Below are 55786 nucleotides of genomic sequence, written 5' to 3'. Positions count from 1 at the left end.
CCACCATGGTGAAGGTCTTCCCCGCCTCCTTCGCCGGCGGCCCGGCGTACGTACGGGCTCTCCGCGCCCCCCTGCCCGACGTGCCCCTCGTGCCCACGGGCGGCATCTCGGTCGAGGAGGCCCCCGCCTACCTGGCCTCCGGCGCCCAGGCGGTGGGCATGGGAAGCCCCCTCGTGGGCGACGCCTGCGAGGGCGGCGACCTCGACGCGCTGCGCGAGCGCGCGGCCCGGCTGGTCGCCTCGCTGGCGGGAGCACGGCCGTGACCGATCTCGTGACCCTCGGCGAGGCCATGCTCGCCGTCTCCCTGACCGAGCCCGGCCCCCTCTCCCCCGGCGCGACCGCGCGCCTGTCGTTCGCGGGGGCGGAGGCGACCGTCGCGATCGGCGTCGGCCGCCAGGGCCACAAGTCCGCCTGGACCGGTGTCGTCGGCGCGGACGCCGCCGGGACGATGATCCTCACGGCCCTGCGGGCGGAGGGCGTCGACGTCAGCCACGTCCGCACCGACGCATCCCGCCCGACCGGTCTGATGCTCCGCCAGCGCCGGACGTCCGACCGCACCCTGGCCTCCTACTACCGCAAGGGCCAGGCCGGATGCGGGCTCGGCCCCGAGGACGTCGACCCGGAGCTCGTCTCCCGTGCCCGGATCCTGCACATCACCGGCATCACCCCCGCCCTGGGCCCCGGACCGCTGGAGGCGGTCCGCCACGCCGTGGCCATCGCCCGGACCACCGGGACCACGGTCTCGCTGGACATCAACTACCGCAGCCTGCTGTGGTCCCCGCGTGAGGCAGCGGACACCCTCCTGCCCCTCGTGCGCGAGGCGGACGTCGTCTTCGCCGGGCTCGACGAGGCCGGGCTGTTCGTGGAGGCGGGCGGCGTCGCCGACACCGCCCGTGCGCTCGCCCGACTCGGCCCGCGACAGTGCGTGATCAAGCTCGGCCCGGACGGAGCCCTCGCCCTCGTCGACGGCGAGATCTTCGTACAAGCCGCCGTCCCGGTGACGGCGGTCGACCCCATCGGCGCGGGCGACTCCTTCGTCGCCGGCTACCTGTCGGGGCTGCTGGACGGCGCCCCGCCCGCCGACCGGCTGCGCACCGCCGCCATCTGCGGGGCCTTCTCCGTCTCCGTGCCCGGCGACTGGGAGGGTCTCCCCCGTCGGTCGGAAGGCTCGCTGCTCGACGGCGACGACGTCCGGCGCTGACGCGGCCCCTCGTACACCTGCACATCAGAACGAGAACGGAACACCCATGCAACGCTTCGCTGGAACGACCGCGGTCGTCACCGGCGCCGCCTCCGGCATCGGCGCCGCCAGCGCGCGCCGACTGGCCGCCGAAGGCGCCACCGTAATCCTGGCCGACATCGCCGACGCGGCCGGCGAAAAGATCGCCGAGAACATCCGCCGGAACGGCGGCAACGCCCTGTACGTCCACTGCGACGTCGCCTCGGAGAAGGACTGGCTCCGGCTGCGCGAGCAGACCCGGACCTTCTCCGGACGCGCCGGCATCCTGCACAGCAACGCCTTCGTCCACCGTGACGCCTCGGCGCAGGACCTGGACGGCTACGGCTGGGACCGCGAACTCGCCGTCAACCTGAAGGCGTTGTTCCTCGCGGCCCGCACCTTTCTCGACGACCTTCGCGAGACGACCGGCGCGTTCGTCGCCACGTCCAGCGTCCACGCCCACTTCGGCCTGCCCGGCTACCCCGCGTACGCGGCCTCCAAGGGCGGGGCGTGCGCGCTGATGCGGCAGCTCGCCGTGGAGTACGGCCCCGACGTCCGGTTCAACTCCGTCCTCCCCGGCCCCATCCTCACCGAGGTGTGGGACACGGTGTCCGAGGAGGACCGGCAGCTCTCCGCGGACGCCACCGCGCTCCGCCGTCTGGGTGCTGCGGACGAGGTCGCGTCCGCGGTGGCCTTCCTCGCGTCGTCGGACGCCGCCTACATCACCGGCACCGAACTCGTCGTCGACGGCGGCTGGTCGGTCAAGAAGGAGTCGAAGTGAAGATCACCTCCCTGCGCACCTATCTCGTCGCCCCCCGCTGGTGCTTCCTGAAGATCGAGACGGACGAGGGGATCACCGGCTGGGGCGAGCCCGTCGTCGAGGGCCGCGCCCACACCGTGGCCGCGGCCGTGGACGAACTGTCCGACCACCTGATCGGCCAGGACCCAATGCGGATCGAGGACCACTGGCAGGTGATGACCAAGGGCGGCTTCTACCGCGGCGGTCCGGTGCTGTCCAGCGCCGTCGCCGGCATCGACCAGGCCCTGTGGGACATCAAGGGCAAGGCACTCGGCGTCCCCGTCTGGCAGCTCCTCGGCGGCAACGTCCGCGACCGGGCCCGGGTGTACAGCTGGATCGGTGGCGACCAACCCGAGGACGTCGTCGAGCAGGCGCTGGCCCGGAAGGCCGAGGGCTTCACAGCGATCAAGATGAACGCCTCGCCGCAGCTGGAGTTCATCGACACCCCCGCGGCCGTGCACGGCATCGTCGAACGCGTCGCGAGCATCCGAGCGGCGGTGGGTGACGACTTCGACATCGCGGTGGACTTCCACGGTCGGCTGACGATTCCGATGGCCCGCCGCGTGCTGCCGCTCCTGGAGCCGTACCTGCCGTTCTTCGTCGAGGAGCCGCTCGTCCCCGAACTCAGCGCACACATAGGGGAGATCGTCCGCTCCACGAGCATTCCGATCGCCACCGGCGAACGCCTCTACTCCCGCTGGGACTTCAAGTCCGTGCTGGCGTCCGGCATCGCCGTCGCACAGCCCGACCTCTCCCACGCGGGCGGCATCTCCGAGACCCGCCGGATCGCCGCCATGGCCGAGGCGTACGACGTCTCCCTCGCCCCCCACTGCCCGCTGGGCCCGATCGCCCTCGCCTCCTGCCTCCAGATCGGCTTCGCCACGCCCAACCTGCTGATTCAGGAGCAGAGCCTCGGCATCCACTACAACACCGGGTCCGACCTCCTCGACTACCTCACGGACCGGTCGGTGTTCCGCTACGAGGAGGGGCACGTCGCCCTGCTCACCGCGCCGGGCCTGGGGATCGAGGTCGACGAGAAGGCCGTGGAACGGGCCGCCGAGACCGGACACCGGTGGCGCAACCCGGTCTGGCGCCACAAGGACGGTTCTTTCGCCGAGTGGTGACGGGACATCAGGGTCGACGGACACGCCTCATGGGGCGAGTCGTCCCACGCCGGCTCCGCGAAAGGCGGCCGAGACGTCCTTGCGGGTGGTGGCGAGCTTCCTGAGCACGCTGGCGACGTGGTGCTCGACGGTGCGGGGCGACAGCACGAGCGCGTCCGCGATCTCCTGGTTCGTCAGTCCCCGCGCCAGCAGCTCCGCCACGCTCGTCTCGCGGGGCGACAACCGGTCGCCGTAGCCGCGACGCCCGGGGCGGCCCGGCCGCTTCAGCCCCAGCGACCGCTCCAGGCGGCGGGCCCTGGCCAGATCGCCGACAGCGTCGAGACGGCTGTACGTTCCGAGGGCGCGCGCGAGGATGTCGGCGGCCCTCTCAGGATGGAGCGGGGCCAGGGCACGGGTCTGGAGTTCGGCGGACCGGGCAGCCTCGTACGGGCGTGGCATGCGTTCCCAGATGGCATGGGCGGCAGCGTGCTCCCGGGCCGCCCGCTCGGGGTCTCCGCTCTCGGCGAGCAGCCCGCGGGCGGTGTGGAGCGCCGCCTCGGAGGCAGGGGCGGCGCGGCCCGCGATGCCGTGCTCCGCCTCGGCGACTAGGGTCCGTACGGCCTCCTCCTCCCCGCAACCGAGCCCGGCCGCGGCGGCGGTCGAGAGCAGACTGCCCGCCTTGGGCCATGCGGCAGCGCGGCGCAAGAGGGCGAGGGTCTCCTGTGCGGCCTTCCAGCCTTCGTCCGGGGTGTCCTGGGCCAACTGGACGGCCGTGATACCCGTCGCGGAACGCAGTGTGAGGCCGAGGTCGAAGCGTTGCGCTCCACCGGCCGCCGCCTTCGAGAAGTGCCGGAGGGCACGGCTGTGCCGACCATGCGCCAGGTCACGGACACCGAAGTGGAGCGCCGCCTCGGCTTCCACCTGTGCGGTGTCGGGGTACTCGGCGCCGAGCGCCTCGAACCGCTCCCGCAGCCCCTCCCAGCGTCCGGCGAGGGCGTCCAGGCGCAGGGTGCTCACGCGGGCGTGGAACTGGAGGACCGGGAATCCGCAGGTACGAGCGAGGCGCACGCTCTCGTCGATAAGGTCGGCGGCTCGGTGGTCCTCACCCACGTCGGCGGCGGTGACACCGGCGTTGTACAGCGCCCGCGCCGTCTGTCGCAGCACCCGGACGTCGACCCCTTCCCTGGGAAGGCGCGCCAGGTCCGTGTCCAGGGTCGGATCCGCCGCCCAGGCCCGCAGGGTGAGCCGAGTGGCCCGCACGTCCGCCGCGGGTTCGCTGCCGGGGATGTCTCGCACGGCCTTCTCCGCCAGGCTCATCCAGTGCTCCGCCGCGTCGGGGCCGGCGTACTCGTCCATGGCGAGCCCGACCATGGCCGCCACGGCCCTGGGGCTGTCGTGACCGAGCTCGTCCACGGCCCGCGCCAGCTCGCCGAACCCGGCCCGGTCGGAGCCTTGGTTCAGGAGGAGCAGCCCCAGCCCCGTGCGGATCTCTCCGCGGGTCGCGGCCAGGAGCCGGGCGTCGGCAAGGATCGTGCGCAGCGCCGTGGCGTTGGTGACGAAGTCGACGCCCTGCCCGGCCAGAGGGGCGAGGCCCAGAGCGGCACGGGAGCGTGCCTCGGGGTCGACGCGCGGATGGTGCAGTACTTGCCTCAGCAGCGCGGCGGCGGTGCCGCTGTCGCCCAGCGCGGTCGCCTGGCCGGCTGCTTGTTCCATGCGGAGAGCCCAGGTGCGATGGTCCCCCAGGGCGAGGGTGTGGTGAGCGATCTGCACCAAAGGGGGCGGCTCCTGTCCTGCGAGCACCCGGAGAGCACGGAGGTGCAGGCGGCGGCGCGTGGGGCCAAGCACTCTCTCGTAGGCGACCTTCCGGGCCAGGACGTGACGGAAGTCGTAGCGGCCGTCGTCGGTCTCGTGGAGGATCGCCGCGTGCAACGCGTCGAGCAGCGCGAGCGCCTCTTCGTCCTCGTCGAGACCAGCCACCTCGTGGAGCAACGTCTCCGAGGCGGGCACCGCGAGGACAGCGGCAGCGGCGACCAGGGAGGCGGCAGAGGGAGACAGGCGGACCAGCCGCTCGGTCACCGCGTCACGCAGGCCGGACGGGACGTGCGCCCGGTGGAGCGCGTCCAGGTCACCGTCGCCCGGCTCGTGTGCGACACGATGCTCACGCAGGGTGATCAGGTCCTCCTCGGCGATCAGCGGCAGTCCCGCGCTGCGTTCGTGGAGCGCCGTGACGAGATCGTCGGGGACGGGCCCGCCGAGCGCGGCAGCGGCGAGGGCCCGGATGTCGGCTCCCGCCAGGGGACGCAGCTGAAGGGCCATGCCGTTGGTGCCGGTCGGCCGCCGATAGGCGGCCCCGAGCACAGGGGTGTCGGGTGGGAGGTCCTCGGCCCGGTAGGTGATGACGAGGCTCAGCTGGGGGGGAAGGTCACGAGCAAGGAGCAGAAGCAGGTCGCGGGTGGCCTCGTCGATCCAGTGCACGTCCTCGACGATCAGGACGGTCGGCCCCAGGGCCGCCAGGAACGCGCGCACGGCGTGGACGATCCGCAGCCGATCGGCCACGGCGGAATCGTCGGAAGACTTGAGGGGAGGGAACCGGTCGGCCAGCTGTGGCAGGAGCGGTCCCAGCGGAGCGGCCGCCTGCGGGAGGCCGCCGGCAGGAAGCCACGGCCCGGCCCGGCCCAAGGCGTCGACGACAGGACCGTACGCCAACGGTTCCCGCAGCGGATGGCACCACCCGATGAGGACACAGCGTCTCTCGGAGCCCAGTGCGGTGACGCTCTCGCGCACGAGCCGAGACTTGCCGATGCCGCCTTCGCCCTCGATCAGCACTGCCGCCGGAGGTCTGCGGACGGCCGCGAGGAGACGGTCGAGCTCCCTGGCGCGCCCGACGAACCGGAAACCCGCGGCGGGGTCTCCAGGAGCATCGAATAGGTCGGTCAAGTCGATCACCTGCCCGTTTCTCTCACCGTAGTGCGGGCACCACTCACGGGCAATCGAGGGCAGGAGCCTTGCCGACGCGCCGCCCGCGGCACCGGATACACGCCGGCTGCAGAGAGGAGGCCCGATCGTCTTGGTCTACCGGGAGATCTACCTCTGGCGGCAGGTCGACGAGAACCGCGGCCCGGAAGCCGCCCTGCGTCTGCTCTCCATACGCGGTTCCCCCACCGGGTCGGTCAAAGAATGGTGAGGATTCGGCGGGTACGAGAGACGGTGGTTCTTCGCGCGGCGAGCGACGGAGACCTGCCCACGGCCGTTCCAGGCGTCGTCCCCGAAGCGGAGCACTTCGCCGAAGCAGCTGCCGGACAGCCGACCTCGTCGACGACGCCCTCTCCTGGCTCACCCGAGCACCGCTAAAACCTGATTCGTCCCGCCTGACGATACGTCCCGCAGACGCTGCTCGTTGGACATGGAGCGGTTGGCTAAAGCGTGTGGTGAAAGTGCTGGTCACAGCCATTCGTTGATGGCTGCGCCCGGTACGGTCGCTTCGTAGCGGACGGCGAGTTCGCCGTACCGCGTGGCGACGGCCCGGTGCCGCTTGAGCCTGTTGATCCCGCACTCGACGGCGTGCCGCTGCTTGTAGTCGTCCTTGTCGAACTTTGGCGGGCGGCCGCCGCACGAGCCGCGCTTCAGCCGGTTGCGCACCCGGTCCGCAGGCACCGGAATCGTTGCCTTGATCCCGCGTCTGCGCAGGTAGGAGCGGTTGCTCCGGAGTCGTACGCCTTGTCGGCCCGCACCCGGTCCGGGCGCTTGCGCGGCCTGCCGAGCCCGACCCGGGGCACCCGGATCACCTCCAGGACCGGCTCGAACTGCGGGGAATCGCCGCGCTGCCCGACCGTGATCACCACGTACAGGGGCCTTTGTCCCTGTACGACCGCGAGGTGGATCTAATAGCTCAGCAGGGAGCCCGAGTACGGAAGCACAAGGGCCCGCTGGGCGAGGTGGAAGCCTGCCGCCGTTCCGGGACTGTGATCCCTCAGGTCAGACCGGCTCCTCCTGATTACGCCGCTGGGCGGAGGCCCAAGGTGGATCCGGGGACACGATCCCTTCAGCAAGACCGCGCCCCGCCCGGCGGCTCTGCCGGTCAGCCCGCCACGGGAGCGTCCGAGGCCGTGGTCGGCCTGCTCAACGAAGACACCGCCGGGGCGGCTCCTTCCGGAGGTCCCCTTTTTCGCCGCCCCGGCGGCGTGCTGGTGGGCCCGGCAGACGGTGGAGTCGACGTTGACCTCCTAGGCGATCAGGCCTTTCGCATCGGCTTCAGCCTGGAACGGGGTGAGGATCCGGGCCCAAGTCCCATCCTGCTGCCAGCGGCGGAAGAGGTCGTAGACCCGGCCCCACGGCCCGTAACGTTCGGGCACATCCCGCCACGGGGCGCCGGTCCGGGTTCGCCACTGTATGCCGTCCATCAGCTGCCGCCGCGTCCACACCTGCGGACGGCCCGGCTTGATACCCGCCGACAGCAAGGGCTCAAGCCATGCCCACTGGCCGTTCGCCAGATCACCACGCCCCACGGCAAGTGCTCATCAACGAAGAAGATCCACTTTCACAACAGACCCTAGCCGGGTCAGCTCGTCGCGCACGAATTCGTCCCCGCCGCAGGGCTCGGCCTGCTCCAAGGCGTGGAGCTCGCGCAGCGCCTGGAGCTCGTCGGCGCGGGCGGCGGCCTCGCGGTCGGCGGCGGCTTCGGCGGCGAGCTCGGCCTGGGCGACGTCGTCGGCGTCCGGGGTGTAGACGGTGCCTGTCGGCGCGGCTGCAAGCCGCTGGTCCAGGCGCTTCCACTCCGCGAGCTCCGCCCGCCCGCGGACGTCGTCGGCAGGGTCCTCGAATCGGGACGCCTGCCGCGCATCGAAGCGGGCGCTCTTGAGGGCCGCCGCCGCGACGGACGTCCGCCTCGGCGTCACGGACGCGGGCACGGGATTCGACCCGGAGCGCATCAGGACCTCATGGGGCTCCCCGACGGCCTCGAGCACTGTCACGGCCGGGGGCTGATGCTCGTCGACGCACCGAGCACGAGCTGGGGCACCGACCCCTTGGCCGTCGGCCTGCGAGTCTGGGCCGAACTCGCCGTCCACTGATCCGTGCCGTCCGGGAGGCGGCCGCGGCTGACGAAGGGGATCGGGTATCGCCGTCCCCCGATCGCGTCGAAGGCATGACCGGAAGAGACGGGACTCGCCCCGGCCACGAGGGGACGGCGGCTCTCCACCGAGACGGGCTCCGCGTACCGTCCGGCTTCCGGTGAACGGCGGGAGCGCGGACGACAGGAGTCCGGCTGTTTCGATCATGTGTCGGGCTCACGCAAGACCTGGCGGCTCTGCAGGACTTCCCTTACTTTTTCCATCATGACCGAACAGAAAATAACTAGTCCGAACATCACCGGGATGTCGAGGCGTCGCCTTTTGGCCGGTATCGGAGCCCTCGCCCTTGCCGGCGTCACCGGGTCCGAAGCCGCCGCAGCCGCTGGTCAGGCCCTACGCGTAGACGGAGAGACACGGAAGCCGAACATCGTCCTGATCGTTCTTGACGACCTCGGATACGGCGAGATCGGTTCCTATGGCCAGAAGACCATCAAGACACCCGTGCTCGACCGACTCGCCGCCGAGGGGCTGAGGTTCACCCAGGCGTACGCCAACCCGACCTGCGCCCCCTCACGCGCTTCACTGCTGACGGGCCTGCACACCGGTCACTCCCGCATCAAGGGGAACGGAGACTCCGGCAAGGGCCTGGTCGCGGAGGACGTCACCGTCGCCGAGACCCTGAGGGCGGCCGGCTACGCCACGAGCCACATCGGCAAGTGGGGCTTCGGGCCCGACAACGGCGACAACCCGAGTCATCCCAACAGCCAGGGCTACGACCACTTCTTCGGCTACATCACTCACGGCCATGCCCATGACTACTGGCCCACCTACCTGTGGCGCGATGCGGAGCGGATCACCTACCCGGAGAACGAGGGCGCCGACGTGACTTACGCCGGCGACCTGTTCACCACCGAGGCTCTGGACTTCATCGACCGGAATCACGATCGGCCGTTCTTCCTGAACCTCAATTACACGACCCCTCACGGCCCCAACGAGGTGCCCAGCGACGCGCCCTACACCGACGAGAACTGGCCGCAGCCCGAGCGCAACCACGCCGCCCAGATCACCTGGACGGACGGCGCGATCGGCAAGGTCCTCGACCGGCTGGAGCTGCATGGTGTCGCCAACGACACCCTCGTCGTCTTCACCAGCGACAACGGCCCACACGCCCTGCACGGGGTGGAGTTCTTCGACAGCAACGGGCCACTGCGGGGGACCAAGTTCACCGTCTACGAAGGCGGTATCCGCGTACCCCTCATCGTCCGTCTCCCGGCTTCCCTGCGCTCGGCCGGTGCACCGACCGCAGGTTCGGTGCTGCGGCAGAAGGTCGCCGTGTGGGACTTCCTGCCCACCCTGTCCGACGTCGCCGGCGGCGAGACACCGGCGGGACTCGACGGCATCTCCTTCCTGCCGGCCCTCACGGGAAAGAGCCAGCCGGGCCGTCCGTACCTCTACTGGCAGTCTGAGGGCGGGGACCAGGCCGTGCGGTTCGGCCGCTGGAAAGCGGTCCGCCGCAAGGGGAAGGCCGTCGAGCTCTACGACCTGTGGTCCGATCTCGGCGAGAGCAAGAACATCGCCTCCAGCCATCCCAACCAGGTCCGCAGCGCCGAGAAGTGGCTGGCCGATGCCGTAGTGGTGAAGTGACGTGCGGCAGTGCTGCGCACCTGTCGGCGCGATTGCGCCCCTGCACCGAGACACCGGGCCGGCCATGCCGCCCCGACCGCGTGCGACGATCCGCAACACGAAGGGCCAAGTCCGCGTCCCCGGCGGAACATTCGCCATGGGCGACGCGTTCGACGAGGGTTACCCGCAGGACGGTGAGCGGCCCGTCCACGATGTACGTCTCGATCCGTTTTTGATAGACGCGACGACGGTCACCAACACCGCCTTCGCGACCTTCGTCAAGGAGACCGGCTACGTCACCGATGCCGAACGACTCGGCGCCTCGGCCGTCTTCCACCTCACGGCAAAGGCTCGCCCAGGCGACGTGCTGGGGCACGCTCCGGAGACCCCCTGGTGGCTCGTCGTACGAGGAGCCACCTGGCGACACCCGTACGGTCCTCTCTCCTCCATCGGTGCCCTCCAGCACCATCCAGTGGTCCAGGTGAGCTGGAACGACGCGGTCGCCTACTGCGCCTGGGCCGGCAAACGCCTTCCCACCGAGGCCGAGTGGGAGTACGCCTCCCGCGGAGGACGCGCACGCGGCCGCTTCCCGTGGGGCGACGATCTGACCCCGCGCGGGCACTGGCAGTGCAACATCTGGCAGGGCGTCTTCCCCCATACCAACAGTCAGGAGGACGGACATCTCGCCACCGCGCCGGCCAAGTCGTTCCGGCCCAACGGGTTCGGGCTCTGGAACACGGTCGGCAACGTGTGGGAGTGGTGCGCCGATGCCTTCTCCGCCGACACCTACGCCCGACGCGCCGCGTCCGAGCCCGTCTTCGACCCCCGGGGCCCGCACGCCGGTTCCGATCAGGGGACTCAGCGTGTCATGAGAGGCGGGTCCTACCTCTGCCACGACTCGTACTGCTACCGGTACCGGGTCGCGGCACGTTCCGGCAACACCGCCGATTCGGCCACCGCCAACATCGGCTTCCGCTGCGCCAACGACCTCGGCCACCGGAGGTACGTCCAGGGCCTTCTAGTGCTTTGACCAGGAAGGTTCGCCGGGTTGGCGGTGGTGGCGGTTGGATGCGTGGTGACGTCCGTCCGATCGTTGGAGGTGCGGTGGCTGAGCCTGTCCGTGTGCGCAGGTTGACCGACCAGGAGGGTCAGAAGCTACAGCAGATCGTGCGCCGGGGCAGCACCAGTTCGGTCCGCTACCGGCGCGCGATGATGCTGCTGGCCTCGGCCGGCGGGAACCGGGTCCCGGTGATCGCCCAGCTGGTGCAGGCCGACGAGGACACCGTCCGCGACGTGATCCCCCGGTTCAACGAGATCGGCCTGGCCTGCCTGGACCCTCAGTGGGCGGGAGGCCGTCCCCGCCTGCTCAGCCCTGACGACGAGAACTTCGTCGTCGCGACGGCCACCACGCGCCCGAGTAAGCTCGGCCAGCCGTTCACCCACTGGTCGATCCGCAAACTCGCCGCCTACCTGCGGAAAGTCCACGGCCGCGCGATCCGGATCGGCCGCGAGGCGTTACGGTGCCTGCTCGCCCGCCGGGGCATCACCTTCCAGCGCACCAAGACCTGGAAGGAGTCCCCGGCCCCCGACCGAGACATCAAGCTCGACCGCATCGAGCACGTCCTGGAGCGGTTCCCCGACCGGGTATTCGCGTTCGACGAGTTCGGGCCACTCGGGATCCGCCCCACCGGCGGCTCGGGCTGGGCACCGGCAGGTCACCCAGAACGGCACCCCGCGACCTACCACCGCACCCACGGCGTCCGGTACTTCCACGGCTGCTACTCCGTCGGCGACGACACCCTGTGGGGTGTCAACCGCCGCAAGAAAGGAGCCGTGAACACCCTGGCCGCCCTCCGGTCGATTCCCGCGACCCGCCCGGACGGCGCCCCGATCTACGTCATCCTGGACAACCTGTCCGCCCACAAGGGCGAGACGATCCGTCGCTGAGCGAGGAAGAACCGCGTCGAACTGTGCTTCACCCCGACCTACGCCTCCTGGGCGAACCCGATCGAGGCCCACTTCGGACCGCTGCGGCAGTTCACCGTCGCCAACTCCAACCACCGCAACCACACCGTCCAGACCCGGGCCCTGCACGCCTACCTGCGCTGACGCAACAAGAAGGGCCTTGACCCCGGACCTTGGACACACGAGACACTGGATCCTGAGGATCTGAGGACGGACATCTCGTGGTCATGAAGAACTATCCGCCGCAGTTCAAGGCGGACGCGGTCGCGTTGTACGAGTCGCGGCCTGGAGCGACGATCAGGTCGGTCGCCGCTGATCTGGGGGTCAACCCGGAGACGTTGCGGAACTGGGTCAGGGCGGCCGGTGCGAGTCGGCCGCGGGGCCGCCGGGCCGAGGCGTCCGCCGAGCCGCCCACGGCGCTGGAGGCGGAGAACGCCGCTCTGCGCAAGAAGGTCCGCGAGCTGGAGGAAGAGCGCGAGGTCCTGCGGAAGGCGGCGAAGTATTTCGCCGGGGAGACGTGCTGGTGAACCGCTTCCAGTTCGTCGCCGACCTGCAGCGCCGCTACGGCGTGAAGCGGCTGTGCACCATCCTGGGCATCGCCCGCTCCAGCTTCTACTACTGGCGCCGCACCGCCGTCGGCCGGGCCGCCCGGCAGGCTGCCGACGCCCATCTCGCCGCACGGATCCGGGTCGTGCACCGCGAGTCGGACGGCACCTACGGCGTCCCCAGAATCACCGCCGAACTCCGTGACGAGGGCGGCGAACGCGTCAACCACAAGCGGGTCGCACGCGTCATGCGGAGCATCGATCTGGCCGGCGTGAAGTTGCGGCGAAAGCACCGCACCACGACTCCGGATCCGGCCGCGGCGAAGGCCCCGGACCTGATCGGCCGCGACTTCACCGCACGTGAGCCGAACACGAAGTACGTCGGTGACATCACTTACCTCCCCCTGGACAACGGCAAGTTCCTCTACCTGGCCACCGTCATCGACCTCGCTTCACGGCGTCTGACCGGCTGGGCGATCGCGGATCACATGCGCACCGATCTCGTCGTCGACGCCCTGGCCGCCGCGAGGCGCACCCGCGGCAGCCTCGCCGGAGCGGTCCTGCATACCGATCACGGAGCCCAGTACACCAGCCGGGCCTTCGCCGACGCCTGCCGCCGGGCCGGCGTCCGCCAGTCCATGAGCGCGATCGGCAGCTCGGCGGACAACGCGCTCGCCGAGTCGTTCAACGCGACGTTCAAGCGGGAGACGCTCCAGGGCCGAAAGCACTGGTCCAGCGAGCGCGAAGCCCGCCTCGACGCGTTCCGCTGGCTGCACCGCTACAACACCCGACGTCGTCACTCCCGCCTCGGACACCGCAGCCCGATCGCCTACGAGACAGCGTCCCGAGCAACATCAACTACGCTGACGCCAGCCGCATAACCGTGTCCAGGATTCGGGGTCAAGGCCCGAACGCCCGCTACCTCGACGTGCTCGCCGCCCAGCGCAAGGAGCGCGCCCGTGTCCGTAGCGAGAAGGGCCTCCGCTGGGGCGGCCGGCCTCTGACCAACGCCGCATGAGTAGCGAGTCCGATCAAGAGCAGTACCGTGCCGGAATGCCAAGCAAGCGACAGCCGTACTGGCGCACCCTCGGGACACCGACGAGCCTGGTCCTGTACCGAACGCCGGGCAAGTGGCGGTACGCCGTCTACTTCACCGGACCAGCCGGCGTTGCCGACGGCGCACTCGCTGATCCTCCGTCCTCGTCCGAGCCGGATCTCGCGCAGACTGCCCTCCTCCAGAAAGCGGAAGAACTCACCCGGAGACAGCTTGAGGTCCTCTGGAGCGAATCCGACCAACCGGACTGCTGGACTGGCACAGTCGCCAGCGTGGGGCCCTCGTCCACCGGACTGAACCCGGCGAACCAATGCGGCCAGAGCACTAGCTAGTCTTCTGAGTCAGGGATTCTCTTCAGGTGTATAGGCTTGGTCCACGGCACGTACCGGGCGACCGAAGCCGAGTTGATCCTGTCCGACGAGGAGCGGGCCACGCTCGAGGGGTGGGTGCGGCGCCGGCCCACGCCGCAGGCGTGGGCGCTGAGGTGCCGGATCATTCTTGCCTACGCCGAAGGTGCTTCGAACAAGGATGTTGCGGCCCGGCTCGGCTCGACCGCGCATGCGGTTGGCCGGTGGCGGGCGAGGTTCGTCGGGCACCGGATCGCCGGCCTGGGCGACATGCCCCAATCGGGCGGCCCCCGGTCGGTGACGGACGAGCAGGTGGCCGCATTGGTCACGAGGACGCTGCAGTCCGCACCGAAGAACCCCACTCACTGGTCGACGCAGTCGATGGCGAAGGAACTGGGCCTGTCGCAGTCGACCGTGTCCCGCGTCTGGCGGGCTTTCGGGCTGCAGTCGCATCGTCCGGAGACGTCCAAGCTGTCGACGGATCCGTACTTCGTCGACAAGGTCCACGACGTCGTCGGCCTCTATCTGGACCCGCCCGAACGGGCCCTGGTGTTCTGCGTTGACGAGAAGTCTCAGATCCAGGCGCTGGACCGCTCTCAGTCGGTGCTGCCGACGATGCCCGGAGTACCGCAACGGGACACGCATGACTATGTCCGGGCTGGCACCACCACCCTGTTCGCCCCCTTGGAAGTGGCCACGGGCAAGGTGATCGGCTCCCTGCACCGGCGCCACCGGGCCAAGGAGTTCAAGCAGTTTCTCGTCAAGCTCGACAGGGAGGTCCCGGCCGGCCTCGCGGTTCATCTGGTGCTGGACAACTACGCCACCCGCAAGACTCCGGCCATCAAGACCTGACTGCTGGCGCATCCCCGGTTCCACCTGCACTTCACCCCGACCGGGCCGTCCTGGCTCAACCTGATGGAGCGACGGTTCGCCGAGCTGACGAACAAGCGGATACGGCGAAGTGTCCACAAGACCGTCCAGGTCCTGGAACAGGACCTCCGCGACTGGATCGTCGCACGGAACACCGAGCCCAGGCCCTACGCCTGGACCAAGACCGCGGACGAGACCCTCGAACGTCTCGCTTCATATCTGAAAATAATTCCTGACTCAGAAGACTAGCTCGGGTATACATTCGACGGTCGCACTCCGCTCATGAGCAGCATCACGACCCCACCCGATAACCAGGCCGCTCCTGATCATTCCCAGCACTTCTCAGACCGCTACCCTCCCCTTCGCCCCAGGACGCCCGAACCAAGATCCGGGCCCTTTCCGGTCCAAGCCATACCAAAGAGATGCACCGTCTTTCTTTTCCCTGGCCAGAATGGGTGATACTGCTGCACCACCATCAGACGAAAAACCGGTTGTTCCCTCAGATCCGGAGATCAGGCTGCTTCCCAGAGGCCGGCGTCCAGGATCCGGGCGGCCTTGGTGATGCTGCCCGGCATCAGATGCCGGTAGGTCCGGTACGTCTCCTCGATGGACTTGTGCCCCATCCACTCCGCGACATCGGTGGTGGGGATGCCGTTCCCGACGGCGTTGGAGGCGAAGTAGTGGCGGAAGCCGTACATCCCGACGCCGTCCTCCGGCGGGAGGTCCGCGAAGAGTTTCCTCACCCGGCGCCGCTCCATGCCCTCGGTGAAGTAGCCGCCCGGGCCGCGCAGCAGGTAGCCGTTCTTCGTGGTGCCGTGCTTCTCCTCGTACCGCTCGATCGCCTCCCGAACCGACCGCGGCAATGGCACCTCCCGGAACTCCCCCGTCTTGCGGTGCTTCAGCTTCGCCGGCTTCAACGTGTTGGAGTGGATCTGCTCGCGCACCCGGTACACGTCCTGGGCCACGACGTTGTTCACGTTCACGGCTCGCGCCTCACCGTTGCGCAGGTCGCATCCCGCCATCATGACGATCTCCAGCGCCAGGTCCTCGTCGGCGACGGCCAGTGCTTTCGTCACGTAGGCGAGGGACGGGATGGCCACCTGCTCGCGCACGTACTCCGGCTCCTGGACGCCCTTGACCGGGTCGTCCGCCATGGCTCCCTTGGCATACGCGTCCCGCAGGATGGTCTTCAGGACCCGGAATATGTTCACCTGGTTTCCGCGGCTGACCCCGTCGCTCTCCATCGCGTCCAGGAAGCGTTCGACCACCATCGGCGTGACCGAGTTCAGCTTCCGCGCCCCCAGGCGCGGGACGATGTGCACGTTGATCGAACTGTCGACGTGCTCCCCCGTGGAGTAGTCCGTCATCCGGCGCTGCCGAGGCCGCCACTGCTTCGCGTACTCCTCCACCGTCAGCTGACCCAGCTCCCGGCGGGCCGCCGCCACGGACGGGGTCGTGGTCTTCTTCTCCGCGTAGAGCTGTGTGAGGCGTTCGATCGCGTCGTCCTGGGTGTCGTACCCGGACTCCTCACGCTGCTTGCCCAGCGCGTCGCGGAAACGGATCGAGTACGGGTGAGGGCATCGAGTGGGCTTCGCGCAGCCGCAGTCCTTGAAGAAGGACCCCATGCCGCAAGCGAGCTGTCGGGCCATGTGTCGCACCATCCGTTCCGGCCCAAGAATCTGCTCAGGCGCCGCGCTGCCGGTCGCAGGTCAGCAAGCGGGGACACGTCGGGGACGCATGCTGACCGTTTGCTGACCTGAGGGGGCACATGATGCCCCTGACCTGCGGCGACGCCAAATAGTCAGATCTTGGACTTGAACAGAGTGCGCAGCATCGGCGCATATCCATGGCTCTGATAAGCGCCGACGGAGCGACCCGTCTTCTCTCTATGCCGCCAAGGGGATACGCGGAGGGCATAGGGCTCCCGCGCTGGTCGGCGGCAGCAGGCGGTGGAAGCAAGTGGTGATCGGCGTGGTGCCAGGCGTTCCGCGTTCGACGCTCCTTTCCAGTTCCGGGCGCCAACCGAACGGTCCCCTGGCGAAGAGGTCAGCGTTCACCTTCCAGTGCCGCGTGAAGACCCGGGACGTCGGCCCGGGAGAGGGCGTCGATGATGTCCAGGCAGCGGCTGCGTACGGAGGGCGAGCTTTGGCGGTACAGCCTCAGGACCGCCTTCACCACGTAACGGCCATGAGCCGCATGACGGGTTCGGATGTCGGCCATATCCGCGCCCGCCCGGCCGACGATGTACTCGCAGGCGTCCAACGCCGCCGACGGGAGGAGGCCGATCGGGTGGTGGAGCGCGAAGGCGAGTTCCCCCAAGTTGTCGGGGAAAGCCTTGCTGGCGATGAACGCCTGGACAAGCTCGTCGGCCTGGGAGGGAAGCAGGCCGAAGGCGTGCCTCATCACGGTCGACGCGTTGTTGCGAACCTCTTCGTCGTCATCGTCGAACAGCGGCAGGAGCCGCGTGTAGTGATCAGGGTTGCTGGCGAAAACCTTGGCCGCGCCGCGGCGTGCCGCAGTGCCCAGCTGCAGCACCGTGGCGGGCAAGTCCGGTGTGGCGTTTCCATGGAGTGTCACCACGGCCCAGGTCTGTCCTGCGAGCTCCCTGGTCTGCCGTGGGCCGTGGAGGGCCGCGTCGAGGTGGGGGGCGAATCGTCCGGGGTCGCGGGCCAGAGCTCCGATGAGCAGGCGCTGGGTTGTGTGCGCGTTGTGGACGTTGAGGTCCTGGTGCGTCATCAGCTGGTCCGCGGCGTCCAACGCGGTCTGTGGGTCGTGGTTCATCAAGGCGCGGACGGCTTCGGCGGCGCAGACGCGGACGGCGAGTACGGGGTCGGTGGCGAGTCGGAGGATGAGGGGTCTGAGTTCGGGCAGGTGGCGGGCGTCGTGGAAGAGGAGGGTCGCGCACGTGATGGCTGCCTGGCCCCGGGTGGCGTTCAGGCCTGCGGTCAGCAGATCGGTGCGGGTGCCTTCAGCGTCCAGGGCGCGGGTGTCCCGCTCGGGGGTGGGGGCTGTCGCGTAGCTCGTGAGGAGGGGGAGCTGGGTGGAGGTGAAGCGGTCGGGCGTGGCCTGGAGTGCGCGGCACACCGTGGAGGCTGCTTCTTCGCCGAGGTTCCGGTGGGTGTGGAGGGCCAGCTTCTCCCATGCCCCGTTGTCCAGATGGGGTGCGGCTCCTTCCACGATCGCGCACAGATACGCTCCGGGCAGGTCGGGTCCGAGGGTGAGGGCGAAGGCGGCGAAGCGCGAGGGCTCCTGTCCTGCTCGGGTGCGGAGTGTGCCGGCGAGTTCGTGCACGCCGCCCTGGGGCGGCCACGACCGTTCGACTCGGGGCTTGGCGTACTTGTCCAAAGCGCGACGCCATTGTTCGTCGGTCATGCGCGCCGCCGCATGGTCGCTGATCGGAGAACTCGCCCACGCGGTGACAACCCCGGAGGGTGGGGAGGGGACGATTCCGGGGAACCTCCGCTCCAGTTCGCCGAGCCTCCATCGAACCTTGTCGCTGCGACGTATGGGGTCGATCCCCGACAGCAGTTCGTACTGACCCCAGCCGCAACGGCTGGGGCCCCCCTCCACTCTTCGGCGCTGCTCCGTCGTCGGGTAATACCCGAGAAGCACTTCGGCCAGATGGTCAAGAGTGTCGTCGGTGCAGTCGGGCGTGGCGGCTGCGATGAGTTCATGAGACGCCCAGCGGGAACTGTCCACCCAGCCCAGGCGGAGGTTTCGCTGGTCGCTGCAGAGCCAGTCGAGCCCCTCGTCAGCCGTCCACGGGGTGGTGTACAGACGGCAGGTCAGGAAGCGGGCGATCTCCGTTGCCGATCCGCTCAGTCTCGTCAGGGTGTCAGCCGCGGCTGCCGGGTCGGTGGCTGGCAGGGCGCGCAAGGCGGTGTCGAGGGCGGAGAGCAGCTCGGCACTGACGCTGCTGCCGTCCCGTTGCCGGTACGACCAGCGACTGTCCGACCGTTCGCTGAAGGCCTCGTCGGACTCTGCGGTGTGGAGTACGAAGGGCAGGATGTTGTCCACGTACGCCTTCGGCGCGGCCTCCGCGATCCGGGACAGGACGGTGGCGGCGGTCTGTGAGTGGGCCGCGAGGTACTCGCCCCCGAACGGCTTGCGTCTGCTGTCGGGGGGCTCCTGGGTCCGTGCCCGGTTTAGGTAGGCGCCGACGAGCCTGGCTGCCGGCACGGGGGCGGTCTCGGAGAGGCCGTAGAGGAGGGTCCAGAAGTCGCTGTTGGTCGCGAGGGGGCCGCGGGCCTCGTCGGCCTGTCCTGTCCGAATCAGGTCGGCGGCCAGGTCGACGAGGCCGGGCGTGAGGGACCACTCCATGAGGCCGAGGAGCCGCCGTCGCCACTCGGGGGTGGTGTTGATGTGGGGGCGTACCAGCTCTGCTGCCCGCTCCGGCCTGTGCCGTGCCGCGATGAGCAGTTCGGCGAACGCGGCGTCGACGGTTTCGGCAGTGGCCAGCCAGCGTTCCCACCTGCCGTCGTGGTCCGCGGCGTCGAACCAGGCGGGCAGCGCCAGCAATCGGCGCACCTTACGTGCCACCGGGCTCGCACCCCAGGCGAACGGTTCGACGGCCAGCCAGTCCGCCGGGGCCGCGTCGAGCTGTGTGAGAACGGTGGTGACCACGTCGTGCAGGTGGGAGCGGATTCGGGTGGACCCGAGCAGCCGTGCCGTGGTCTCGCGGAACCGGTCGCGGTCCGTGCCGGCGAGGTGCTCGAGGATTTGGCGGGTCTGCGCCCGTCTGAAGAGGTGCTGTCCGGAGTCGGCCAGGAAGTCGTGGACGTCCCTTCCGGTCGTGAGGAAGGAGCGGGCGAAGAGGTAGTCGAAGTAGGTCTCGTGGAAGAAACCGATGCGTTCCTCGTCGCCCACCAGGAGCCCTTCCGACTTCAAGGCCTCGACATCCTCCGGCGCGTAGCGGTCAAGGAGGGCGAGGGGTGCCTGCAGACTCTCCCGGTCGCTCATGGAGGTGCACAGGGCGCCGGTGATCCCCTGCCAGTCGAAGCTTCCCCTCCTGATTCCTACGCGTCTGCGCACCTCTTTGGTGTAACCGCCGTAGAGCTGCTGCAGAGTCCGGTAGGGCACGGGGCGGGCAGCAGGGGGAAGGGTGCTGAAGACCGCCAGGTGCAGAGGGGTGCGCAGCAGCTCCAGAGTCACTGGGCTCAGGTTGTCGGGGTCGTTCCCACTCGCGGTGAGTACGGCGCGCACCGAGTCTTCGGTCAGCTCCCCCACGGGGAATCTCTCCGCCCGGACATCTGCCGTCATCAGTCTGCTGAGCCTGCCGTCCTGTTCGACGTCGACGGTGCGGACCACCAGGAGCACCTTGATGTTCGGCGCTGCCGAGAGTTGAGCGAGCACACCCTCGACGGCCTCGAAGACGTCTGCCATGCGGCCGCTGTACAGACTGACGGCGTCCAGTTGATCGACGACGAAGAGTCCAGGCCCCCCATCGGCGACTCCGGGCAGCAGGATCCCGGGCGAATCCTGCAAATTCATCATGGTGCCGAGGTCCCTCGCCGTTCGCACCGAAGGAGCGGCTCGGTCCATGCGAACGACGGCGATCGGCCACCCGTGGCTTGCGAGACGTTCCAGTACATTCGCGGCAACCGTCGACTTGCCCGAGCCCGCCCGTCCCTCGCACAGCACGATCTGCGGACCGCCCTCGGCCACCAACCGACCGTGCAGCTGGTCGAGGTGAGGGCGCGCGGCCAGTCCGAGAGCGGGCGCCCTATCCCGCACGTGCCGCAGGAACCCGTCCTTGGTGGCCGCCAGGGCAGCGAGCGTATTGCTGTCCCCGGCCAACAGTCGGGGTCGAACTCCGTCGAGAGAGAGCAAGTGGTTACGGATCTCCGACCCGGTGAGCCACTTGTGGAGGTTGTCGTCCAGATATCCGCTCAGCTGCCTGACTATTCCCTCAGGATTCCCTACGAACAGCTGCTCGTAGATGATGTGGACCAGCTCACGCAGGTTCTCCGGTGAGTAGTCTTTCACGTAAACGGACTGGAGATACCTCCAGAGGGTCTCCCGGTCTACGGGCTTGCCGTCGCCGGCCCAGACTCCGCACAGAGCCATGAAGTCGCGCCTTTGAGGGCCGGTAAGAATCTCTTCGTACTCGGCGAACGTCACGGCGGCTCTCGCCCGGTCGGCAAGGTCGCGCAGCGCGGGCGATCCGGTCGAGAGAACGAGTCGCACTTTCCTACCGGCTGCAAGGTGGCTTGCGACGGCCTTGAGGAGGGCTGCCACGGATCGCAGCGACCAGGGCCCCCGCGACGGCACGTCCTTCACCTGATCGCACCATGTTTCGCCCTTGGCCACGAGCTGGAACTCGATGCCTTCACCAGCCTGCCCCACAGGCTCAAGACGGATCCGCGAGGCCTCTCCGCGCAGGAGGTCCGCGACCTTTAGCGCGGTCCACCAGTTCTCGTACCGGTTGCCCGCCTTGTCCGCCGCTCCGCCCGACAGCCCCATCGCGCATCACTTCCCCAGTGCGCCGCAACGGACTCCTCACCGGGGAGTCCATGGCCAAGCACTGTATTACCTGCCAGCTCATCCGTGGCCTGCGTTTCGAGCATGCGCCTCCATGCGGTCACTCGCCGCCCAGCCGGCCACAGCTGAGCCCCGAGGCGCCGCACGAAGCCTGTCGACAGGGGATCGGCCACCTGCGGCCGCGACGCACCGGTGCGCGACCACACCCCCGAGCGGATAATTGCGCCATCATGCACAGGTGCAAAGTGCACCCAGTCCAACCCACCCCTGACGGTTGATCAGGAAAGTCAGCAACAGGTCAGCATCAGTACCGCCCGAGACCGCTCCCGAACGCCATGAATCGCCAAGATCAACGATTGATCTCACTCGCCCTGACCTGCAAAAAGCCTGCTCAGTCACCTACCTGCTAGCCTCACCAGGAGGTATCCATGAGGATGCTGATCAATGTGCCGGAGCGTGTGGTGGCCGACGGGTTGCGGGGGCTCGCCGCGGCTCATCCGGAGCTGACCGTGGATGTCGAGCAGCGGGTGGTGGTGCGACGGGACGCGCCGGTGGCGGGGAAGGTGGCGCTGGTCTCGGGGGGCGGGTCGGGGCACGAGCCGTTGCACGCGGGGTTCGTGGGACCGGGGATGCTGGACGGGGCCTGCCCCGGGGAAATCTTCACGTCGCCGGTTCCGATGCAGATGGTGCGAGCGGCGGCGGCCGTGGACAGTGGTGCCGGGGTGTTGTTCGTGGTGAAGAACTACACCGGGGACGTGCTCAACTTCGAGATGGCCGCCGAGCTCGCCGAGGACGAGGGCATCCAGGTGGCCAAGGTGCTCGTGGACGACGACGTGGCCGTGACGGACAGTCTGTACACGGCGGGGCGGCGCGGGACCGGGGCCACCCTGTTCGTGGAGAAGATCGCGGGGGCGGCGGCCGAGGAGGGTGCGCCGCTGGAGCGGGTGGAGGCGCTGGCGCGGCGGGTGGTCGCGCGGTCGCGGTCGTTCGGCGTGGCACTGAGTGCGTGCAGCACGCCCGCGAAGGGCGGGCCGACCTTCGATCTGCCGCCGGGCGAGCTGGAGTTGGGGGTCGGGATCCACGGGGAGCCGGGGCGGGAGCGGCGCGGGATGATGACCGCCGGGGAGATCGCCGAGGTCGCCGTCGACGCCGTCCTGGACGACCTGCGGCCCTCTGACCCCGTCCTGCTGCTGGTGAACGGGATGGGCGGGACGCCGCTCCTGGAGCTGTACGGGTTCAACGCGGAGGTGCGGCGCGTGCTGGACGCCCGCCGGGTGCCGGTGGCGCGCACGCTGGTCGGGAACTACGTGACCTCGCTCGACATGGCGGGCTGCTCGGTGACCCTGTGCGCCGCCGACGAGGAGCTGCTGCGCCTGTGGGACGCGCCGGTGGCCACCCCCGCGCTGCGCTGGGGACGGTGAGCGGGCGATGAGCACGGAGACGTACGGCGCCGCGTTCGCGGTGCGGTGGATGGAGGGCGTCGCGGCGGCCGTCGACCGGGAGGCCGGGCGGCTCACCGACCTGGACGCGGCGATCGGCGACGCGGACCACGGGGCCAATCTGAAGCGTGGGTTCGCCGCCGTGGCCGAGGCGTTGGCGAAGGAGCCGCCCGCGACACCCGGCGCGGTCCTCGTCACCGCCGGTGGGCTGCTGATCGCGACCGTGGGCGGGGCCTCCGGGCCGCTGTACGGGACGCTGCTGCGGCGCGCCGGGAAGGCGCTCGGCGAGGCCGGGGAGGTCTCGCGGGCGGAGCTGGCGGACGCGCTGGCCGCCGGGGTCGCGGCGGTCGGGCGGCTCGGCGGCGCGGTCCCCGGCGACAAGACGATGCTGGACGCGCTGACACCGGCGGTGGAGGCGCTGCGCGGGTCGTTCGCCGCCGCACGCTCGGCGGCGGAGGCGGGCGCGCTCGCGACCGTGCCGCTGCGGGCCCGCAAGGGCCGGGCCAGCTATCTCGGCGAGCGGTCGGTCGGGCATCAGGACCCGGGGGCGACGTCCTCGGCGCTGCTGTTCGCCGCCCTGGAGGAGGTGGCGGCCCGATGAGCGGGGAGAGGGTCGGGATCGTGCTGGTCTCGCACAGCGCGGCCGTCGCCGCCGCCGTCGCGGAGCTGGCCCGCGGGCTCGCCGGCGGCGGCGACCTGGCTCCGGTCGCGCCGGCCGGCGGCACCCCCGACGGCGGTCTCGGTACGAGCTCCGAGCTGATCGCGGCGGCGGCGGAGTCCGTCGACGCGGGCGCCGGGGTGGCCCTCCTGGTGGACCTGGGCAGCGCGGTCCTGACGGTGAAGGCCCTCCTCGCGGAGGGCGACGAACTCCCCGCGGGGGCACGGCTCGTGGACGCGCCCTTCGTCGAGGGCGCGGTGGCCGCGCTGGTGACGGCGAGCGCGGGCGGCGACCTCGACGCGGTCGCGGCCGCGGCCGCGGAGGCGTACGACTACCGCAAGGTCTGACCCGGCCACCGCCGCGAGCCGCCCACCGCCGTCAGCCGTCGTCGGCCGCCCACGTCGGCGTGGGCCCCCGGCACGCGTCGCCCCGTCACGCTCCCGCCGTCGCGGGTGCGTGACGGCGGTAGCGGCCCGGCGGGAGGCCGTGACGGCGGGAGAAGGCGCGGGAGAAGGCGAACTCGGAGGCGTAGCCGACGGATCGGGCGATGTCGCCGACCGGGGAGTCGGTGTCGCGCAGGAGGCGGGCGGCCAGGTCGACGCGCAGCTCGGCCAGGTAGGCGAGCGGGGTGCTGCCGACGAGGTCCTTGAACCGGCGGGCGAACGCGGCCCGGGACATCGCCACGGCGCGGGCCAGGCCCTCCACCGTCCACGCGCGCTGCGGCTCCTCGTGCATCAGGGAGAGCGAGGTCCCGATCCGCGGGTCGCGCAGGGCCGTCAGCCAGGACGGCTCGCCCGGTTCGCCGTCGGCGCCGCGCTCCAGCCAGGCGCGGACCGCCTGCACGAACAGCACGTCGGTGAGCCGCGTCGCGAGGGCCTGGGCCCCGGGGCGCCGGCGGGTGGTCTCGGCCGCGATCAGCCGTACGGTGGCCTGGAGTTCGGGGTCGGCGCTCATGCCGGGGAGGTGGACGACCCGGGGCAGGGCGGCCAGGACGGGGTGCCGTCCGGTGACGCCCTCGTAGGCGAACTTGCCGCACACGACGCGTACGACCGGGCCGTCGCCGCCGAGGTCGACGACGCCTTCGCGGCCCGGCGGATGGGCCGCCTCCAGGTCCGGGTAGGCCACGGCGACCGCTTCCGGAGAACCCGTCAGCTCGTGCGGGTCGCCGTGCGGCAGCAGCACCAGGTCGCCGGGCACGAGCCGCAGGGGCGCCCGGCCGGGCACGCGCAGCCAGCAGACGCCCTCGGCGACCAGGTGGAAGCCCGCGGTGGGCAGGGGCGCGATCCCGCAGCCCCAGTCGGGCCGGCCGGAGCGCAGCTGGTTGAGCAGCACGCCGGTGAAGCGGGTCGCGGCCATGATGTCGGCGAGTACGTCCATGGCCGTGAGCGTAGGCGAGGAGCCACCTTGCGTCGCAGCGGATGAGACGTACGGGCAAAAAGAGGAGAGCTTTCGTCATGGAGCGTCCGGCGAGGGCTTCCTAGTGTGGAGCGCGGGCCGACGTCCACGACGGCCCGGCCGCACCCCCGTGCGGCCCCTGACGCGAGGGAGAAACCCATGAGCAAGGTCTGGTTCGTCACCGGTTCGTCGCGCGGCTTCGGCCGGCGGTTCGTCGAGGCCGCCCTGGACCGCGGCGACCGGGTCGCCGCCACCGCCCGCGACGCGGGGAACCTCTCCGACCTGTCCGGGCGGTACGGCGACGCCGTGCTCGCCCTGACCCTGGACGTGACCGACAAGGACGCGGTGTTCGCGGCCGTCGGGCGGGCCAGGGAGCACTTCGGCCGGCTCGACGTGGTCGTCAACAACGCCGGGTACGGCCTGTTCGGCGCCGTGGAGGAGCTGACCGAGCGGGCGCTGCGCGACCAGCTGGAGACCAACCTGTTCGGCGCCCTGTGGGTGACCCAGGCCGCGCTGCCGCACCTGCGCGAGCAGGGCGGCGGCCACATCGTGCAGATCTCCTCCACCGGTGGCGTCGCGGCCTGGCCGCTGGTCGGCGGCTACCACGCCTCGAAGTGGGCGCTGGAGGGGCTGACCGAGTCGCTGGCGCAGGAGGTGGCGGACCTCGGCATCCAGGTCACGCTGATCGAGCCGGGCGCGTACGCCACCGACTGGGGTGGGGAGTCGGCCGTCCACTCGGAGCCGATCCCGGCGTACGACGGCGCCCGCGAGGCGCTCGGCGCGTTCGTCGCGACGCTGGACCTGGGCGACCCGGCCGCCGCCGGGCGGGCGCTGCTGGAGGTCGTCGACGCGGACGAGCCGCCGCTGCGCGTCTTCCTCGGCACCCAGGGAAACGAGATGCTGCCGCAGGTCTACGCCGACCGGCTCAGGACCTGGGCGGACTGGCAGGAGCTGTCGGTGCGGGCGCAGGGCTGAGCACGGGGGGCGGCGGCGCCCCGGCCGGGTGCTTCGGAGCGCGAGTGACCGACCCCGCATTGTGATGAAGCAGGTCAACACACTAATGTCACAGGGCCTTGGTGTTCGGGAAACCGGTGCAGTACCGGTGCGGCCCTCGCCACTGTGATCGGGAGGTCCGGCTCCGTCCCTTCGGGGAAGCCACTGCTCCGCCGCGGGAGACCGTCGCGGGGTGGGAAGGCGGAGTCGGGCGGCACTACCGTCAGCCAGGAGACCGGCCAGGGCGCGTTGTCCATCCACGAGGTGCTGGAGAGGGTCTCCCGATCATGCATATCGCCGAGGGGTATCTGCCCCCCGTCCACGCGGCCGCCTGGGGCGTCGCATCGGCTCCGTTCGTCGTCCACGGCGTCCGCGCGCTCACCCGCGAGGTGCGCGCCAACCCCGAGTCCACCCTGCTGCTCGGCGCCTCCGGCGCCTTCACCTTCGTCCTGTCCGCACTCAAGCTGCCCTCGGTGACCGGCAGTTGCTCCCACCCTACGGGTACGGGGCTGGGCGCCATCCTGTTCCGGCCACCGATCATGGCGGTGCTCGGCACGATCACCCTGCTGTTCCAGGCCCTGCTGCTCGCCCACGGCGGGCTGACCACGCTGGGCGCGAACGTCTTCTCGATGGCGATCGTCGGTCCGTGGGCCGGATACGGCACCTATCTGCTGGTCCGGCGGTCCGGGGCGCCGCTGATGGTGGCGGTGTTCTTCGGCGCGTTCGTCGCCGACCTCTCCACCTACTGCGTGACCAGCGTCCAGCTGGCCCTCGCCTTCCCCGACCCGGGCAGCGGCGTGGCGGGCTCGCTCGCCAAGTTCGGCGGGATCTTCGCGGTGACGCAGATTCCGCTCGCGGTGAGCGAGGGGCTGCTGACCGTCCTGGTCATGCGGTTGCTCACCCAGTCCAGCAAGGGCGATCTGCTGCGGCTCGGCGTGCTCGCCGCGCCGAAGAAGGCGGAGCGGCGCGAGGAGGCGACGGCGTGATGAGCAGGAACACGAAGATCAACGGTCTGCTGCTCCTGCTGGTGGCGGCGCTGGCCGTGCTGCCGCTGGCGCTGGGGCTCGGCGACCACAAGGAGGAGCCGTTCACCGGCGCCGACGCCGAGGCGGAGACGGCGATCACGGAGATCGAGCCGGACTACGAGCCGTGGTTCTCGCCGCTGTACGAGCCGCCGTCCGGCGAGATCGAGTCGGCGCTGTTCTCGCTCCAGGCGGCGCTGGGCGCCGGTGTCCTCGCGTACTACTTCGGGCTGCGGCGCGGCCGGCGGCAGGGCGAGGAGCGGGCGGCGGCCCGCGCCGAGGGCACCGTGCCCGCCCAGGGCGCGGACAAGGGCGCGTAGCCGCCGATGCTGCCGATCGACGCGGCGGCGCACAGCAGTCGCTGGCGCCGCCGCCATCCGGCGGAGAAGGCCCTGCTCGGTTTCGGTCTGACGCTGTGCGCGGTCTGCCTGCCGCCGTGGCCGGGGGCGCTCCTGGTCGCCGCGGCGACCCTCGCCGTGCTGCTCGGTCCGGCCGGTGTGCCGGGCCGGCAGCTGTGGCGGGCCTTCCGGATCCCGCTGGGCTTCTGCGTCACGGGAGCCGTTCCGCTGCTGTTCTCGGTGGGCGGGCCCGGTGGTCCCGTCGCCTGGGCGCCGGACGGTCCGGTGCACGCGGGCGAGCTGTTGCTGCGGACGGCGTCGGCCTCGCTGGGCGTGCTCCTGTTCGCCTTCACCACGCCGGTGTCGGACGTGCTGCCGCGGCTCGTGAGGGCCGGGGTGCCGGCGCCGGTGGTGGACGTGGCCCTGGTGATGTACCGGATCGTCTTCCTGCTGCTCGACGCGCAGAGCAAGGTGCGGCAGGCGCAGGCGGCGCGGCTCGGGGCGACGACCCGGGCCGCGGTGTGGCGCTCGATGGCGGGGCTCGGCGCGACCTCGTTCGTCCGGGCCTTCGACCGGGCGCAGCGGCTCCAGACCGGACTCGCCGGGCGCGGCTACGACGGCACCCTGCGGGTCCTGCTGCCCGAGGCGCCCGTCTCCCGCCCGTTCCTCGTGGCGACGGGCGGCCTCCTCGCGGGGCTCGTCGCCCTCACCCTCGTACTGGAAAGGCTTCTGCCATGACGACCCCCACCCCGGTCGTGGAGCTGGTCGGCGCGGGTTTCGCGTACGAGGACGGCCCCGCCGTCCTCACGGATGTCGGGTTCGCCGTGCACGAGGGGCGGGCGGTCGCGCTGCTCGGGCGCAACGGCGGCGGGAAGACGACGCTGCTGCGGCTCCTGAGCGGCGGGCTGCGGTGCGGGAGCGGGGCGCTGCTCCTGGACGGCGCCGAGGTGGCGTACGACCGGAAGGGGCTGACCCGGCTGCGGACCTCGGTGCAGCTGGTGGTGCAGGACCCGGACGACCAGCTCTTCGCCGCCTCGGTGGCGCAGGACGTGTCCTTCGGGCCGATGAACCTGGGGCTGCCGGAGGACGAGGTACGGCTCCGGGTGGCGGAGGCGCTGGAGGCGCTGGACATCACGGCGCTCGCGGACCGGCCGACGCACCTGCTGTCCTACGGGCAGCGGAAGCGGGCGGCGATCGCGGGCGCGGTGGCGATGCGCCCCCGGGTCCTGATCATGGACGAGCCGACGGCCGGTCTCGATCCGCACGGTCAGGAGCGGCTCCTGGAGACCCTGGAGCGGCTGCGGGCTGCGGGTACGACGGTGGTCATGGCCACGCACGACGTGGACCTGGCGCTGCGCTGGGCCGACGAGGCCGCGGTCCTCTCCCCCGCCGGGCTGCGCACCGGCGCGCCGGCCGAGCTGCTGGCGGACGACGCGCTGCTGGACGCGGCCCGGCTGCGGCGCCCGTGGGCGGTCTCGGTGGGCCGGCTGCTGCGGGCGCAGGGGCTGCTGCCGGAGGGCGTACCGGCGCCGCGGACGGCGGAGGACCTGGACCTGCTGCTGGACCGGGTGCGCTGAGCGCCCCCGGCGGACGGCGTCCGGGCCCAGGACGCCGTCCTCCTCAAGGGGTTCGCCCGGCCCTGTCGGTGGCCCCCCTTAGTCTCTGCCCATGCAGACAGAGCTGATGATCTACGACGGTCCCGCGCCGGCCGACGCCGACGTCCCGCGCACCGGCGGCCTTCCGCTGGCTCCGGCGGGCTTCGACTGGCCGGTGTGCGGCTCCTGCTGCGGGGAGCCGCTGCGGTTCTTCGCCCATCTCCCGGTCGAGGACGGCGTCCTGTCCGTGTTCGTGTGCCAGAACGACCCCGGGGGCTGCGAGACCTGGGACGCGACCGCGGGCGCGAACCGGGTGCACCTCTTCCCCCGGGAGGGGCTGCTGCCGGTGGCCGTGCCGGAGACGGGGCTGACGCTGCTGCCGGTCACCTCGGCGATCCGCTCGGAGGTGGTGACGCTCGCTCCGGAGGAGCTGGAGCCCGACGGCGACCTCGACCCCGACGCGTACGACGTGGCCCGTGCCGGGTGGCGGCGGGAGCCCGACGAGCGGTTCGGGAAGCAGCGCGAGGTGCTCGGCTCGCTCGGCGGGGAGCCTTCCTACCTGCCCGACGACCGCCGGCCCGACTGCCCCTCCTGCGCCGGGGCGATGGAGTTCGCGGCGCATCTGGAGGAGGGGTTCGAGGCGCGGACCTCGATGAACCTCGGAGGGCAGCTGGGGTACGTCTTCGTCTGCCGTCCGTGCCGCGCGGGGGCCTTCCTCACCGACTGAGCACACGACGGCGTCTTCCGGCCACGGTCTACCGAGTAGTAACCATCACACCCCCGAGCTTGTGCAACTAGTTGCATAAGCTCCCTCGCGTCGCCTACAACAGGATCCGACGATCCCTGCGCGAGGAGGCGCCCCGTGACCGCGACGACCCCGTACCCGCATCTGCTCAGCCCGCTCGACCTCGGCTTCACCACCCTGCCCAACCGGGTGATCATGGGGTCGATGCACGTCGGCCTGGAGGAGACCGAGCACGGCTTCGAGCGGATGGCCGCCTTCTACGCCGAGCGGGCGCGGGGCGGCGCCGGTCTCATCGTCACCGGCGGCATCGCGCCCAACGAGGCCGGCCGGCCGTGGGACGGCGGCGCCAAGCTCACCACCGGCGAGGAGGTGGCCGAGCACCGGCTGATCACCGACGCCGTGCACGCCGAGGGGGGCAGGATCGCGATGCAGATCCTGCACTTCGGCCGGTACGCCTACCACCCCGGCCTCGTCGCGCCGAGCGCGATCCAGGCACCCATCAGCCCCTTCGTGCCGAACGAGCTGACCGACGCCGAGGTCGAGCAGACCGTCGAGGACTACGCCCGCTGCGCCGAGCTCGCCCGGGAGGCCGGTTACGACGGCGTCGAGGTCATGGGCTCCGAGGGCTACCTCGTCAACGAGTTCATCGCCGCCGCCACCAACCACCGCACCGACCGCTGGGGCGGCTCCTACGAGAACCGCGTCCGCTTCCCGCTGGAGATCGTCCGCCGGATCCGCGAGCGGGTCGGCACCGACTTCATCATCGTCTACCGGCTCTCCATGCTGGACCTCGTCCCCGGCGGCTCCACCCTGGAGGAGGTCGTCCGGCTCGCCCAGGAGATCGAGGCGGCCGGCGCCACCATCATCAACACCGGCATCGGCTGGCACGAGGCCCGCATCCCCACCATCGCCACCTCCGTGCCGCGCGGCGCCTACACCTGGGTGACGAAGAAGCTGATGGGCTCGGTCTCCGTGCCGCTCGTCACCTCCAACCGCATCAACACCCCCGAGGTCGCGGAGGAGATCCTCGCCGACGGCCGCGCCGACCTCGTCTCGCTCGCCCGCCCCTTCCTCGCCGACCCCGCCTTCGTGAACAAGGCCGCCGCCGGCCGGGCCGAGACCATCAACACCTGCATCGGCTGCAACCAGGCCTGCCTCGACCACACCTTCAACCTCAAGATCACCTCCTGCCTGGTCAACCCGCGCGCCTGCCACGAGACCGAGCTGGTCCTCTCCCCCACCCGCCTCGCCAAGCGGATCGCCGTCGTCGGCGCCGGCCCGGCCGGCCTCTCCTGCGCCGTCTCGGCGGCCGAGCGCGGCCACACCGTCACCCTCTTCGACGCCGCCTCCGAGATCGGCGGCCAGCTGAACGTCGCCAAGCGGGTCCCCGGCAAGGAGGAGTTCGACGAGACCCTCCGCTACTTCCGCGTCCAGCTCGCCGAGCACTCCATCGACGTCCGCCTCGGCACGCACGTCTCCGCCGCCGACCTCGACGGCTACGACGAGGTCGTCGTCGCCACCGGCGTCACCCCCCGCGACCCCGGCATCGAGGGCCAGGACCACCCCAGCGTCCTCAGCTACCTCGACGTGCTCCGCGACGGCGCGCCGGTCGGCGAGCGGGTCGCCGTCATCGGCGCCGGCGGCATCGGCTTCGACGTCGCCGAGTACCTCACCGACGGCGGCGAGGGCGCGAGCCAGGACCCCGAGACGTACTTCCGCCAGTGGGGCGTCGACACCTCGTACGAGAACCGGGGCGGCCTGCGCAAGCCGGAGCGGAACGCGCCGCCGCGCCAGGTCCACCTGCTCCAGCGCAAGACCACCAAGGTCGGCGCCGGACTCGGCAAGACCACCGGCTGGATCCACCGCACCGAGCTCAAGCACCGCGGCGTCGCCATGGTCGCCGGCGTCACCTACGACCGGATCGACGACGAGGGCCTGCACCTCACCGTCGAGGGCGAGCCCCAGGTCCTGCCGGTCGACACGATCGTCCTCTGCTCCGGCCAGGAACCGCGCCGGGGCCTGTACGAGGAGCTGGTCGCCGCGGGCCGGACGGCGCACCTCATCGGCGGGGCCGACGTCGCCGCCGAACTGGACGCCAAGCGGGCGATCGACCAGGGCACCCGGCTCGCCGCCACCCTGTGACCCGCTGACCCGCCCGAGCGGCGCGCGACCCGAACCTAGGATGCCCGCATGTCCCTCCCGCACGCGATCCTCACCGCGCTGCTCGAGAAGCCGTCCTCCGGTCTCGAACTGACGCGCCGCTTCGACAAGTCGATCGGCTACTTCTGGTCCGCGACGCACCAGCAGATCTACCGGGAGCTGGGGCGCCTGGAGGAGGCGGGGCAGATCCGAGCCCTGCCCTCCCCCGTGCCGGTGCGCGGGCAGCGCAAGGAGTACGAAGTGCTGCCCGCGGGACGGGAGTTCCTGCGGGAGTGGGTGGGCGCGGCCGAGGACCCGAAGCCGCTGCGGTCCGCGCTGCTGCTGCGGATGCGGGCCGCCGCGGTGGTCGGCTCGGCCGGGCTGCGGGCCGAACTGGAGCGGCACCTCGCGCTCCACCGGGCCCAGCTCGACGAGTACTTCGGCATCGAGGAGCGCGACTTCCCGGCCGAGCGGCGCGCCGACGAACCCGACCGGCTGCGCCATCTCGTGCTGCGCGGCGGCATCGACCTGGAGCGCTTCTGGGTGGAGTGGCTGACGGCCGCGCTGACGGAGCTGGGGCCGGAGGAGCGCGCCGCGCCCGCGGAGCCGGGGCCCGAGGACTGAGGCGCGCCGGGCCCGGGCGGGCGGGTGCCGGTCTCCGCGCGCCCGTGCCGCGCCCTTCCGCCCCCGCCGCGCGCCGGTGCGCGATCCCTCCACCGTGGATACTGGTCGGTATCGGTTCATGGTCCACAGAGGGAAAGGGCGGGTATGGCCGACGACTTGGGGCACCGCGGGACACGTCACGCGGTGGTCATCGGGGGAAGTCTCGCCGGACTGCTGGCGGCGCGGGTGCTCGCGGAACACGCGGAGCGGGTCACGGTCGTCGAGCGCGACCGGCTGCCGCAGGGCCCGGACGCCCGGGCCGGAGTGCCGCAGGGCCGGCACCTGCACGTGCTCATCGAGGGCGGCCAGCAGGCGCTCGACGAACTGCTGCCGGGATTCATGGACGAGCTGCGGGAGTTGGGCGCGCCCCGGGTCGCCATGCCGACGGACATGGTCCAGTGGCAGGCCGGCCAGTGGTTCACCCGGCTGCCCGCCTCCGCGCACTTCTACAGCGGCCCGCGGCCCCAGCTGGAGTGGCTGGTGCGGCAGCGGGTGCTCGCCGACCCGCGGATCGAACTCGTCGACGGCACCGAGACGGTGGGTCTGACCGGCACCGCGTCGCGCGTCACCGGTGTCCGGCTGAGGGAGCGCGGCGCCGGGCAGGAGCCCCGTGAGCTCGCGGCCGACCTGGTGGTGGACGCCTCCGGACGGTCGACGAAGGCGGCGGACTGGCTGGCCGCGATCGGCGCGGAGGCGCCGCACGAGGAGACCCTCGACACCGGTCTCGCCTACGGCTCGCGGGTGTACAAGGCGACGGACGCGGTACCGGTCACGGACGCGCTCGGCTACTACATCGTGCCGGGCCCGCAGCAGCCGTACGGCGGCGTGATCGTCCCGCTGGGCGACGGCCACCACATGGTCACCTTCTCGGGGCTGCGCGGCGACGAACCGCCGACCGACGAGGGGGAGTTCGAGGAGTACGCGAAGCGTCTGCCGCACCCGGTGATCAGCGAGTGGCTGGCCGGCGCGGAGCCCGTCACCGCGGTGCACGGCTTCCGGCGGACCGCCAACATCCGCCGCAGGTACGACCGTCCGGGCCGCCGCCCGGCCGGCTTCCTCGCCACCGGCGACGCGCTGTGCGCGTTCAACCCGATCTACGGGCAGGGCATGGCGGTCGCGGCGCTCTCCGCGGTCGCGCTGCGCCGGGCGCTGTCGGACACCCGGAGGGTGCCGAGCACCCGGCGGGTGCAGCGGGCGCTGCTCGACGCGTCCCGGCAGGCGTGGGACATCTCGGCGGGCGCGGACAAGAAGATGCCGGGTGCGACGGGCGACGCGGCGCGGCCGAAGCCCGCGGACCGGGTGACCGGCTGGTACCTGGCGCGGGTGCAGGAGCGGGCGGCGGGCGACGCCGTGGTCGGTGTGCCGTTCCGCGCGGTCCTCACCCTGACGGCGCCGCTGACCAGCCTGTTCGCGCCCACGGTGGTGCGGGCGGCGCTGTTCTCCCCGGTCCCGGAGACGCCGGCGGAGCCTCCGCTGCGGCTCGGGGACCGAGGGACCCGGGACTGACGGGCCGGGACCGACGGGGCGACCCGCCTGGTCCGCGGCTGACGGACCGGGGCGACGGCGGCTCCGGGCGGTGGACGCCCGGGGCCGCCGTCTCCGTGTCCGCCGCCCGGGAGTCCGGGTGGTGGATCAGGAGGGGGCCGGTGCCGCTTGCCGGAGCATGTCGACGGTGGCGCCGGCGGCCTCGGTGACCACGGGGTCGTGGGTGGCGACCACGGTCACGCAGCCGTACCGCTCGGCGGTGCGGGCGATGAGCGCGGTGAGGTCCTCGGCCCTGGCCCGGTCGACGGCGGCGGTCGGTTCGTCGATCAGAAGGAGCTCGGGCTCCAGGAGGAGGGCCCTGGCCAGGGCGATCCGCTGGCGCTCGCCACCGGAGAGCTGGTCGGGACGATGGGTGGGCCGGTGCTCCAGGCCGACCTCGGCGAGCAGGTCGCGGGCCCTGGCCCGCAGGGCGCGGGGCCGCCGGCCGGCGATCGACGCGGCCGCGAGGAGCTGCTCCTCGGCCGTGAGGCCGGTGAGCAGGTTGCCGCTCTGGAACATGTATCCGACGCGCGTGCGCCGGGCCCGGGCCCGGTCGCGGTCGGAGAGCGCCGCGAGATCGGTGTCGCCGAGGAGGACCCGGCCCCGGTCGGGGCGGAGCAGGGCGCCGGCGACCGCCAGGAGCGTGGACTTCCCCGAGCCGGACGGGCCGACGAGGGCGGTGAGGACGCCGGGGCGGAAGGTCGCCCCGAAGCCGTCGAGGGCGGTGGTGCGGGAGTCCCCCCGGCCCAGGGTGACGGTGACGTCGTCGAGGCGGAGGCTCATCGGGCGGCTCCCAGCATGGTCATGGGGTCGACGGTGGTGACGCGGCGCAGGGTGAGGGCGGAGCCGGCGAGGCCGACCGCCGCGACCGCGCCCATGGTGGCCGCCAGGGTGGTGGCGGGGAGGCTGAAGGGCACCTGTTCGCCGACGAGCAGACCGACGGCGGAGGCGAGCGCGCCGCCGGCGGCGGTGCCGGCGGCCACGACGACGGCCGCCTGGGCGAGGGTGTGGCCGAGCAGGCGGCGCCGGGAGGCTCCCATGGCGCGCAGCAGGGCCAGTTCGGGGGTGCGCTGGACGGTCCAGACGGCGAAGAAGGCGCCGACGACGAGCGGGGCGATGAGGAAGAGGAAGGTCTGGATCGACGTCATGGTGAGGCGTTCCCCGTCGTAGCCGGGGGCGGCCGCGAAGGCGTCCTCCAGGGGGACGGTCGCGGTGCCGTGGCGTCGGTCGGCGGCGGCGAGCGCGGTCCCGTCGGCGTCGGCGGGGAGCCGGAGGGCCAGGGCGCTGTACTGCGCGGGCAGGCCGACGGGGAGGCTCCTGGCGCCGGGGACGGTGAAGCGGATGCGGCGCCAGGTGTCGGTGGTGACGTAGGCGACGGGGACGTGACCGTACGAGGAGCGGCCGGTGGTGCCGACGACCTCCAGGGTGATCCCGAGGCGGTCGACGGCCAGGGTGTCGCCGACGCGGACGCCCTCGTCGACCAGCTGGCGCGAGACGACGATCCCGTCGGGCCTGGCGGCGTCGAGGGGTGCGCCGACGTCGGCTCCGGGGTCGGTGAAGGCGCCGGGCGCGACGCCGAAGGCGGCGAGGTCGACCTCGACCCCCCGGCCGGTGGTGCCCCGGGTGAGGGCGACGCCGAGGGGGGTGACGTCGGTCCGCGGTTCACCGTCCCAGCCGGCGAGGGTCCGGTCGTCGACGAGCCCGCGGGCGAACTGGTCGGAGTCCGCGCCGGACGCGAAGGCGACGTGGGTGGCGGGGAGCCGGCGCAGGGCGGAGACGGTGTCGTCCCCGAGGCCGGTGGTGAAACCGGAGACGATGCCGACGAGCGCGGCGACGAGCACGACGACGCTGCCCATCAGCAGGAAGCGGCCCCGGGCCGCTCTCAGCTCCAGCAGGGCGAGGAACATGGCGTTCACTCCAAACTTGGGGACAAGGCGTCCCCAAGATAGAAGATGGCGACGCACCGTCCCCAAGTGGGGGGTGGGTACGGACGAGGGCGGACCCGGCCGGGTGCCTAGACTGGCTCCGTGCCCAAGATCCACGCCGCCACGGTCGCCGACCACCGCTCCCAGCAGCGTGCCGCCCTCCTCGACGCGGCACGGGAGGTGCTGGCGGAGGGCGACGCCTCGAAGGTGACGTTCGCGGAGGTGGCCCGGCGCACCGGCCTCGCCCGCAACAGCGTGTACAAGTACTTCCCCGACCGGCACCACCTGCTCACCGAGGTGGTGCGCGAGGCGGCGCCGCGCTGGACCGAGCGGATCCGGGCGGCGCTCGCCGCCGCCGGGGACGCGCCCGAGGCGCGGGTCGCCGCCCATGTGACCGTCCAGCTGGAGATGGTCCGCGACGGCGAGCACCGCGTCGCCCGCGCCACCGCGGGAGCGGAGGACGCCGCCGCCCTGCGCGCGGGGGCCGACGCGGCCCACCGGGCGCTGCTCGACCCGCTCGTCGAGGCCCTGGCCGAACTCGGCGACGACGCGCCGCTGATGACCGCCCGCCTGCTCCAGGGCTTCGTCAACGCCGCCACCACCGCCCTCGAAGCGGGCGCCGACTACACCGCGGTGACCGACCGGACCGTGCGGCTCGCCGTGGCGGCCCTCCGCGGGCTCGCGCCGCTCCCGTCGGCCGGCCGCTGACCGGCGCGGGGCCCGGACTCAGACGCCCGGGGCCGCCGTGATCATGCCGGCGGCGATGCCCGCGCCGAGGGTGGCGTAGTCGTCGGCGTTCTGGCCGGCATAGGTGAGGGAGAAGTCGGCGACGGCGCGGTCGAAGACGTCGGAGGAGCCGAGGTAGGCGGCGATGGCGACACGGTCGCCGGAGCGGGCGTGGGCGCGGGCCAGGGCGCGGCCGCACAGCCGGGCGTACTCGCGCAGCATGGCGGGGGTCATCGTCTCGACCTCGGCGGAGCCCTTCATGTCGCGCAACTGGCGCCAGTAGAAGTGGCGTTGCTCGGGTCCGGTCATCCAGCCGAGGAAGATGTCGCTGGCGGCCTGGGTGAGGCGCTGGCCGCAGACGACGCGCCGGCCCTGGTGGGAGTAGACGGTGGGCGGGAGGTACGCCTCCAGGACCGAGCGGCTCGCCTCCTTGATCTGGAGGATCAGCGGGTCGCTGTCGTCGCGGCCTTCGAGGAGGACGACGAAGCAGCGGGTGCCGACGCTGCCGACGCCGACGACCTTGCGGGCGGCGTCGCGGAAGCGGTAGCGGTCGAGGAGGGCGCGGCGCTCCTCGGAGAGCGAGCTGCGGTAGTCGCCGAAGATCGTGCCGAGGGTGACCCGGTCGAGGTCGGGGACGCGTTCCAGGAGCGGCGGGTCCTCGGCGATCCGGCGCCCGCCGTCGCCGTCCCGGGTGGTGAGCTTGTCGAGGGCCTGGAGGCTGGTGCGGCGGCGCGCCTTGGCGAGGCCCCGGGAGACCCTTTCGCGTTCGCGGGGGCGGGCGAGGGCGGTGAGTTCGTCGGCGGCGATCCGCTCGTACCAGACGGCGAGTTCCCCGAGGCCGGCGAGGCGGCGCATGGTGGTGCGGTAGGCCTCGGCGGCGGCGAGCGCGGCGCGGTGGGCCTTGGGGCGCGGGCTGCCGTTCTGGAGGGCGGCGACGGCGACGCTGGCGGCGAGCCGCTTGACGTCCCACTCGAAGGGGCCGGGGAGCGTCTCGTCGAAGTCGTTGACGTCGAAGAGGAGCGTCCGTTCGGGTGAGGCGTAGACGCCGAAGTTGAGCAGATGGGCGTCGCCGCAGAGCTGGACGGTGAGTCCGGTGTTCCTGGTGGCGCCGAGGTCGGCGGCCATGACGGCGGCGGCGCCGCGCAGGAAGGCGAAGGGGGAGGCGGCCATCCGCCCGTACCGGACGGGGGCGAGGTCGGGCAGCCGGTCGGCGGCCTGCTTCTCCAGGACGGTCAGCGGGTCGGGGCGCTGCGAGCTCGGTATCCAGCGGCCGTGCGAGGACCGCGGGACCCGCTTGCGGGCCGCGCGGCCGCTCTCGGCGCGCTCGGACGGCGTCGTCATCCGGCCTCACCCCTCTTCCACACCGGCCGCGGCCGGTCCTGTCGCCTGGTCCCCATTACAAGGCGGCGCGCTGGTTTCGGCCACTCTGCACGGTCGCCCTAGCGAAATGGTTTAGACCAATGATAGGAATTGATCACCCATACGGCCCACGCGGTGACGCTGAGCGAAGAAGGGGTCCATCATGGCCGTACCCGATTCCGCGCCCGATTCCGTGCCTCCGGAGGGGGTGGTCCCGCGCTATCTGCGGGTGGCCGCCGCCCTGCGGGACGACCTCGTCCGGCACGCCCTCGCCCCCGGGAGCAGGCTCCCCTCGGAACGTTCCCTGGCGCAGCGGTACCACGTCAACCGGCAGACCATCCGCAGCGCGCTCCACCTGCTGCGCGAGGAACGGCTCGTGGTCACCGACCGGCGCGGCACCTTCGCCGCGCACGGCCCGTCGCACGGGGAGTCCCCCCGGCCCGCGCCGCCGCCCCCGTCCGCCGCGCGACCCGTCTTCCCCGGCGGGCCGCGCGCGGCGGAGGCCCTGGTGCGGGCCTCCCTCGACTGGGAGCCGCCGCCGTCGGCGCTGGCCCCGCGACTGCACCTGACGCCGGGCGAGCCGACGCTCGTCCACCGCCATCGCGTGCTGGCCCCGCAGGGTCCCGAGCTGCAGCGGGCGGTCTCGTGGTTCTCCCGGGCGGCGCTGGAGGAGATCCCGCAGCTGGCCCGCTACCGGCGGGCCCGGTACGGCGTGCGCCAGCCGGATCTGCGGCTGCTCTACCACTGGATGCACGAGGCGGGCCTGCGGGCCACCCACCGGGAGTCGGTCCGGGTCCCGCCCGGCGCCGCGGGGGCGGCGGCGGGCGGTGCGGCCCGGCTGAGCGTCCACCGGGTGGTGAGCGATCAGCACGGCCACGTCCTGGAGGTCACGGACATCGACTTCACGGCCCGGGAGGCGGCCTGGACGTACGAGTACAGCCTCTGACCGCGGTTCCGGCGGAGGATCAGACGATGTTCTCGGCGAGCTCCGCCTCCTCGCGGGCCGTGCCGCCGTACGGGGTCGGCGTGCCGTACGACCGGCGGGCGGCGTACCACCAGACGGTCGCCAGGAGGAGGACGACGGCGAGGGCGATGACCGCGTAGTTCATGGTGTCGACGGTCACCGGGCTCTTCTGGGGCAGGCAGAAGAGGACGGTCACGACCGCGACCCAGCCGACGGCGGTCCAGCCGATCGGCCGGCTCCAGCGGCCGAGGCTCCACGGGCCGGGCGTGAAGTCGCGCCCGGCCCGCAGCCGCAGGTAGATGGGGATGGCGTAGGCGGGCGTGATGCCGATGACGTTGATCGCGGTGACCGCGCCGTAGGCGGTCGGCGAGTACAGCGACGGCAGGGCGAGCACCGCGGCGGCGCCGACCGACAGCCAGACCGCCGGCACCGGCGTCTGGGTGCGGGGGCTGACCTTCCGCCAGGTCGCCGACGCCGGCAGGGCGTTGTCGCGGCTGAAGGCGAAGACCATGCGGCTGGCGGCGGCCACCTCGGCGTTGCCGCAGAAGAGCTGGGCGACGATGACGACGAGGAGCAGGGCGGTGGCGCCGCCGGTGCCGAGGGCGTCGAGGAAGATCTGGGCGGGCGGCACGCCGGTCGCGCTGCCGACGGTGCCCGCGTAGTCCTGGATGGCGAAGGTGAGCCCGGCGAGCAGGGCGAAGCCGGCGATCCAGGAGACCCAGATGGCGCGGACGATGCCCTTGGCCGCCGTGACCGAGGCGTTGGCGGTCTCCTCGGAGAGGTGGGCGGAGGCGTCGTAGCCGGAGAAGGTGTACTGGGCGAGGAGGAGTCCGATCGCGGCGACGTAGAACGGATTGGCCCAGCCGGTGTCGTTGACGAACTCGGTGAACACGAAGCCGGCCGACTGGTGGCGGTCGGGGACGATCGCCAGGGCGCCGACGATCACGGCGACGCCCGCGAGGTGCCACCAGACGCTGATCGAGTTGAGCACGCTGACGAGGCGCACGCCGAAGAGGTTGAGGGCGGCGTGGAGCAGCAGGATCACCAGGAAGATCAGGAAGGTGGAGCCGGGCGTCGGCTCGAAGCCCCACTGGAGGTTGAGGAAGGCGCCGGTGAAGAGGGCCGCGCCGTAGTCGATGCCGGCGATGGCGCCGAGCAGGCCGAGCAGGTTCAGCCAGCCGGTGTACCAGCCCCAGCGGCGGCCGCCGAGCCGGTCCGCCATGTAGTACAGCGCCCCGGAGGTCGGGTAGGCGCTGGTGACCTCGGCGAGGGCGAGGCCGACGCAGAGGACGAAGAGACCGACGCCCGCCCAGCCCCAGAGCATCACGGCGGGGCCGCCGGTGCCGAGCCCGAAGCCGTAGAGGGTCATGCAGCCGGAGAGGACGGAGATGACCGAGAAGCTGATGGCGAAGTTGCCGAAGCCGCCCATGCGGCGGGCGAGCACCGGCTGGTAGCCGAGCTCGCGCAGCCGGGCCTCCTCGTCGGGTAACGCCGGGGACGGGTGGCGCGGTGCCTCGGGTGGGGTGGCGCGGGACATCGGGGAACCTTTCGGGAGGGGTGGGCCGCTCAGTCGGCGAGGCAGCGGGCGCGGGCCCGCAGGAAGACCTCCTCGGCGAGGGCGCGGTCGGCCGGGCGCGGGGTGCGGTGGGCCCAGGGGACGGTGGTGTAGTACGGGCCCAGGGCCTCGAAGACCCGTGCCGCGTCGGCGAAGCGCAGGGCGCCGAAGAGGGCGTGCGCCAGATGGTTGAGGTCCAGCTGGGAGGCCTCCGGCACCGCGCAGAAGAGGAACCAGGCGTCCATCGCCCGCCGGGCCTCGCGGACCGCGTCCTCGGCCACCCAGTGCAGGTCCAGGGCGTGTTCGTGGCCCCGGTCGCGGCGATAGCGCTCGACCCGGACGTAGAGCGGCAGGGCGTGCAGGGCGGAGCCGCGCGGCGCCGCGGCGGCCGCCCACTGGGCGTAGTTGACGGCCTCGGAGAGCGGACCCTCGCTGCGCCCGTACATGAACTGCAGCATGCGGTGGTAGGCCTCGCGGTTGTACGGGTCGCGCCGCTCGGCCTCGGCGAGCAGCCCCCAAGGGCCGGGCGGCAGCATCGGCGCGGGCGGCGCGGCGCGGTGTTCGAGGGCGTCCTTGCGGGGGTCGAGCGCGGCGAGGGCGAGGAGGCAGACCCAGGGCACCGGGTCGGCGGGGGCACGGTCGGCGGCCTCCCGGCAGGCGGTCCACGCCTCCTGCCGGAGGGTGCGGGCGCGCGGGTGGTCGGCCCGCTGGGCGCGGACGGCGCGCTCGACGGCGACGCGGGCGTGCATGACGCAGGCGGCGGCGCTGCCGGGCCGTTCGGCGCGCCAGGTGTGGACGACGTCGGTGCCGGCGGCGACGGCGGCGAGGACCTGGGTGCGCCGCGTCCAGCCGTCCCAGTGTCCGGCGCCGGTCCGGTCGTCCGCGCCGCCGACGGCCCGGGTGTCGGGGCCGTCGGCGCCGTCCGGGCCTTCGAGGAGCCGCGCCATCTCGCCCCAGCGGCCGGTGCGCAGGTCCTGGAGCGCGTGGCGCAGGGCGTGGTCGTGGCCCGCCGGGTGGAAGACGGGCCGGAAGCCGTGTCCGGGCATCAGCGGGCGGGACGGGGTGCGGGCGGGGCGGTGGGCGTGGTCATCGGTCCTCGGTCGGGCGCGGTCGGTCGGCGAGCGGCGCCCGCGCGTCCGTCGGCGAGCGGCGCTCACTATAGGCGCGACCGAAGGTGATCGTCCGGATCATTCTTGTGACCGTAACTATCAGGCCAGTGCGCGCTTTTGAGCTACCGTCAAGTAATCGGGAGTGACCTGACAGGCTCGCCGGGAGAGGGTTGACGGCGGACCGTCCGCCCACCAGCCTGACCCCTTCCCTCCGGCGAACCCCACGACGGGAGCAGGCACATGACGGGCGGCCCGGTACTCGCCGTCGACCAAGGCACCTCCGGAACCAAGGCACTCGTCCTGTGCCCGGAACGGGGCGTGCTCGGCACCGGCACGGCGCCGGTGAGACCGCGCCACCTGCCCGGCGGCCGGGTCGAGGCCGACCCCGCCGAACTGTACGGCTCCGTGGTCGCGGCGGGCCGCGCGGCGCTCGCCGAGGCGGGCGTCCCGGTGGTCGCCGTGGGCCTCGCCAACCAGGGCGAGACGGTCCTCGCCTGGGACCCCGCCACCGGCGGACCGCTCACCGACGCCCTCGTCTGGCAGGACCGCAGGGCGGCCGGAATCTGCACCGGACTCACACCCCACCACGAGGAGCTGAAGGACCTGACGGGCCTGCCCGTCGACCCCTATTTCGCCGCGCCCAAGATGGCCTGGATCCGTCGCCACACCACCGGCGCCGGGGTGGTGACGACGAGCGACGCCTGGCTGACGCACCGGCTGACGGGCGCCTTCGTCACCGACGCGGCCACGGCCGGCCGCACCGGCCTGCTCGACCCGACCGCCGTCGCCTGGTCCGAGCCCGCCCTCGACCTCTACGGCCTCGGCGGCGAAAAGCTCCCCCGGATCGTCGACTGCGACGAACCCGTCGGCACCACCACGGCGTTCGGGCCGCCTCTGCCGCTCACCGGGCTCGTCGTGGACCAGCAGGCCGCGCTCCTCGCGCAGAGCGCCGGCGCGCCCGCCGCCGCCAAGTGCACCTACGGCACCGGGGCGTTCCTCCTCGCCCGCACCGGACCGCTCCCCCGCCGCACCACGACCGGCCTCGTCGGCTGCGTGGCCTGGCGGCTGCGGGGCCGCACCGAACACTGCCTCGACGGGCAGGTGTACACCGTCGCCTCCGCCGTCCGCTGGCTCACCGACCTCGGGGTCGTCTCCGGCGCCCGGGACCTGGACGCCGTCGGCGGCTCGGTGCCCGACACCGGCGGCGTCACCTTCGTGCCCGCGCTCGCCGGGCTCGCCGCCCCCTGGTGGCGCGCCGACGCCCGCGGCAGCGTCACCGGCCTGGGCCTCGACACCGGCCGCGGGCACCTGGTGCGGGCCCTCGTCGAGGGCATCGCCGCGCAGGTGGTCGACCTCGCCGAGGCGGCGGCCACGGACCGGGGCGCCCCGCTCGACACCCTGCGGGCCGACGGCGGCCTCACCCGCTCCGCGCTGCTGATGCAGACCCAGGCGGACCTGCTCCAGCTCCCGGTGGAGGTCGCCGCGCTCCCCGACGCGACCGCCCTCGGCGTCGGCGCGATGGCCCGCCTCGGCCACGACCCGCGCCTCACCGTCGCGGAGGCCGTCCCGGCGTGGAAGCCGTCCGCCGTGTACGAGCCCTCGATCTCGGCGGACGAGGCGGCGGACCGGCTCGGCCGCTTCCGGGCGGAGGTCGCGGCACTCGTCGACCGCCCCGCGGCGCCCGAGCACCACCGCCCGGGGGCGTCGGAGGCGTCCGCGTGACCCGCCTCGGGCACCGCCGGCCCGGCGACGGCGACCTCGCCCGGGCCGCGGCCGCGAACGGGCGGGGACCGCGGCCCGGCGCGAACGGGCGGCGTGCGCCGGCCTCGGCCGGCCCGGCCGAGGGCGGCGGGCACGTCAGCCGGCGCGGTCCCTTGCCCGGCGCGGCGGCGGAGGCGTACGACGTCGTCGTGGTCGGGGCCGGGGTCGTCGGCTGCGCGATCGCCCGCGCCCTGGCGCGCCACCGGCTGCGGGTCGCGCTGGTCGACGCGGCGGACGACGTCGGAGAGGGCACCTCCAAGGCCAACACCGCGATCCTCCACACCGGCTTCGACGCCGCCCCCGGCACCCTGGAGGCCGGGCTCGTCCGGGCGGGCCACCGGCTGCTCACCGCCTACGCCGCCGAGACGGGGATCGCCGTCGAGCCCCTCGGCGCGCTCCTCGTCGCCTGGGACGAGGAGCAGCGGGCCGCCCTGCCCGGCCTCGCCGCGAAGGCCGCCCGCAACGGCCACCACGCCACCCGGATCGTCGGCGCGGACGAACTCCGCCGCCGCGAGCCGCACCTCGGACCCGGCGCGCTCGGCGCGCTGGCCGTGCCCGGCGAGTCGATCGTCTGCCCCTGGAGCACCACCCTCGCCTACGCCACCCAGGCCGTCCTGTCCGGCGTGGACCTGCTGCTCGGCTGCCGGGTGACGGACGTCGCCCCCGGCTCCCGCGCCGACGCGCCGCACCGGCTGGCCACCACACGGGGCCCCCTCACCGCGAGGTTCCTGGTCAACGCCTGCGGCCTGCACGCCGACGGCTTCGACGCGCTGCTCGGCGTACGGGACTTCACGGTCACGCCCCGCCGGGGCCAGCTGCTCGTCCTCGACACGTACGCCCGCCCGCTCGTGCGGCACATCCTGCTGCCCGTGCCCGGCCCGCTCGGCAAGGGCGTCCTCGTCACGCCCACCGTGTACGGCAACGTGCTGGTCGGCCCCACCGCCGAGGACCTCGACGACCGCACCGCCACCGGCACGACCGCCGAAGGGCTCGCCGGACTGCGGGAGCAGGGCGCGCGGATCGTGCCCGCCCTGGCGGAGGAGGAGGTGACGGCCGCGTACGCGGGCCTGCGGGCCGCCACCGGACGGGAGGACTACCGGTGCGCCGCCCACCCCGGGCTGCGGTACGTCACGGTCGGCGGGATCCGCTCCACCGGCCTGTCCGCCTCCCTGGCCCTCGCCGAGCACGTCCTCGGCCTGCTCGCCGAGTGCGGGCTGCGGACCGGCCCCGAGCGGCCGCTCGCGCCCGTCCGGGTGCCGCACCTCGGCGAGGCCTTCCCCCGCCCCCACCGGGACGCGGCGGCCGTCGCCCGCGACCCCGGACCCGGCACGGTCGTCTGCCACTGCGAGCACGTCACCCGCGGCGAGGTGCGCGCCGCGCTCGCCTCGCCCGTCCCGCCCGCCGGCCTCGCCGGCCTGCGCCGCCGCACCCGCGCCGGCGCGGGACGCTGCCAGGGCGGCCACTGCCGGCCGACGCTGCGCGCCCTCCTCGAGGAGTACGGGAAGGGGGCCGGGGCCCGGTGAACGCGTGGTCACGGGAGGCACGGGCCGTCGACGTGCTGGTCGTCGGGGCGGGCCCGGCCGGGCTCGCCGCGGCGGCGCGGCTCGCGGCGCTCGGGACCGGGCGCGTCGAGGTCCTGGAGCGGGAGCCCGAGGGCGGGGGCGTGCCCCGCTTCTGCGCCCACCCGGGCTTCGGCCCGGACCCGCGCGGGCGCGCCCTGGACGGCCCCGGGTTCGCGCGGCGCGCCGTGCGGGCGGCGGTGCGGGCCGGGGCCGTGCTGCGCACCGGAGTGTCGGTCGTCGGCTGGGCGGGCCCGCTCGCCCTGGAGACGGCCGCGCCGGCCGGGCCGGAGACCCTCGTGGCGCGGGCGGTGGTCCTGGCGACCGGCGCCCGCGAACGGTCCCGCCCGGCCCGGCTGATCCCCGGCACCCGCACCGAGGGGGTCCTGACGGCCGGTGAGCTCCACCGGACCGTCGCCCTCTTCGGCCCGCGCCCGGAGCGGATCGGCCGGCGCGCCGTGGTCGTCGGCGGCGGCCCGACGGCCGGACACGCCGTCAGCCTGCTGCGCCGCGCCGGCGTCACGGTGGCGGCCGTCGTGCGCGAGGAGCGGTACGCGGCCGCCCTCGGGGTCCCGGTGGCGGCGGAGACGGTGGTGACGGAGCTGACCGGCCGGGGGCGGCTCGCCGGAGTGACCGTCCGGAACCGGCACGGGCACACCCGGTCGATCCGCTGCGACACGCTCGTCCTCACCGGCGACTGGATCCCGGAGCACGAACTGGCCCGCGCGGGCGGCCTCCCCCTCGCGCCCGGCACCCGCGCGCCCCTGGTGGACGCGACCCTGTGCACCGCCGTCCCGGGCGTGTTCGCGGCGGGTGGCCTGCTGGCCGGCGGCACGCCCGCGGTCCGGGCGGCGGCGGAGGGCCGGAGGGCCGCCGAGGCCGTACGGGCGTACCTGGCGGCGGGTGCCGCGGGCGGGTCGGTGTCCCCCGGCTGACGCGGCGGGGCGCGTGGCCGTGCGCGTCCCGGGCGGGTCGGCGAGACTGGCCGCATGGTGGTCAGGCGCAGCGCGGGCCTGCTCGTCTTCCGTCGCACCGGGGCGGAGGACGGCGCGGTCGAGGTGCTCATCGGGCACATGGGCGGGCCGTTCTGGGCGCGCCGGGAGCAGGCCGCCTGGTCGGTGCCGAAGGGGGAGTACGGGCCGGAGGAGGCGCCGGAGGACGCGGCCCGGCGGGAGTTCCGGGAGGAGCTGGGGCTGCCGGTGCCGGGGGGCGAGTGGCTCGCCCTCGGGGAGGTGCGGCAGTCCGGCGGAAAGACCGTCACCGTGTGGGCGGTGGAGGGCGACCTCGACCCCGCGGCGGTCGTGCCGGGGACGTTCTCGATGGAGTGGCCGCCGCGCTCCGGGGTCCTGGCGGAGTTTCCGGAGCTGGACCGGGTGGGGTGGTTCACCGTGGAAGAGGCGGCTCCGCTGCTGGTCGCGGGGCAGCGGGAGTTCCTGGAACGGCTTGTCACGCGGGTGCGCGGGCGGGCCTGAGGGGCGTTGTCAGACCCGTGCGAGAGGGTGGGGTGCGTCAAGCCGTCGAGAGGGAGCCCGACATGACCACCATCACCGCCACCGAGCGCGCCGCGGCCCAGGCGTACCTGCGCCTCCTCGAATCCACCCAGGCCGTCATGACGGATCCGCGCCTCGCCCCGTACGCGGGGGTGATGCTGACGAGCCCGATGGCGGAGGCCGACGAGGCGCTGCGCGCGGCGGGCCTCGCGGGGAACGAGGACCGGCTGCTGCGGCTCGTCTCCACGCTGCGGGCCTCCCCCACACCACCTCCCGGTGTGCCGGCCCCCGCCAGGGACCTGGGCCGGGGCCGGCGCGGCTGAGCGGGGAGCGGTTACCGCGCGGCGGGCCCGAGCCGGACGGGCAGGGCGCGGACGCTGTTGCCGACGAAGCCCGCGTGGCGGGTCAGTCCCGCCTCCGGGACGGCGAGGTCGAGGTCCGGGAAGCGGGTGAAGAGCGCTTCGAGGGCGACGGCCGCCTCCATGCGGGCGAGGGGGGCGCCCAGGCAGTAGTGGGGGCCGTGGCCGAGGGACAGGTGCTTGGCCGCGCCGGCCCGCGTGAGGTCGAAGCGGTCGGCGTCGGGTCCGTGCGCCTCCGGATCGCGGCCCGCCGCCGAGTATCCGGCGAGCACGGGGGTGCCGCGCGGGATCAGGGTCCCGTCGACGGTCAGGTCGCGGGTGGGGTAGCGGAAGGGGAAGTAGCTGACGGGGCTGTCCCAGCGCAGGGTCTCCTCGACGGCGTCGGCCCAGCTCGCGCGTCCCCCGGTGACGAGGGCGAGCTGGTCGCGGTGGGCGCACAGGGCGCGGACGGCGTTGGTGACGAGGTTGAGGGTGGTCTCGTGGCCCGCGATGATCATCAGCAGCAGGGTGCCGATGAGCTCCTGCTGGGCCAGCCGGTCGCCGCCCTCGTCGCGGGCGGCGATCAGGGCGCTGGTCAGGTCGTCGCCGGGCCGGGCCGCCTTGGCCTCGGCGATCGCGGCGAGCAGTCCGAGGAGTTCGCGGTTGGCGGCGACGGCCTGCGCGGGCTCGGTGTCGGTGGCGACGACGAGGCTGGACAGGCGGTGCAGCCGGTCCTGGTGGGCGGGGTCGACGCCGAGGAGTTCGCAGATGACGCCGAGGGGCAGCGGGAGCGCGAAGTGACGGCGCAGGTCGGCGACTCCGTCGCCGGCCGCGGCGGCCTCGGCGAGGCCGTCGAGCAGACCCTCCGTCACCGCCGCCACGCGCGGGCGGAGCTCCTCGACGCGGCGGGCGGTGAAGGCGCTGCTGACGAGGGTCCGCAGCCGGCGGTGGTCGGCGCCGTCGGCGGTGGTCATGCCGGGCACGGTCGCGAAGGTGCGCAGCGGCCAGCCCTCCGGTATGCGTCCCTCGGCGAGCGCGGTGAAGTGCCGCGGCCCCTTGGCGACGTCGGGGTCGGCCAGGAAGTCCCGCAGGGCGTGGTGCCCGAGGACGACCATGCCCTCGATGTCCCCGGGCAGGAGCACCGGGGCGACGGCGCCCTGGGCCCGCAGCCGCGCGTTCACCGCGTGCGGACAGCCGCCGGCCGGATCGAGCCGGTACGCCTCCGGCGCTCCGGCGGGCCGCTTCGGCTCCGGCGTCGGGGTGAGGGCTTCGGTGGCTTCGGGCTGTGCGTCCATGTGCGCTCCTGACGACGGGTGGGCTGCCGGGCGGGCGGGGCGGGTCGGCCGCATCCTAGAGTCAACGCGCACGTGTGCGCGCGGAGTTGCCGTCGTCGGATGCCGGGGGCGGCGGTGCTCACCCGCCCGGCGGAGCGCGACCACCCGCCCGGCGGCACGACGCGCCGCCCGCCGTCGCGTTCTCTAGGCCGGGTGGCGCACTTCCTCCTGCGCTCCGCGCACCCCCTTCCTACGGTGGCTGAATGATCGTCACGTCAGCTGTTCGCCATGCCGCCGCGGGCTCCGCCGCGATGCTGCTCGTGCTCTCCGCCCCCGTCGCCGGCGCCGCGACCCCGCCCCGCGCCCCGGTGGCCGCCCCCGCCGCCCTCCCCTCCCTCGGACCCGGCTCCCCCACCGAACCGACCCCTCCCGCACGGCGGTTCATGGACCGGGCGCGGCTCGACCGGAACGGGACGCAGGTGCAGCCGCTCTCCGGCGCGCCGGCCGTGCCGACGCCCTCGGCGCTCTCCTGGGTGGTGGCCGACGCCGGCACGGGCGAGGTGCTCGCCGCCCGCGCCGCGCACCGCAAGCTGCCGCCGGCCAGCACGCTGAAGACCCTCTTCGCGCTGACGCTGCTCCCGCACCACGCGGCGTCCGAGCGGCACACGGTGGCCGACGAGGAGCTGACGGGGATCGGCGAGGGCAGCAGCCTCGTCGGGGTGAAGGAGGGGTACACGTACCGGGTCTCCGACCTGTGGAACGGCGTCTTCCTCAGCTCGGGCAACGACGCCGTCCACGTCCTCGCGGCGATGAGCGGCGGCTGGGAGTCGACGGCCCGCCGGATGCAGGAGAAGGCCAGGGAGCTGGGGGCGGTGGACACCCGCGTCGTCTCCCCGGACGGGTACGACGCGCCGGGCCAGGTGTCGTCCGCGTACGACCTGGCGGTCTTCGGCCGGGCGGGGGTGCGGGATCCGGAGTTCACCCGCTACTGCTCGACCGCCTACGCCGACTTCCCGGCCGGCTCGTGGTCGTACGGCATCGCCAACACCAACCGTCTCGTCACCGGGGCGGACGGGGTGGGCCGCTACCCGGGGATCATCGGCGTCAAGAACGGCTACACCAGCAACGCGGGCAACACCCTCGTCGCCGCCGCCCGCCGCGGCGACCGCACCCTGGTGGTGTCGGTGATGAACCCGCAGGCGGGCGGCGGGCTCGCCGTCTACGAGGAGGCCCGCTCCCTCCTCGACTGGGGTTTCGCGGCGGCGGGCAAGGTCGAGCCGGTCGGCTCCCTGCTTCCCCCGAAGTCCGAGGAGTCCCGGGAGGCCGCGGGGGCCGCGGGGGCCGGGAGCGAGCGGCGGACCGACGCCCGGGGCGTCTCCGTGCGCGGTGGAGCCGGTGCCCCGGCCGCCGCCCTCGGCGCCTCGGCGGCCGGGCCCGGCGCCGCCGCCGAGGACTCCGCGGGCGCGGGCCCGTCCGTGGCGCTGCCGCTCTCCCTCGTGGGCTCGGCCTGCGCGGCGGCCCTCGTCCTGTGGGCGTGGCGGCGCCGGGTCCCGCGCTCCTGACCCGCGCGGACGGCGCCACCACGGCGGCGGCCCCCGGCCGGACGTTCAGTCCGCGCCGGGGGCCGTCGCCGTGCGCGCGCGACGGTGCGCGGCGACCCGCTCCCGGGTGGCGCAGCGGCGGGAGCAGTAGCGGCGCTCGGGCCCGCTGCCGTGGGCGACGAAGACGTTCCCGCAGCTCGCGGAGGCGCAGGTGCGGCCGGGTGGGGCCTGCCGCTCCCAGAGGAGGACGGTCAGGGCCAGACAGCCGGAGGCGCGGAACCACGCCGTCCAGGGCGCGTCGTCGTCGGCGTCCGCGTGGGGGTGCCAGGGGGCCGTGCCGCCGTGCGAGGTGAGCCGGAGGGGGCCGGTGTGCGCGGCGAGCAGGGAGTTGAGGAGGGCGGCGGCCTCGTCGGCGGAGCCGGCGGCGAACACCTCCCGCAGGTGCACGGCGGCGGCCCGCAGCCCCATGACGTCCTCGGCGGTCACCTCGACCGGCGCGGGTTCGCCGTGGGCGAGGAGCACGGCGGCGACCTCCCGGGGCCCGGCCGACGGGTCGGCCAGGGCGTTGAGGAGAGCGGCGGTGCGCAGGGCCATGGCGACGGTGGAGTGCCGGGTGGACCGGTCGGGGAGCACGGGCATCGGCCGAATGTAACGCATATTGCGAGCTTTTGAGTTACCTCCGTAGCCTCTGCCGCCATGCGCAGCCCTTCGTTCCGCCCCTTCTCCCGCCCCTCCGCCGCCGCACATCTGACGGGTGCGCTCGCCGCCCGGACCGGTGACGAGGCCGCCGGCCCGGCCCTGGCGCTCGCCGGCTTCGCCGCCGCCGGCTCGACCTCCGGGGCGGCCGCGCTCCTCGCCTGCGCCACGGTCGCGGCGGCCGTCGGCGGCCCCGCGCTCGGGGCGCTCCTCGACCGCTCGCCCCGGCCGGGACGGCTCCTCGCCGGCGCCCTCGCCCTCTACGCGGCCGGGCTCGGAGCCGTGCTCCTCGGGCTCGGCCGGCTGCCGTTCGCGGTGACGGCGCTGCTCGCGGTGGTCACGGGCCTGACGGGCCCGGCGCTCGCGGGCGGCTGGACGGCGCAGCTGCCGCGGCTCGCGCCCGCCGACCGGATGCCGCGCCTGCACGGCCTGGACTCGCTCACCTTCTCCGTCGCCGCGCTGGCCGGGCCCGCGCTCGCCGGTGGCGCCGCGCTGCTCCTCGGCGCGCCGGCGGCGGTGGTCCTCGCGGCGGCGCTGGTCGCGGCGGCGGTGCCCGTCGCCTGGGCGCTGCCCCCGGCCGCCCCGCGGTCCGGGGGCAGCGCCCGGGGCGGCCGGGTGCGGGCGGTGCTGGGCCGGGGGCCGCTGCTGCGGGCCACGGTCACCTCGGTGGGCTGCGCCACCGCGCAGGGCGTGGTCGCGGCCTGCCTCCCGGCGCTCGGGGCGCGGGCGCTCGGCGCGCCGGGCCAGGGGGCGCTGCTGCTCTCGGTCACGGCGGCGGCCTCCCTCGTCGCGACGGCACTGCACGCCCGGCTCGCCCGCACGGTGCCGGCGGCGCGGGTGCTGTGGGGCGCGGCGCTGGCGCAGGCGGGCGCGTGGGCGGTGGCCGCGTCGGGGGCGCCGGGCGGGCCGGCCGCCCTGGTGGTGGCGTTCGCGGTCGCGGGGGCGGCGGAGGGCCCGCAGCTCACCGCGCTGTTCGCGGTCCGGCACGAGGAGACGCCGGAGCGGCTGCGGGGCCGGGTGTTCGCCACCGGCGCCGGCTTGAAGATCACCGGCTTCGCGCTGGGCGCGGCGGCCGCGGGCCCGGTCGCGGCCCGGTCCCTCCCTGCGGCCCTGCTGCTCGCGGCGGTGCTCTGCGCCGCCTCGGCGCTCCCCTACGCGGGGCCCCGGAACCGGCCGAGCGTCACAGGGACGCGCGGGGCGCGACGTACCGCTCGGCGGCCCGGAGCGCCTCGGCGGTCGAGCGGACGCCCATGAGCACGCAGAGCGTGTACCCGGTGTCCTCGAAGCGGCGGCGGACGGAGAGGTCGCAGGGACCGGCCAGGACGCACTGCTCCTGGGCGCGGTAGTGCCGGAGGAGCCGTTCGACGGTGTTCCGGTCGGGCAGCAGCATGGGTTCCTCCGTGACAGCCCCCCTGTCGTGCGTCGCTCCATGGTGCTCGCGACCGGCCACCCGCGCGACCCGCACGGTCACCCTCCGTGACGCCGTGGCGGGCCGAGGTGCGGGGCTCGCCCGGATGGCGGAGGGTCGGAGACATGAACACGAGTACCGGGCTGAGGGTGGTCGTCACCGGCGCCACCGGGAACGTGGGCACCAGCGTCGTGCGGGCCCTGGCCGCCGAACCGGACGTCGGTTCCGTCCTGGGCCTGGCGCGCCGGCTGCCGGAGCTCGACCTCCCGGGCGTCGAGTGGGCCGCCGTCGACCTGTCCCTCGACGGCGACGAGCCCCGGCTCGCCCAGTACGTCGCCGACGCCGACGCCGTCGTGCACCTGGCCTGGCGCTTCGGGCCGACGCACGACCCCGTGACGACCTGGCGGACCAACGTCCTCGGCGCGCTGCGCGTCGGGGACGCGGTCGCGGCCGCCCACGTCCCCGCGCTGGTGTGCGCCTCGTCGGTGGGGGCCTACTCCCCCGGGCCGGAGAGCGGCGCGCCGGTCTCCGAGGCCTGGCCGACGCACGGCTGGCCGGGCGCCGCCTACAGCCGCGAGAAGGCCTATCTGGAACGGGTCCTGGACACCTTCGAGCGCGATCACCCGCAGACCCGGGTGGTGCGGATGCGGCCCGCGTTCCTGTTCAAGGAGGAGTCGGCGAGCGAGCAGCGCCGGATCTTCGCCGGCCGGTTCGTCCCGGGCCGGCTCATCCGCCCCGACCTGCTGCCGCTGCTGCCGGAACCGTCCGGGCTCCGCTTCCAGGTCCTGCACACCGACGACGCCGCCGACGCCTACGTGCGGGCCGTGCTGCGGGACGTGCGCGGCGCGTTCAACCTGGCGGCGGACCCGGTGGTCGACGCGGCGCTGCTCGGCGACATGTTCGGCGCACGGCCGGTGAAGGTCCCGGCGGGCGCCGTGCGCGGCGCCCTCGCGACGGCCTGGCACCTGCGCCTCGCGCCCGCCTCCCCCGGCCTCTTCGACCTCCTGCGCCACCTTCCCGTCATGTCCACGGACCGGGCGCGCGAAGAGCTCGACTGGGCGCCGGCGGCGAGTTCCGTGGAGGCCCTGGAGGCCTTCCTGCGCGGCGTGCGCGCCGGCGCGGGCGACGACACGGCACCCCTGGCCGGGCGCCGCGCCGCCTGAACTCCCGTTCCCTCAGCGGCCGGTGCCGCCCGCACTCCAGTCGACGATCCCGATGGCCGCGCCGGCCGCCTCCCGGCCCGCGCAGTGCGCGCGGTGCCGGCGCAGGACGGCGGCCACGTCGAGGTGGCGGGCGAACTCCGGCCGGGAGGCGAGCCGTTGGGCGTACGCCCAGAGGGCGCGGTGACCGGCGACACGCCGCACCGCCTCGGCGTCGAGGTGCCAGCGGTGCACGGTGTCGAGCCGGACCAGGGCGCACCACACGTGCACGTCGGCGAGGGTCGGCGCGTCCCCGAGGAGGTACGACCGCCCCGCGAGCCGCGCGTCGAGCCCGCCGAGCGCCGCGAGGAGCGCCCCGAGCGCCTCGTCCGCGTCCCTGCGGGCGCCGGGTGCCGGGTCGAGCCCGAGCTCACCGGCGCGCTGCGCGGCCCGGTGGATCCCGTCCGCGCAGAGCGCCGCGAGCGCGTCGATCTCCCGGCGGTGCTCCTCCGGCAGCAGATCGGGCCCGTCGCCCCGGAAGCGGAGGGCCAGGTCGCGGAGGATGTCGGGGACATGGGTGCTGACGATCCGCCCGGTCCAGTCGTCGCCGAGGACGGGCGCGGCGGCGGGACCGGCGTAGAGGTGGGCGCTGGCCTCGTACAGCGGCCGGAGCACGTCGTAGGAACCGTCCGGGTCGTCGGGCAGTTCGGGCAGCGGACGCAGCGGCAGCGTGGCGTCGAGGCCCAGGAGTCCGTGGGTGACGGCGATCCCCAGACAGTCGGGGTCGGCCGGGGCGACGTGGAGGCGGTAGCGGTACGGCACGGCGTAGTGGCCGCTGGCCGCGACGCGGCCGATACGCCCCCGGAAGACGGGCGTGGCGGAGGCGGGCAGCAGCGAGGACGGGACGACGACGGACATGGTGCTCCCTGGTGTTGGAACGCCCGCACGGCGGCGGCGACGACTGAGTGACGGGAAGCCGGTACGAGGGAACCGGCCCGGGGCGCGGTCAGCCCGCGCTGCACACCCGCAGCAGGTCGATGTGGCGCCGTGAGGTGAGCCCGAGCGGGCGCGGCAGCACCCGCGCCGGCGGAAACGGCGGCGTCCGGACCGGACGCACGGCAGGGACCGGACGGCCGGCCCGGACCGGACGGGCCACACCCGCCGCACGGTCCGCACGGTCCGCACGGTCGACACGGGCCACACGGACCGCACGGGCGAGGCGGACCGGACGGGCGAGGCGGTCCGGACGGACCGGCCGAATCCCGGCCCCGTCACCCCCGCCGACCCGTCGCATCATTCCCTACCCGTCCACTCGGATTCCTGCCCCGAGTCTCGGGCGGTCCGAGGACGCCGTCAAGGGCGCGAACACGACGGCCGGCCGCTCCCTCCCCGGCCGCCGGACCGCTCCGCCGACCCCTCGGACGGCACCCCGTCGCACCCCGCGCCGGCGGAGTCGCGCCCTCGGCCCGGCCGTCCGACGCCCCTCGGAGTCGTACGGAATAATGCGCCGCATGCGCATTTCAGCCAGGGCCGACTACGCCGTGCGGGCCGCCCTCCAGCTCGCGGCCGCCCGGGACTCGGGGCCGTTGAAGGCCGAGGCGATCGCCGAGGGGCAGGGCATCTCGCACAAGTTCCTGGAGGGGATCCTGGGCGACATGCGCAAGGGCGGACTCGTGGAGAGCCAGCGCGGCGGGCGGGGCGGTTACTGGCTGGCGCGACCGGCGGAGGAGATCTCCGTCGCCGACGTGATCCGTTGCGTGGACGGCCCGCTGGTCTCGGTCCGGGGCGAGCGCCCGCCCGCGCTCACCTACACGGGCCCCGCCGAGTCCCTGCTGCCGCTGTGGATCGCGCTGCGGGCCAGCGTCCGCGAGGTGCTGGGCGTCTCGCTCGCGGAGGTGGCGTCGGCGCGGCTGCCGGCCGGGATCACGGAACGGGCGGACGACCCGGAGGCCTGGACCAACCCCTGACGGACGTCCGGCCCCCCGACCCACCCCCACCTGCGACGACCTGACGCGGTCTCACACCTCGAAACCCTCGCGGCCGCATGCTGGACGCCCCTTGGGGCCCGGGACCCCGCTCTGCCACTATCCCTACTAATCCAGTGGGATTAATGGGAGGGCAGGAGGGGTGGGATGAGCACACAGCAGACGACGCCGAGGGACGACACGCTCTGGCGGCGGATCGTCCGGGAACTCGCCGACGACCTGGCCGTCGACGCGCAGGCCCGCGACCGGGCGGGCAAGGACCCCGGCGACGAGGTCGGACGGCTCCAGGAGGCGGGGCTCCCCGCCTTCCTGACGGCGGCGGACCCCGACCCGGCGCTCGGCGGGGGCGGCCACGGCGCCGACCTGCGGACCGCGTGTTCCGCCGTGCGGGAGCTGTCCGCCGCCGACAGCTCGGTCGGCGAACTCCTCGCCCACCACTACGCCCTGTCCTGGACGAGCCGCTTCCTCGCGACGCCCGCGGGGCTCGCCGGATCCGCAGGGCTCGCCGGATCCGCAGGGCTCGCCGGATCCGCAGGGCCCTCCGGATCCGCAGGGCCCTCCGGCCGGTCAGGCGAAACCTTCCCTCGCCTCGACGCCCGCACGGCGGCCGAGGGCTGGCTGCTCGCCGGCTCGACCGAACCGACGCCGCCCGTGGGCTCCCCCGACGTCGCCCTGACCCTCACCCGCGCCGACCGCGGCGGCTGGCTCCTCGACGGCCGCCGCGCCTTCGACTCGGCCGTGACCGTCGCCGACCGCCTGGTGGTCGCCGCCCGCCCGGCGGGCACCGGCGACCTGGTGGTCGTGCTGGTGGACCCGGCCCGGCCGGGCGTGTTCACGGAACCGGCGGCGGACCGGGTCGGGCAGCGGCTCGCCGGCGCCGGCACGGTCGTCTTCGAGCACGTGCCGGTCCCCCGGTCCCGGGTCCTCGGCACCCTGCCCGCCGACGAGCACGCCGTCGCCCCCTTCACCACGCTCGCCCCGCTGGTGCTCCGGCTGCTCCTCGTGCACGTGGCGCTCGGCATCGCGGAGGGCGCGCTCGCCGAGGCCCGGGACGTCAACCGGACGGCCCCACCGCCGGAACCGGCCCCCCGCGCCTCCACCCCCGCGCAGGACCAGCCCGTCGACCCGTACCTGCTGCTCTCCTACGGCGAACTCGCCACCGCCGCCCACACCGCCGCCGCCGTCGCCGAGCGCGCCGCCGACGCCCTCGCGGGCGGCCTGCGGGCGGGCTGGACACTCGGTTTCGAGGAGCGGGCCGACCTCGCCGTCCTGGTCGCCGCCGCCGAGACCGTCACCGGCCGGGCGGCCGTCCAGCTGACCACCCGCATCCTGGAACTCGTCGAGGGCGCCCCGCCCGCCGCGCCGGGCGCCG

Annotated in this window: 49 protein-coding genes, 3 pseudogenes and 1 riboswitch (2 of these 53 running past the window's edge); of the genes and pseudogenes, 35 read left to right on the top strand and 17 right to left on the bottom strand. The window is 73.5% G+C overall.

Translation table 11 applies throughout. The features are described from left to right. The 4 genes in view from AB0E19_RS25520 to dgoD are tightly spaced (at most 46 nt apart) and all read left to right on the top strand, a layout consistent with a single transcriptional unit that may run on beyond the window. Positions 1-263, top strand: partial view of a bifunctional 4-hydroxy-2-oxoglutarate aldolase/2-dehydro-3-deoxy-phosphogluconate aldolase gene (locus AB0E19_RS25520; protein ID WP_362184490.1) — the end only. 376 nt of this gene lie to the left of the window's left edge; 263 of the gene's 639 nt are visible here — the last part of the coding sequence; its start codon lies beyond the left edge, outside the window; its stop codon occupies positions 261-263. Beyond that, positions 260-1201 carry a sugar kinase gene (locus AB0E19_RS25515; RefSeq protein ID WP_362184488.1) on the top strand — a complete coding sequence of 314 codons (942 nt, stop codon included), beginning with the start codon at positions 260-262 and terminating at the stop codon, positions 1199-1201. Before AB0E19_RS25520 ends, AB0E19_RS25515 begins: the two co-directional genes overlap by 4 nt. Positions 1202-1247: 46 nt before the next feature. Beyond that, positions 1248-2000 (top strand): SDR family oxidoreductase, encoded by a 753-nt coding sequence (locus tag AB0E19_RS25510; protein WP_362184486.1) that lies wholly within the window; start codon positions 1248-1250, stop codon positions 1998-2000. Beyond that, positions 1997-3142, top strand: coding sequence for a galactonate dehydratase (gene dgoD / locus AB0E19_RS25505; RefSeq protein WP_362184484.1), 1146 nt, complete (start codon positions 1997-1999; stop codon positions 3140-3142). The genes AB0E19_RS25510 and dgoD overlap by 4 nt, the downstream gene beginning before the upstream one ends. A 27-nt stretch (positions 3143-3169) precedes the next feature. Here the strand turns inward: dgoD and AB0E19_RS25500 are convergent, their stop codons facing one another. The 5 genes from AB0E19_RS25500 to AB0E19_RS25480 form a co-directional block, all read right to left on the bottom strand. Next, on the bottom strand, positions 3170-6067 hold the full coding sequence (locus AB0E19_RS25500) for an AAA family ATPase (RefSeq protein WP_362184482.1): 2898 nt from the start codon (positions 6065-6067) through the stop codon (positions 3170-3172). A 495-nt stretch (positions 6068-6562) separates the two neighbouring features. Beyond that, on the bottom strand, positions 6563-6775 hold the full coding sequence (locus AB0E19_RS25495; RefSeq protein WP_362184548.1) for a hypothetical protein: 213 nt from the start codon (positions 6773-6775) through the stop codon (positions 6563-6565). Next, a complete protein-coding gene (locus AB0E19_RS25490; RefSeq protein ID WP_362184546.1) occupies positions 6745-6960 on the bottom strand; it encodes a hypothetical protein in 216 nt (71 codons plus the stop codon). The genes AB0E19_RS25495 and AB0E19_RS25490 overlap by 31 nt, the downstream gene beginning before the upstream one ends. A 384-nt stretch (positions 6961-7344) precedes the next feature. After that, on the bottom strand, positions 7345-7626 hold the full coding sequence (locus AB0E19_RS25485) for a transposase (protein ID WP_362184480.1): 282 nt from the start codon (positions 7624-7626) through the stop codon (positions 7345-7347). 12 nt (positions 7627-7638) lie between these two features. Beyond that, positions 7639-8028 carry a hypothetical protein gene (locus AB0E19_RS25480; protein WP_362184478.1) on the bottom strand — a complete coding sequence of 130 codons (390 nt, stop codon included), beginning with the start codon at positions 8026-8028 and terminating at the stop codon, positions 7639-7641. A 30-nt stretch (positions 8029-8058) separates the two neighbouring features. Between AB0E19_RS25480 and AB0E19_RS25475 the strand changes: the two genes are divergently transcribed. From AB0E19_RS25475 to AB0E19_RS25445, 7 genes and pseudogenes are all read left to right on the top strand, one after another. After that, a complete protein-coding gene (locus tag AB0E19_RS25475) occupies positions 8059-8190 on the top strand; it encodes a hypothetical protein (RefSeq protein ID WP_362184476.1) in 132 nt (43 codons plus the stop codon). Between the two features lie 264 nt (positions 8191-8454). Further along, a complete protein-coding gene (locus AB0E19_RS25470; protein ID WP_362184474.1) occupies positions 8455-9834 on the top strand; it encodes an arylsulfatase in 1380 nt (459 codons plus the stop codon). Between the two features lie 64 nt (positions 9835-9898). Then, positions 9899-10843, top strand: a complete 945-nt coding sequence (locus AB0E19_RS25465; RefSeq protein ID WP_362184471.1) for a formylglycine-generating enzyme family protein — start codon at positions 9899-9901, stop codon at positions 10841-10843. A gap of 74 nt (positions 10844-10917) precedes the next feature. Then, positions 10918-11922, top strand: a pseudogene (locus AB0E19_RS25460) (IS630 family transposase). Between the two features lie 77 nt (positions 11923-11999). Beyond that, a protein-coding gene (locus AB0E19_RS25455) for an IS3 family transposase (protein ID WP_362184469.1) occupies positions 12000-13204 on the top strand; the annotation gives its coding sequence in 2 pieces (ribosomal slippage) (positions 12000-12291 and positions 12291-13204; 1206 coding nt in all). A gap of 5 nt (positions 13205-13209) precedes the next feature. Then, positions 13210-13341 (top strand): annotated as a pseudogene (locus AB0E19_RS25450) (IS630 family transposase); the annotation flags it as partial. 404 nt (positions 13342-13745) lie between these two features. Then, positions 13746-14843, top strand: a pseudogene (locus AB0E19_RS25445) (IS630 family transposase). A gap of 263 nt (positions 14844-15106) precedes the next feature. Here the strand turns inward: AB0E19_RS25445 and AB0E19_RS25440 are convergent. Beyond that, positions 15107-16243: a tyrosine-type recombinase/integrase gene (locus tag AB0E19_RS25440; RefSeq protein ID WP_362184467.1), complete on the bottom strand. Its 1137-nt coding sequence runs from the start codon at positions 16241-16243 to the stop codon at positions 15107-15109. A gap of 397 nt (positions 16244-16640) precedes the next feature. Continuing rightward, positions 16641-21056 carry a hypothetical protein gene (locus AB0E19_RS25435; protein ID WP_362184465.1) on the bottom strand — a complete coding sequence of 1472 codons (4416 nt, stop codon included), beginning with the start codon at positions 21054-21056 and terminating at the stop codon, positions 16641-16643. 446 nt (positions 21057-21502) lie between these two features. On the opposite strand from AB0E19_RS25435, the gene dhaK reads away from it, so the two are divergent. From dhaK to AB0E19_RS25420, 3 genes are read left to right on the top strand one after another with little or no spacing between them, the layout of a single operon-like run. Then, a complete protein-coding gene (dhaK, locus tag AB0E19_RS25430; protein WP_362184463.1) occupies positions 21503-22495 on the top strand; it encodes a dihydroxyacetone kinase subunit DhaK in 993 nt (330 codons plus the stop codon). 7 nt (positions 22496-22502) lie between these two features. Continuing rightward, positions 22503-23114: a dihydroxyacetone kinase subunit DhaL gene (dhaL, locus tag AB0E19_RS25425; RefSeq protein WP_362184461.1), complete on the top strand. Its 612-nt coding sequence runs from the start codon at positions 22503-22505 to the stop codon at positions 23112-23114. Further along, the gene (locus AB0E19_RS25420; protein WP_362184459.1) at positions 23111-23518 is read left to right on the top strand and encodes a PTS fructose transporter subunit IIA; all 408 of its coding nucleotides are present in this window, start codon (positions 23111-23113) and stop codon (positions 23516-23518) included. The genes dhaL and AB0E19_RS25420 overlap by 4 nt, the downstream gene beginning before the upstream one ends. A gap of 85 nt (positions 23519-23603) precedes the next feature. Here the strand turns inward: AB0E19_RS25420 and AB0E19_RS25415 are convergent, their stop codons facing one another. Next, the gene (locus AB0E19_RS25415; RefSeq protein WP_362184457.1) at positions 23604-24548 is read right to left on the bottom strand and encodes an AraC family transcriptional regulator; all 945 of its coding nucleotides are present in this window, start codon (positions 24546-24548) and stop codon (positions 23604-23606) included. Between the two features lie 177 nt (positions 24549-24725). Between AB0E19_RS25415 and AB0E19_RS25410 the strand changes: the two genes are divergently transcribed. From AB0E19_RS25410 to AB0E19_RS25370, 9 genes are all read left to right on the top strand, one after another. Then, positions 24726-25541, top strand: a complete 816-nt coding sequence (locus tag AB0E19_RS25410) for an SDR family NAD(P)-dependent oxidoreductase (RefSeq protein ID WP_362184455.1) — start codon at positions 24726-24728, stop codon at positions 25539-25541. 54 nt (positions 25542-25595) lie between these two features. Continuing rightward, positions 25596-25818, top strand: a riboswitch (cobalamin riboswitch). Positions 25819-25846: 28 nt separating this feature from the next. Further along, positions 25847-26545, top strand: a complete 699-nt coding sequence (locus AB0E19_RS25405; protein ID WP_362184453.1) for an energy-coupling factor ABC transporter permease — start codon at positions 25847-25849, stop codon at positions 26543-26545. Beyond that, positions 26545-26901, top strand: coding sequence for an energy-coupling factor ABC transporter substrate-binding protein (locus tag AB0E19_RS25400; RefSeq protein WP_362184451.1), 357 nt, complete (start codon positions 26545-26547; stop codon positions 26899-26901). Before AB0E19_RS25405 ends, AB0E19_RS25400 begins: the two co-directional genes overlap by 1 nt. A 6-nt stretch (positions 26902-26907) precedes the next feature. Continuing rightward, the gene (gene cbiQ, locus AB0E19_RS25395) at positions 26908-27657 is read left to right on the top strand and encodes a cobalt ECF transporter T component CbiQ (RefSeq protein ID WP_362184449.1); all 750 of its coding nucleotides are present in this window, start codon (positions 26908-26910) and stop codon (positions 27655-27657) included. Further along, positions 27654-28496, top strand: coding sequence for an ATP-binding cassette domain-containing protein (locus AB0E19_RS25390; RefSeq protein ID WP_362184447.1), 843 nt, complete (start codon positions 27654-27656; stop codon positions 28494-28496). Before cbiQ ends, AB0E19_RS25390 begins: the two co-directional genes overlap by 4 nt. 91 nt (positions 28497-28587) lie before the next feature. Next, positions 28588-29241, top strand: a complete 654-nt coding sequence (locus AB0E19_RS25385) for a hypothetical protein (protein ID WP_362184445.1) — start codon at positions 28588-28590, stop codon at positions 29239-29241. Between the two features lie 135 nt (positions 29242-29376). Then, positions 29377-31401, top strand: coding sequence for an NADPH-dependent 2,4-dienoyl-CoA reductase (locus AB0E19_RS25380; RefSeq protein ID WP_362184443.1), 2025 nt, complete (start codon positions 29377-29379; stop codon positions 31399-31401). 48 nt (positions 31402-31449) lie between these two features. Continuing rightward, positions 31450-32022, top strand: coding sequence for a PadR family transcriptional regulator (locus AB0E19_RS25375; protein ID WP_362184441.1), 573 nt, complete (start codon positions 31450-31452; stop codon positions 32020-32022). Between the two features lie 144 nt (positions 32023-32166). After that, positions 32167-33567: an FAD-dependent monooxygenase gene (locus tag AB0E19_RS25370; protein ID WP_362184439.1), complete on the top strand. Its 1401-nt coding sequence runs from the start codon at positions 32167-32169 to the stop codon at positions 33565-33567. Positions 33568-33693: 126 nt separating this feature from the next. On the opposite strand, the gene AB0E19_RS25365 is transcribed toward AB0E19_RS25370, so the two are convergent. Beyond that, on the bottom strand, positions 33694-34368 hold the full coding sequence (locus AB0E19_RS25365) for an ATP-binding cassette domain-containing protein (protein ID WP_362184437.1): 675 nt from the start codon (positions 34366-34368) through the stop codon (positions 33694-33696). Then, positions 34365-35492: an ABC transporter permease gene (locus tag AB0E19_RS25360; protein ID WP_362184435.1), complete on the bottom strand. Its 1128-nt coding sequence runs from the start codon at positions 35490-35492 to the stop codon at positions 34365-34367. Before AB0E19_RS25360 ends, AB0E19_RS25365 begins: the two co-directional genes overlap by 4 nt. Before the next feature lie 120 nt (positions 35493-35612). Here AB0E19_RS25360 and AB0E19_RS25355 point away from each other — a divergent pair, with 120 nt between their 5' ends. Next, the gene (locus AB0E19_RS25355; protein WP_362184433.1) at positions 35613-36218 is read left to right on the top strand and encodes a helix-turn-helix domain-containing protein; all 606 of its coding nucleotides are present in this window, start codon (positions 35613-35615) and stop codon (positions 36216-36218) included. A gap of 18 nt (positions 36219-36236) precedes the next feature. Here AB0E19_RS25355 and AB0E19_RS25350 read toward each other — a convergent pair whose 3' ends face one another. Beyond that, complete coding sequence (locus tag AB0E19_RS25350) at positions 36237-37577, bottom strand: DUF2252 domain-containing protein (RefSeq protein WP_362184431.1); 1341 nt, start codon at positions 37575-37577, stop codon at positions 36237-36239. Positions 37578-37758: 181 nt separating this feature from the next. On the opposite strand from AB0E19_RS25350, the gene AB0E19_RS25345 reads away from it, so the two are divergent. Beyond that, entirely contained in the window at positions 37759-38541 is a 783-nt protein-coding gene (locus AB0E19_RS25345; RefSeq protein WP_362184429.1) for a GntR family transcriptional regulator, read from the top strand. Positions 38542-38560: 19 nt separating this feature from the next. Here AB0E19_RS25345 and AB0E19_RS25340 read toward each other — a convergent pair whose 3' ends face one another. Further along, a complete protein-coding gene (locus tag AB0E19_RS25340) occupies positions 38561-40096 on the bottom strand; it encodes an amino acid permease (protein ID WP_362184427.1) in 1536 nt (511 codons plus the stop codon). 29 nt (positions 40097-40125) lie between these two features. Then, positions 40126-41160, bottom strand: coding sequence for a hypothetical protein (locus AB0E19_RS25335; protein ID WP_362184425.1), 1035 nt, complete (start codon positions 41158-41160; stop codon positions 40126-40128). 303 nt (positions 41161-41463) lie between these two features. On the opposite strand from AB0E19_RS25335, the gene AB0E19_RS25330 reads away from it, so the two are divergent. The 5 genes from AB0E19_RS25330 (at position 41464) to AB0E19_RS25310 (ending at position 46356) form a co-directional block, all read left to right on the top strand. Beyond that, positions 41464-42945 carry an FGGY family carbohydrate kinase gene (locus AB0E19_RS25330; RefSeq protein WP_362184423.1) on the top strand — a complete coding sequence of 494 codons (1482 nt, stop codon included), beginning with the start codon at positions 41464-41466 and terminating at the stop codon, positions 42943-42945. A 152-nt stretch (positions 42946-43097) separates the two neighbouring features. Further along, on the top strand, positions 43098-44507 hold the full coding sequence (locus AB0E19_RS25325) for an FAD-dependent oxidoreductase (protein WP_362184545.1): 1410 nt from the start codon (positions 43098-43100) through the stop codon (positions 44505-44507). Beyond that, complete coding sequence (locus AB0E19_RS25320; RefSeq protein WP_362184421.1) at positions 44504-45478, top strand: FAD-dependent oxidoreductase; 975 nt, start codon at positions 44504-44506, stop codon at positions 45476-45478. Before AB0E19_RS25325 ends, AB0E19_RS25320 begins: the two co-directional genes overlap by 4 nt. A 54-nt stretch (positions 45479-45532) precedes the next feature. Next, entirely contained in the window at positions 45533-46015 is a 483-nt protein-coding gene (locus AB0E19_RS25315) for an NUDIX domain-containing protein (protein ID WP_362184419.1), read from the top strand. Positions 46016-46077: 62 nt separating this feature from the next. Beyond that, positions 46078-46356, top strand: a complete 279-nt coding sequence (locus tag AB0E19_RS25310) for a hypothetical protein (RefSeq protein WP_362184417.1) — start codon at positions 46078-46080, stop codon at positions 46354-46356. A gap of 11 nt (positions 46357-46367) precedes the next feature. Here AB0E19_RS25310 and AB0E19_RS25305 read toward each other — a convergent pair whose 3' ends face one another. Next, positions 46368-47666: a cytochrome P450 gene (locus AB0E19_RS25305; RefSeq protein WP_362184412.1), complete on the bottom strand. Its 1299-nt coding sequence runs from the start codon at positions 47664-47666 to the stop codon at positions 46368-46370. A gap of 242 nt (positions 47667-47908) precedes the next feature. Between AB0E19_RS25305 and AB0E19_RS25300 the strand changes: the two genes are divergently transcribed. After that, positions 47909-49207 (top strand): D-alanyl-D-alanine carboxypeptidase, encoded by a 1299-nt coding sequence (locus tag AB0E19_RS25300; protein WP_362184410.1) that lies wholly within the window; start codon positions 47909-47911, stop codon positions 49205-49207. A 45-nt stretch (positions 49208-49252) separates the two neighbouring features. Here AB0E19_RS25300 and AB0E19_RS25295 read toward each other — a convergent pair whose 3' ends face one another. Next, positions 49253-49825 carry a CGNR zinc finger domain-containing protein gene (locus AB0E19_RS25295; protein WP_362184408.1) on the bottom strand — a complete coding sequence of 191 codons (573 nt, stop codon included), beginning with the start codon at positions 49823-49825 and terminating at the stop codon, positions 49253-49255. A gap of 57 nt (positions 49826-49882) precedes the next feature. Here AB0E19_RS25295 and AB0E19_RS25290 point away from each other — a divergent pair, with 57 nt between their 5' ends. Then, positions 49883-51136: an MFS transporter gene (locus AB0E19_RS25290; protein ID WP_362184406.1), complete on the top strand. Its 1254-nt coding sequence runs from the start codon at positions 49883-49885 to the stop codon at positions 51134-51136. Here the strand turns inward: AB0E19_RS25290 and AB0E19_RS25285 are convergent. Beyond that, positions 51063-51272 (bottom strand): DUF5133 domain-containing protein, encoded by a 210-nt coding sequence (locus tag AB0E19_RS25285; protein WP_360610218.1) that lies wholly within the window; start codon positions 51270-51272, stop codon positions 51063-51065. The genes AB0E19_RS25290 and AB0E19_RS25285 overlap by 74 nt on opposite strands. Positions 51273-51415: 143 nt before the next feature. On the opposite strand from AB0E19_RS25285, the gene AB0E19_RS25280 reads away from it, so the two are divergent. Further along, complete coding sequence (locus tag AB0E19_RS25280) at positions 51416-52453, top strand: NAD-dependent epimerase/dehydratase family protein (RefSeq protein WP_362184403.1); 1038 nt, start codon at positions 51416-51418, stop codon at positions 52451-52453. A gap of 12 nt (positions 52454-52465) precedes the next feature. Here AB0E19_RS25280 and AB0E19_RS25275 read toward each other — a convergent pair whose 3' ends face one another. Next, positions 52466-53347, bottom strand: coding sequence for a glutathione S-transferase C-terminal domain-containing protein (locus AB0E19_RS25275; RefSeq protein WP_362184401.1), 882 nt, complete (start codon positions 53345-53347; stop codon positions 52466-52468). A gap of 593 nt (positions 53348-53940) precedes the next feature. On the opposite strand from AB0E19_RS25275, the gene AB0E19_RS25270 reads away from it, so the two are divergent. Together AB0E19_RS25270 and AB0E19_RS25265 are read left to right on the top strand one after the other, a co-directional pair. Beyond that, positions 53941-54396 carry an Rrf2 family transcriptional regulator gene (locus AB0E19_RS25270; RefSeq protein ID WP_362184399.1) on the top strand — a complete coding sequence of 152 codons (456 nt, stop codon included), beginning with the start codon at positions 53941-53943 and terminating at the stop codon, positions 54394-54396. Between the two features lie 165 nt (positions 54397-54561). Further along, positions 54562-55786: the 5' portion of an acyl-CoA dehydrogenase gene (locus AB0E19_RS25265; RefSeq protein WP_362184397.1), read on the top strand. The gene runs 140 nt beyond the window's last position; the window shows 1225 of its 1365 coding nt (coding positions 1-1225); its start codon is at positions 54562-54564; its stop codon lies off the right edge, out of view.

Origin of the sequence: Streptomyces sp. NPDC047974, from assembly GCF_040653375.1 — a bacterium.
Classification (GTDB): Bacteria; Actinomycetota; Actinomycetes; order Streptomycetales; family Streptomycetaceae; genus Streptomyces.
The sequence above is the reverse complement of the archived record's forward strand: the minus strand, read 5'-3'. Positions and strand labels throughout refer to the sequence as shown.

Excerpts from the sequence above, each read along its gene's own strand:
- AB0E19_RS25510 (WP_362184486.1), top strand. The coding sequence starts at position 1,248 with ATGCAACGCTTCGCTGGAACGACCGCGGTCGTCACCGGCGCCGCCTCC.
- AB0E19_RS25475 (WP_362184476.1), top strand. The coding sequence starts at position 8,059 with ATGGGGCTCCCCGACGGCCTCGAGCACTGTCACGGCCGGGGGCTGATG.
- AB0E19_RS25470 (WP_362184474.1), top strand. The coding sequence starts at position 8,455 with ATGACCGAACAGAAAATAACTAGTCCGAACATCACCGGGATGTCGAGG.
- AB0E19_RS25465 (WP_362184471.1), top strand. The coding sequence starts at position 9,899 with ATGCCGCCCCGACCGCGTGCGACGATCCGCAACACGAAGGGCCAAGTC.
- AB0E19_RS25440 (WP_362184467.1), bottom strand. The coding sequence starts at position 16,243 with ATGGCCCGACAGCTCGCTTGCGGCATGGGGTCCTTCTTCAAGGACTGC.
- AB0E19_RS25435 (WP_362184465.1), bottom strand. The coding sequence starts at position 21,056 with ATGGGGCTGTCGGGCGGAGCGGCGGACAAGGCGGGCAACCGGTACGAG.
- dhaK (WP_362184463.1), top strand. The coding sequence starts at position 21,503 with ATGAGGATGCTGATCAATGTGCCGGAGCGTGTGGTGGCCGACGGGTTG.
- dhaL (WP_362184461.1), top strand. The coding sequence starts at position 22,503 with ATGAGCACGGAGACGTACGGCGCCGCGTTCGCGGTGCGGTGGATGGAG.
- AB0E19_RS25420 (WP_362184459.1), top strand. The coding sequence starts at position 23,111 with ATGAGCGGGGAGAGGGTCGGGATCGTGCTGGTCTCGCACAGCGCGGCC.
- AB0E19_RS25415 (WP_362184457.1), bottom strand. The coding sequence starts at position 24,548 with ATGGACGTACTCGCCGACATCATGGCCGCGACCCGCTTCACCGGCGTG.
- AB0E19_RS25410 (WP_362184455.1), top strand. The coding sequence starts at position 24,726 with ATGAGCAAGGTCTGGTTCGTCACCGGTTCGTCGCGCGGCTTCGGCCGG.
- AB0E19_RS25405 (WP_362184453.1), top strand. The coding sequence starts at position 25,847 with ATGCATATCGCCGAGGGGTATCTGCCCCCCGTCCACGCGGCCGCCTGG.
- AB0E19_RS25400 (WP_362184451.1), top strand. The coding sequence starts at position 26,545 with ATGAGCAGGAACACGAAGATCAACGGTCTGCTGCTCCTGCTGGTGGCG.
- cbiQ (WP_362184449.1), top strand. The coding sequence starts at position 26,908 with ATGCTGCCGATCGACGCGGCGGCGCACAGCAGTCGCTGGCGCCGCCGC.
- AB0E19_RS25390 (WP_362184447.1), top strand. The coding sequence starts at position 27,654 with ATGACGACCCCCACCCCGGTCGTGGAGCTGGTCGGCGCGGGTTTCGCG.
- AB0E19_RS25385 (WP_362184445.1), top strand. The coding sequence starts at position 28,588 with ATGCAGACAGAGCTGATGATCTACGACGGTCCCGCGCCGGCCGACGCC.
- AB0E19_RS25375 (WP_362184441.1), top strand. The coding sequence starts at position 31,450 with ATGTCCCTCCCGCACGCGATCCTCACCGCGCTGCTCGAGAAGCCGTCC.
- AB0E19_RS25370 (WP_362184439.1), top strand. The coding sequence starts at position 32,167 with ATGGCCGACGACTTGGGGCACCGCGGGACACGTCACGCGGTGGTCATC.
- AB0E19_RS25365 (WP_362184437.1), bottom strand. The coding sequence starts at position 34,368 with ATGAGCCTCCGCCTCGACGACGTCACCGTCACCCTGGGCCGGGGGGAC.
- AB0E19_RS25360 (WP_362184435.1), bottom strand. The coding sequence starts at position 35,492 with ATGTTCCTCGCCCTGCTGGAGCTGAGAGCGGCCCGGGGCCGCTTCCTG.
- AB0E19_RS25350 (WP_362184431.1), bottom strand. The coding sequence starts at position 37,577 with ATGACGACGCCGTCCGAGCGCGCCGAGAGCGGCCGCGCGGCCCGCAAG.
- AB0E19_RS25345 (WP_362184429.1), top strand. The coding sequence starts at position 37,759 with ATGGCCGTACCCGATTCCGCGCCCGATTCCGTGCCTCCGGAGGGGGTG.
- AB0E19_RS25340 (WP_362184427.1), bottom strand. The coding sequence starts at position 40,096 with ATGTCCCGCGCCACCCCACCCGAGGCACCGCGCCACCCGTCCCCGGCG.
- AB0E19_RS25335 (WP_362184425.1), bottom strand. The coding sequence starts at position 41,160 with ATGCCCGGACACGGCTTCCGGCCCGTCTTCCACCCGGCGGGCCACGAC.
- AB0E19_RS25330 (WP_362184423.1), top strand. The coding sequence starts at position 41,464 with ATGACGGGCGGCCCGGTACTCGCCGTCGACCAAGGCACCTCCGGAACC.
- AB0E19_RS25315 (WP_362184419.1), top strand. The coding sequence starts at position 45,533 with ATGGTGGTCAGGCGCAGCGCGGGCCTGCTCGTCTTCCGTCGCACCGGG.
- AB0E19_RS25310 (WP_362184417.1), top strand. The coding sequence starts at position 46,078 with ATGACCACCATCACCGCCACCGAGCGCGCCGCGGCCCAGGCGTACCTG.
- AB0E19_RS25305 (WP_362184412.1), bottom strand. The coding sequence starts at position 47,666 with ATGGACGCACAGCCCGAAGCCACCGAAGCCCTCACCCCGACGCCGGAG.
- AB0E19_RS25300 (WP_362184410.1), top strand. The coding sequence starts at position 47,909 with ATGATCGTCACGTCAGCTGTTCGCCATGCCGCCGCGGGCTCCGCCGCG.
- AB0E19_RS25295 (WP_362184408.1), bottom strand. The coding sequence starts at position 49,825 with ATGCCCGTGCTCCCCGACCGGTCCACCCGGCACTCCACCGTCGCCATG.
- AB0E19_RS25290 (WP_362184406.1), top strand. The coding sequence starts at position 49,883 with ATGCGCAGCCCTTCGTTCCGCCCCTTCTCCCGCCCCTCCGCCGCCGCA.
- AB0E19_RS25285 (WP_360610218.1), bottom strand. The coding sequence starts at position 51,272 with ATGCTGCTGCCCGACCGGAACACCGTCGAACGGCTCCTCCGGCACTAC.
- AB0E19_RS25280 (WP_362184403.1), top strand. The coding sequence starts at position 51,416 with ATGAACACGAGTACCGGGCTGAGGGTGGTCGTCACCGGCGCCACCGGG.
- AB0E19_RS25275 (WP_362184401.1), bottom strand. The coding sequence starts at position 53,347 with ATGTCCGTCGTCGTCCCGTCCTCGCTGCTGCCCGCCTCCGCCACGCCC.
- AB0E19_RS25270 (WP_362184399.1), top strand. The coding sequence starts at position 53,941 with ATGCGCATTTCAGCCAGGGCCGACTACGCCGTGCGGGCCGCCCTCCAG.